Genomic DNA, 57,671 nt, shown 5'->3' with positions numbered 1-57,671 from the left:
CGCCGCACCGAAGGACGGGAAGGCCCCCACCCCGCCCGCCGCACCGAAGGACGGCACAGCCCCGAGCGAGGGCGGCTCCGCCACGCCCGCGCCGACGACGGGGTCCTGACCGGGTGACCGCACCCGGTGCGGGAGGCGCGCACCGTCGGCCGACCGGTCGACGCGTGTCGTGCCTCCCGGCCGTCAGCGCCTGCGGTCAGGGACGCTCGATCGCCTCGATCGCCGCCACCACGCCGGCCCGACGCGGCGACCGCCGCGGCAGCACAGCGAGCAGCGCGCGGAGCACCTGCTCGTCCGCGGCTCCGTCCGCGGTGCGTGCCCACGCCTGCAGCGCGTCGACGCCGCCGTCGGCGAGCAGCGCCTCGCGGAACCGGGAGCGCACCCGGTCGCGCAGGTCGTCGACACCCGGCGACGCGGACCCGGGCAGGACCGGTCCGGTGTACCGGTCGACGGCCTGGAGGCGCGCCCCGCGGTCGAGCGCGGACAGCACGCTGTCGACGTCGGTCCGGATCCCGGACAGACGGTACGGCCGTGACGTCAGGCGTGCGTCCGGCGCATGGTCAGCGAGCACCCGTCGGAGCCGGACGACCTCGGCGCGCAGCGTCGTCACCGCCCGGACGTCGCCGTAGACGGCGACCGCGAGGTCCGCCGCCCCGAGCCCGGCGGGTGCGGCGGCGAGCACGGCGAGGATCTCCGAGTGCCGCTCGGACAGTCGGACGCTGCGTTCCCCGGTCCGGAGGGTCGCCGTGTCGGAACCGAGCAGGTCCAGACCGGTCGGTCCCGGTCCCGGTCGGGGCGACGGAGCGACGGGGTGACGGAGTGCGGCGAGGGCGAGCTCGGCCTCCGCTGCGGCGGCGGTCGCGGTGAGCAGCGGGAGCGTGTGCCGTTCGACCGCGCGTTCGTCGCCCGTGAGGTCGAGCGCACCGACCACGTGCCCCGAGGCGTCCCGGAGCGGGACCGCCGTGCAGGAGAACGCCTTCACGGCCGTCGCGTAGTGCTCCTCGGCGTGGATCTGGACCGGGCGACCGAGCCGGAGCGCGGTCCCCGGTGCGCTCGTGCCCGCGTGCTCCTCCGCCCAGTCGGCGCCCGCGACGAACCCCATCCCCTCCGCCGCACTGCGGGCCCGGTGCGCGCCCTCGACCCAGACCAGCCGGCCGGCCGCGTCCGTCACGGCGACGATGCACCCCGCGGACCGTGCGTCGTCGAGGAGCAGGCGACGGACGACCGGCAGCGCGGTCCCGAGCGGGCCGGCACGGCGGAGGGCATCGAGTTCGTCGTCGCCGAGTGCGACCTCGGGGAGGCCGTCCGGGTCGACACGGGCGGACCGCTCCCACGACTCGGCGACGAGCGGACGGAGCCCGGACGGTGCGCGCACGTGCCCTCCTGTCCGGAACCCCGACCGCGTCGTCGCAGCTGGTGCGGTCAGCCTACGTCCGACCACTCGCCGGGACCAGGCCCAGGTCGACCAGCTCGTCGTCGGTGAGCATCCGCGACCGCGTCAGGAAGCGCTTGCCCTCCGGGACCTCGAGCGAGAAGCCCGCACCGCGGCCGTCGACGACGTCGATCGTGAGGTGCGTGTACTTCCAGTACTCGAACTGCGACCGGGACATGTAGACCTCGACCGGGTCGATGCCGTCCACGTCCAACGCGCCGAGGAGCACGTCGCCGGGGCCGGTCCGGAACATGCCGACCGGGTAGCACATCGGACTCGAGCCGTCGCAGCAGCCGCCGGACTGGTGGAACATGAGCGGGCCGTGCCGGGCGGCGAGGGAGCGCAGGAGCTCCCCCGCCGCCGGTGTGACCGCCACACGGGCGGTGGCGGGTCGGGGCGCCGCTCCGCCGTCGGAGTCCGGCATCAGAAGAAGCCCATCGGGCCCTCGGCGTAGGACACGAGGAGGTTCTTCGTCTGCTGGTAGTGCTCGAGCATCATCTTGTGGTTCTCGCGCCCGATGCCCGACTGCTTGTACCCGCCGAACGCCGCGCCCGCCGGGTACTGGTGGTACGTGTTCGACCAGACTCGACCGGCCTGGATGTCCCGCCCGGCGCGGTAGAGCGTCGTCGCTTCGCGGCTCCACACGCCCGCGCCGAGGCCGTACAGGGTGTCGTTGGCGATCCGGATGGCGTCGTCGTAGCCACTGAAGGACGTCAGGGCGAGCACCGGGCCGAAGATCTCCTCCTGGAAGATCCGCATCGAGTTGTCGCCCTCGAAGATCGTCGGGGTGACGTAGTAGCCGCCGGACAGCTCCCCGCCGAGGTCGGCCCGTTCACCGCCGGTCAGCAGCTTCGCGCCCTCCTGCTTGCCGATGTCGATGTAGCTCAGGATCTTCTCGAGCTGGTCGTTCGAGGCCTGCGCCCCGATCATCGTCGCCGGGTCGAGCGGGTGGCCCTGCTTGACGGCGCGCACCCGGTCGAGTCCGTCGGCCACGAAGCCGTCGTAGATCTCCTTCGCCACGAGCGCCCGCGACGGACACGTGCAGACCTCGCCCTGGTTGAGGTTGAAGAACGCGAAGCCCTCGAGTGCCTTGTCGTAGAAGGCGTCCCGCTCCTGGGCGACGTCCGCGAAGAACACGTTCGGGCTCTTCCCGCCGAGCTCGAGCGTCACCGGGATGAGGTTCTGCGACGCGTACTGCATGATGAGCCGGCCCGTCGTCGTCTCACCCGTGAACGCGACCTTCCGGATGTCCGGGTGCTGGGCGAGCGGCGCGCCGACCTCGATGCCGAAGCCGTTCACGACGTTGAGCACCCCGGCCGGGAGCAGGTCGCGGATGAGCTCCACGAGCACGTGGATCGAGGCAGGGGTCTGCTCGGCGGGCTTCAGCACGACGCAGTTGCCCGCGGCGAGGGCCGGGGCGAGCTTCCACACCGCCATGAGGATCGGGAAGTTCCACGGGATGATCTGGCCGACGACGCCGAGCGGCTCGTGGAAGTGGTACGCCACGGTGTCGTGGTCGATCTCCCCCGTCGAGCCCTCCTGCGCGCGGATCGCGCCCGCGAAGTAGCGGAAGTGGTCGATCGCGAGCGGGATGTCCGCGCCGAGGGTCTCGCGGATCGGCTTGCCGTTCTCCCACGTCTCAGCGACCGCGAGCATCTGCAGCTGCTCCTCCATCCGGTCGGCGATCTTGTTGAGGATCCCGGCTCGTTCGGCGACGCTCGTGCGGCTCCACGCCGGGAACGCCTTCCACGCGGCCTCGACGGCCCGGTCGACGTCCGTGGAGTCGCCGCGGGCGACCTCGCAGAAGACCTTGCCGGTGACGGGCGTCGGGTTCTCGAAGTACTGCCCGCCCGCGGGGGCGACGTACTCGCCTCCGATGAAGTGGTCGTAGCGCGACCGGTACTCGACGAGCGAGCCGTCCTCGCCGGGGGCGGCGTAGGTGGCGGGCGACGGTGCGATGGTCATGGTGGACACCTTTCGACGACGTTGTCGGCGGCGCTGGGTCCGCGCCTGCCCGCACGCTACGACGGGCGAGGTTGCATCCGGTTGCACGGTCGGCAGCCGGGCGCCGTAGGCCGCAGCGCCGGGGTAGCGCCGCCCGCCGCACCCGGGCGGCGCCGCCCGCGGGAACCGGGCATCGGCGCTCGCGGTAGCGTCGATGCCGAGCAGGCCCGACCGCGGCCGACCAGGGAAGGAGCGCTCGTGGACTCTCGTGCCGTCCGGACGTTCCGCGTCTTCGTCGTCGTGACCGCCGTCGTCGCGATCGCCCTGGGCATCGTCGCGATCGCCTGGCCGCGCCCGACCCTGGCGCTCCTCGCGGTGGTGTTCGGCGTCTACCTCGTCGTGGCGGGTGCCCTCCGGGTGTTCGCTGCGGTCCGCGGGCACGGGACGGCACCGGTCTGGCGGTGGACGTCGGGCGTCGTCGGCGTGCTCGTCGGCCTCGCCGGGCTGCTCTGCCTGGTGGACCCGTTCGTGCCGCTCGTCGTGTACGCGGTGCTCGCGGGCGTCGGGTTCATCGTCGAGGGCGCCGTGGCGGTCATCGGCGCGGTCGTCGGGCACCCCGGGTCGTCGCGCGTCCCGACCGCGGTGAGCGGGGTGCTCTCGGTCCTCTGCGGCGTCGCGGTCCTCCTCGCCCCCACGCTCGCGCTCGCGGTCTTCACGGTGCTCGCCGGCATCGCCCTGGTCGTCGTGGGCGCCGCCGCGCTGCTGCTCCTGCCGCCGCGCGCAGCCGTGCGACGCTGACCGGGTCCGCGTCCGTTCCCGTTCCCGTCCGCGGGCGCGGGCGCGGGCGGCCGCGGCGACGGCCGACCGACGCCACGGCGTCCGGCCGACGACGATCGGCCGCCGGGGCCGCTACGCCGCGCCGGTCCCGAACAGCAGCCCGAGCCCGTACGTCACGACCGCCGCGCCGAACCCGATCGCGAGCTGCCGCAGCGCCCGCTTGAGCGGTGAGGCACCGCTGAGGACCCCGACGACCGCCCCGGTCCCGAGCAGCGCGATCCCGACGAGCGCACCGGCGACCGTGATCGCGGGCCACCCCTCGAGCCCGAACGCGTACGGCAGGATCGGGATCACCGCACCGGAGGCGAAGAAGCAGAAGCTCGACAGCGCCGCGCTCATGCCGTTGCCGATCGCCTCGTGGTCGTCCCGCGTCGGCGTGGACCCCGTTTCGGCGGACGGCCCGAGCCCGGCGATGACCTCGGCCGCGTGGGCGTGCGCCGCGGCCTCGTCCATGCCACGCGCCCGGTAGACGAGCGCGAGTTCGTTGGCGTCGACGTCGAGGTCCGCCACCGCACGGCCGGCCTCCGGGTGCGGTGCGGATGCCTCGAGCAGCTCGCGCTGCGACCGGACCGACACGTACTCCCCCGCGCCCATCGACAGCGCGCCGGCGAGGAGCCCCGCGATGCCGCTCAGCAGGACGAAGTGGCGGTCGGCCCCGGACGCGCTGATGCCGATGATGAGCGCGAGGTTCGACACGAGGCCGTCGTTCGCGCCGAAGACGGCCGCGCGGAACGTGCCGGACAGCCGCATGCGCCCACGGTTCGCGAGACCGCGGACGACCTCGCCGTGGATGCGCTCGTCGGCAGCCATCCGAGCGGTGGCGTCGTCGTCGTCCGCGTACGGCGAGCGGTCCTCGGCCCGCTGCATGAGCGCGAGCACGAACACCGAGCCGAACCGCTTCGCGAGCGACGCGAGGACCCGGGTGCGCAGGCTCCCCCGCTGCGGTCGGCCGACACGGTCGCCGAGGAGCTCGAGCCAGTGCTGCTCGTGCCGCCCCTCCGCCTCGGCGAGGGCGGCGAGGATCTCGCGCTCCTCACCGGTGCGACGCGCAGCGAGGTTGCGGTAGACGGCCGCCTCCGCGCGCTCGTCGGCCAGGTAGCGGCGCCAGCGACGGACCTCGGCGCCGGTGGGTGCTGACGCGGTGTCGTCCTGGAGGCTCACAGCACCCATCCTGCCCGGTCGCGCGACGGGGCGGTCGCGCCGGCCGCGGGGCGGACGCGACGCGGGTCGTCGGGGCGGGTGCGGGATGGACGCGATGCGCGTCGTCGGCGCAGGTGGGGGCGCGACGCGACGTGCGTCGTCGGCGCAGGCGCGGAGCGGGACGCGACAGGGCGCGGACCGGAGGCCGTGCGGATCACCCGCACCGTGCCTCCCGTCCGCGCCCTGTCCAGACTCGACCGGTGTCTGACGCGACCGGTGTCAGTCGCGCACGTAGGCCGGGGCGGCCTCGGCGTGCGCGTCCCCGACACGGTGCACCCGGAGATCGTTCGTCGACCCCTCGATGCCGGGAGGCGAACCCGCCGTCACGACGACGCGGTCGCCCGGCGCGGCGAGACCGTGCTCGAGGAGGACGTCGTCGACCTGCGAGAACAGCTCGTCGGTGTGGGTCTTCCGGTCGACGAGGAACGAGCGCACGCCCCAGGTGAGCGCCATGCGGCGGCGCGTGGCCTCGTTCGGGGTGAAGGCGATGATCGGCAGGCCGTGACGCAGGCGCGACATGCGACGAGCCGAGTCGCCGGACTCGGTGAACACGCAGAGGTACGACGCCTCGGTGAACTCCGCGATCTCGACGGCCGCGAGGGTGATCGCACCCCCGAGCGTGCGGGGCTTCGTGCCGAGCGGGGCGATGCGCTCGAGGCCGTGGTCCTCGGTGGACTCGACGATGCGGGCCATGGTGCGGACCGTCTGCACCGGGTACTCGCCGACGCTGGTCTCGCCCGAGAGCATCACCGCGTCCGCGCCGTCGAGGACCGCGTTCGCGACGTCGGACGTCTCGGCGCGGGTCGGGATCGGCGACGAGATCATCGACTCGAGCATCTGCGTCGCGACGATGACCGGCTTCGCCATGCGGCGGGCGAGCTCGACCGCGCGCTTCTGCACGATCGGCACGGCCTCGAGCGGGAGCTCCACGCCGAGGTCACCGCGGGCGACCATGATGCTGTCGAAGGCGTCGATGATCTCCTCGAGCGCGTCGACGGCCTGCGGCTTCTCGATCTTCGCGATGACCGGGAGGCGCTTGCCCTCCTCGTCCATGATCTCGTGCGCGCGCTGGACGTCGGCGGCGTTCCGGACGAACGACAGCGCGATGAGGTCGGCGCCCTGGCGGATCGCCCAGCGGAGGTCGGCCTCGTCCTTCTCGCTCAGCGCGGGGACGTTGACGGCGACACCCGGGAGGTTGATGCCCTTGTTGTTCGACACCGTGCCGGCGACCACGACCTCGGTCCGGACGCGGACCCCGTCGGTGTCGAGCACGCGCAGCCGCACGCGGCCGTCGTCGATGAGGAGCGGATCGCCGGGCTTGACGTCCTGCGGCAGGCCCTTGAAGGTCGTCCCGCAGACCTCCTTCGAGCCGGGGACGTCCTCGGTCGTGATCGTGAAGACGTCACCGACCGCGAGCTCGTGGGGGCCGTCGGCGAACTTCGCCAGGCGGATCTTCGGGCCCTGCAGGTCGACGAGGATCGCGACGGGCTTGCCGAGCTCCTCGGCGGCGCGACGGACGTTCTCGTAGTTGGCCTCGTGGACGCTGTAGTCACCGTGGCTGAGGTTGAGTCGGGCGACGTCGACGCCCGCCTCGATGATCTCCTTGACGGTCTCGTACTCCGACGTTGCCGGTCCGAGCGTCGAAACGATCTTTGCGCGTCTCAATGGATTCCTTCTGGTGGTGGATGGTGCTTGGGTTTCCGCGCTGTGGGGCCGCGCGGAACGAAGCGAGGCCACCAGCACCCTACCGAGTGCCGGTGGCCCGTCGCTCACTCGTCGGGCATCAGACGGTGATCGCGCGGTCGGTCGCCTTGACCGGCGCCGGCAGGATCGTCGAGCCCTCGAGGTACTCGTCGACCTTCGCGGCGGCGGCACGGCCCTCGGCGATCGCCCACACGATCAGCGACTGCCCGCGACCGGCGTCCCCGGCGACGAAGACGCCCGGCTCGTTGGTGGAGTAGTCGGCCTCGCGGGCGAGCGCTCCGGACGGCGCGGTGGGCAGCCCGAGCTGGGGCTCGATGGTGTCGGTCTCCGGCCCGGTGAAGCCCATGGCGATGAGGACGAGGTCGGCGGGGATCTCGCGCTCGGTGCCGGCCTTCGGGACCCGTCGGCCGTCGAGGTACTCGGTCTCGGCGACACGGAGGGCACGGACCTCGCCGGCCTCGTTGCCGAGGAACTCGACGGTGGAGGCGAGGAAGTGCCGCTCGCCGCCCTCCTCGTGGGCGCTCGTGACCTCGAACACGGTCGGGAACATCGGCCACGGCTGCTCGGACGGACGCTCGAGCGGCGGCTGCTTGCCGATCGCCAGGTTCGTCACGCTGAGGGCGCCCTGCCGGTGTGCGGTGCCGATGCAGTCCGCCCCCGTGTCACCGCCGCCGATCACGACGACGTGCTTGCCCTCGGCCGTGGTCTGGTTGTCGACGGTCGTGCCGGCGTTCGTCTTGTTCTGCTGGACGAGGTAGTCCATCGCGTAGTGGACGCCCGCGAGGTCGCGCCCCGGGATCGGCAGGTCGCGCGCGACCATCGCCCCGGTCGCCACCACGACGGCGTCGTAGCGGGACTTCAGGTCGTCCCAGGTGATGTCGCGCCCGATCTCGACACCCGCGCGGAAGCGTGTGCCCTCGGCCTGCATCTGGGCGAGACGCGCGTCGATCTGGCGCTTCTCCATCTTGAAGTCCGGGATGCCGTAGCGGAGCAGGCCGCCGATCCGGTCGTCGCGCTCGTACACCGCGACCGTGTGGCCGGCGCGGGTCAGCTGCTGCGCGGCCGCGAGCCCGGCCGGGCCGGAGCCGACGACCGCGACGGTCTTGCCTGTCAGGCGCTCGGGCGGGTGCGGCGTGACCCAGCCGTTCTGGAACGCCTCGTCGATGATCGAGACCTCGACCTGCTTGATCGTCACCGGGGGCTGGTTGATGCCGAGCACGCAGGACGCCTCGCACGGCGCCGGGCAGAGCCGACCCGTGAACTCCGGGAAGTTGTTCGTGGCGTGCAGCCGCTCGATCGCCTGCCGACCCTCGCCGCGCCAGGTGAGGTCGTTCCACTCCGGGATGAGGTTGCCGAGCGGGCAGCCCTGGTGGCAGAACGGCACGCCGCAGTCCATGCAACGGCCGGCCTGGCGCTTGAGTGCGCCGGACTCCTGCTGCTCGTAGACCTCTTTCCAGTCCATGAGCCGCACGGGGACGGGGCGTCGCTGCGGGAGCTCGCGCTCCTGCACCTTCAAGAAGCCCTTCGGGTCAGCCATTGGTCGCCTCCGTGGTGTTCGTGTACGCAGCCGGTTCCACCATCCGCGCCCGGTCAGCCATTGGTCGCCTCCAAGATGCGGTTCCAGACGATGTCGCCGTCGGGGTCGAGCCCTTCTTCCACGGCCTGTTGCCGGGTTGCGAGGACCGCCGCGTAGTCGCGCGGCAGGACCTTCACGAAGCCGCTGAGGTCACCGGACTCGAGCAGTTCCGCCGCGACCGTCGACCCCGTCTCGTCGCGGTGTCGCTCGAGCAGGTCGGTGACGATCTCGACGTCGGCGCTGTCGAGCGGCCCGAGACGCAGCTCCCCGCTCGCGAGGGCGTCCTGGTTGACGTCCTCGTCGCGGAGGCCCAGCACGTACGCGGTTCCGCCCGACATGCCGGCGCCGAGGTTCCGCCCGGTCTCGCCGAGGATGAGCGCCAGCCCACCGGTCATGTACTCGAGTGCGTGGTCTCCCACACCCTCGACCACCGCGGTCGCCCCGGAGTTGCGGACCAGGAAGCGCTCTCCCACGATCCCGCGGATGAACATGCTGCCCTGGGTCGCGCCGTACCCGATGACGTTGCCGGCGATGACGTTCTCGGCCGCGTCGAACGCGGACTCGTCGTCTGGGCGGACGATGACCTCGCCGCCGGAGAGGCCCTTGCCGACGTAGTCGTTGCTGTCGCCCACCAGCCGGAGCGTCACGCCCGCGGGCAGGAACGCGCCGAGCGACTGCCCCGCCGAGCCGCGCAGGGTGATGTCGATCGAGCCCGCCGGCAACCCGTGCTCGCCGTGGCGGAGGGTCACCTCGTGCCCGAGCATCGTCCCGACCGCGCGCTCCGTGTTGCGGATCGGCAGGTCGAGCGCGACCGAGCCCCCGTGCTCGAGCACGTCGGCGGTGCGCTGGATCAGCTCGACGTCGAAGTGCTCGTCGAGTTCGTGGTCCTGCTCGCGGTGGTGTCGGCGTGGCTCGTCCGCCTCGAACGTCGGACCCTGCAGCACCGGACCGAGGTCGAGACCGGAGGCCTTCCAGTGCTGGACGGCGCGGTCGACGTCGAGCACGTCTGCCTGGCCGATCGCCTCGTCGAGCGACCGGAACCCGAGTTCGGCGAGGAGCTCGCGGACCTCCTGAGCGATGAACTCGAAGAAGTTCACGACGTACTCGGCCTTGCCGGAGAACCGGGCGCGGAGCTCCGGGTTCTGCGTCGCGACGCCGACGGGGCACGTGTCGAGGTGGCACACCCGCATGAGGATGCAGCCCTCGACGACGAGCGGAGCGGTCGCGAAGCCGTACTCCTCGGCGCCGAGCAGCGCGGCCACGACGACGTCGCGCCCGGTCTTCATCTGCCCGTCGACCTGCACCACGACGCGGTCGCGCATGCCGTTGAGCATGAGCGTCTGCTGGGTCTCGGCGAGGCCGATCTCCCACGGGGTACCGGCGTGCTTCAGCGAGTTGAGCGGCGAGGCGCCGGTCCCACCGTCGTGGCCGGACACGAGGACGACGTCGGCGAGGGCTTTCGTCACCCCGGCCGCGACCGCGCCGATGCCGGACTGGCTCACGAGCTTGACGTGCACGCGCGCGGACGGGTTCGCCCGCTTCACGTCGAAGATCAGCTGCTTGAGGTCCTCGATGGAGTAGATGTCGTGGTGCGGCGGCGGCGAGATCAGCCCGACACCGGCGGTCGCGTGCCGGGTGCGGGCGACCCACGGGTAGACCTTCTGCGGAGGCAGCTGCCCGCCCTCGCCGGGCTTGGCGCCCTGGGCCATCTTCAGCTGGATGTCCGTGGCGTGCGTCAGGTACATGCTCGTCACGCCGAAGCGGCCGGACGCGACCTGCTTGATCGCGCTCCGACGCTCGGGGTCGAGCAGACGCTCGACGTCCTCGCCGCCCTCACCCGTGTTCGACCGGGCACCGAGACGGTTCATCGCGATCGCGAGGGTCTCGTGGGCCTCCTGCGAGATCGACCCGTACGACATGGCGCCCGTGTTGAACCGCTTCACGATCGACTCGATCGGCTCGACCTCGTCGAGCGGCACCGGCTGGCGTGCGCCGTCCTTGAAGCGGAACAGCCCGCGGAGCGTCATCAGCGCCTCGGACTGGTCGTCCACGGCCTTCGAGTACTCGCGGAAGATGTCGTAGCGGCGGGCGCGCGTGGCGTGCTGCAGGCGGAACACCGTGTCCGGGTTGAAGAGGTGCGGCGGGCCCTCGCGTCGCCACTGGTACTCGCCGCCGGTCTGCAGCCGCTCGTGCGAGAGCACCGCGCCGTCCTGCGGGTAGGCCTGGGCGTGCCGCTCGGCGTTCTCGCGGGCGATCACGTCGACGTCGACGCCGCCGAGGATCGACGACGTGCCGGTGAAGTACCGGTCGACGAACTCCTGGGACAGACCGACCGCCTCGAACGCCTGGGCGCCCGCGTAGCTCGACACCGTCGAGATGCCCATCTTGGACATGATCTTCAGCACGCCCTTGCCGAGCGCCTTGATGACGTTGCGGACGGCTTGCTCGGGCGTGATGCCCGTGATCATCCCGGCGCGGACGAGGTTCTCGCACGTCTCCATCGCGAGGTACGGGTTGATCGCCGAGGCGCCGTAGCCGATCAGGGTGGCCACGTGGTGCACCTCGCGCACGTCGCCGGCCTCGACGATCAGGCCGACCTTCATGCGCCGCTCGGTGCGGATCAGGTGGTGGTGCACGGCAGCGAGCAGCAGGAGGCTCGGGACCGGGGCGTTCTCGGCGTTGCCGTCGCGGTCGGACAGCACGATGAACTGCTTGCCCGACTCGATGGCGGCGTCGACCTCGGCACAGACCGCGTCGATGCGCTTCTGCATCGCGGCCTCGCCGTCGTCGACCCGGTAGAGGCCGTTGATCGTGACGGTGAGGTGCCGTCCCGACGCGGTCTCGAAGTGCTGGATCTTCGCGAGCTCGTCGTTGTCGATGACCGGGAAGCCGAGCACGATCTGCTTCGCGTGCTCCGGGCCGGCGGACAGGAGGTTGCGCTCCGGACCGAGACCCATGCCCATCGAGGTGATGACCTGCTCGCGGATGGAGTCGAGCGGCGGGTTCGTCACCTGCGCGAACTGCTGCGTGAAGTAGTCGAAGAGCAGCCGCGGCCGCTGGGAGAGGACCGCGATGGGCGTGTCCGAACCCATCGCACCGAGCGGCTCCGCGCCGGTCTGGGCCATCGGGCGGAGGAGGATCCGCACTTCTTCCTCGGTGTAGCCGAACGCTCGCTGCCGTCGGGTCACCGAGGCCGGCGTGTGCACGATGTGCTCGCGCTCCGGCAGGTCCGCGAGGTTGATCCGACCGGACTCGAGCCACTCGCTCCACGGGCCCGACCCGGCGAGCGACCGCTTGACCTCGTCGTCCTCGATGATGCGACCGGCCTCGGTGTCGACCAGGAACATCCGACCAGGACGCAGGCGGCCCTTGCGGACGACCTTCGCGGCCGGGACGTCGATGACACCCGTCTCGGAGCCCATGACGATGAGTCCGTCGTCGGTGACGAGGAACCGACCCGGACGCAGGCCGTTCCGGTCGAGGGTCGCGCCGACGAGCGTGCCGTCGGTGAAGGTGATCGCGGCGGGGCCGTCCCACGGCTCCATGAGCATCGAGTGGTACTCGTAGAAGGCACGGAGCTCGGGGTCCATGCCGGTCTGGTTCTCCCAGGCCTCCGGCACCATCATCGACACCGCGTGCGGCAGCGACCGACCGGTCAGGCTGAGGAGCTCGAGGACCTCGTCGAACGAGGCCGAGTCACTCGCACCGGGGCTGACGATCGGCAGCAGCGGCGCCATGTCACCGAGCAGCTCGCTCTGGAGCTGCGACTGCCGCGCCCGCATCCAGTTGCGGTTGCCGCGGACGGTGTTGATCTCGCCGTTGTGCGCGAGCGTGCGGAACGGCTGCGCGAGCGGCCACGACGGGAAGGTGTTCGTGGAGTACCGCGAGTGCACGATCGCGAGCTTCGACGCGAAGCGCTCGTCGCTGAGGTCCGGGTAGAACGGCTCGAGCTGCAGCGTCGTGACCATGCCCTTGTAGACCATGGTCCGGCTCGACAGCGACATGAAGTAGACCTCCACGTCGTGCTCGGCACGCTTGCGGAGGCGGAACGCCTGGCGGTCGAGGGCGATCCCGTTCCAGGCAGCACCGTGCACGTCGTGCCGGTTCGACGCGACGAACAGCTGGGCGAACGCGGGCATGGCGGCACGGGCGAGCGTGCCGAGGACCTCCGGACGCACCGGGACCTCCCGCCAGCCGAGGACACGCAGGCCCTCTTCGCGCGCGATCCGCTCGACGGCGCCCTGCACACGGTGGCGGTCGTCCTCGTCGAGGGGCAGGTAGGCGGTCCCGACGGCGTACTCCCCCGCCGCGGGCAGGTCGAACGACACCTCGTCGCGCAGGAAGGCGTCCGGCACCTGGCAGAGGATGCCCGCACCGTCGCCGGTCCCGGCGTCCGACCCGACGGCACCGCGGTGCTCGAGGTTGCGGAGCGCACCGAGGGCGGCGTCGACGATGTCGTGCCCGGCGGTGCCGCGGAGCGTCGCGACCATCGCGAGCCCGCAGGCGTCCTTCTCGTTCGCCGGGTCGTACATGCCGGTGGCGTCGGGGACGGCCGAGAACCGGCGGTGCGGGGGCAGGAGCGACGACGCGGTGCTGCGCGTCTGGTCTGGCTGGTGCGCCATGGGGAACCGTCCTCACGAGGATGGGAACAGGGACAGCGGTGGCCCGGTGGTGCGTTCCGCCCGGACGGGCGGGACAGGTGCCCGTCCGTACCGACGGCGGGTTGCCCCGTCGGCACGGGTGGTGTGGAGCCCGGTTCGTGGCGGGCGGTGGTCGGTCGGCGTCCGGTCCGGGGCGCTCGGAGCTCGCTGCGGGACGCCGAGCGCTAGGACCGGGTGGTGCCGACCGGGTCGGCGGCGACGGCTGCAGGCTCGTCGTCGTGCTCCGACCAGGTGTCGTCCGAGTCTACATCGGCGCGTGCGTCCGGCCCGCGACCGGGCAGGTACGGCGAGGGCTCCTTGCCGGTGTGTCGCCGCGACTGCACGAGGAAGATGACGATGCCGAGCAGGACCGCCGCGAGGGCCATCCAGACGTTCGTGCGGACACCGAAGAAGGTCTCGCTCGTGTCGACACGGATCGACTCGAGGACCGAGCGGCCCGCGCCGTACCAGATCAGGTAGAGCGCCATGACCTTGCCCCACTGCAGCGTGAACTTCCGCGCGAGGAAGAGGATGACGAGCACGCCGAGGACGTTCCAGATGATCTCGTAGAGGAACGTCGGCTGGAAGAGGGTGCCCTCCGGCAGGCCCTTCGGGTACGCGGCGTTGGTCGACTCGATCTCGAGGCCCCACGGCAGGCTCGTCGGCATGCCGAACAGCTCGTGGTTGAAGTAGTTGCCGAAGCGTCCGAACGCCTGCGCGAGCAGCACACCCGGCGCGATCGCGTCGATGAAGGTCGTGAAGCGGAGGCCGACCTGGCGGCAGCCGATGAACGCGCCGACGGATCCGAGGATGAGCGCGCCGAAGATGGCGAGCCCGCCCTCCCAGATGTAGAGGAACGACCACGGGTCGCGCCCGGGCCCGAAGTAGTCGCTGACGTGGGTGAACACGTGGAAGAGGCGGCCACCGATGATGCCGGCGGGGACGGCCCAGATCGCGATGTCGATGATGATCCACCGCTCGACACCGCGGGCGTTCAGCCGGTGGTTCGCCATCACGACGGCGACGACGATGCCGATGAGGATGCAGATCGCGTACGCGTGGATGCGGAAGTCGAGCGGCAACGACCAGCCGAACGCGTCGCGGAGCCAGGCGGTCACGTCGAAGTACTGCCAGGCGGTGCTCGGGCTCGGGATGCTCAGGAGGGGCATGGAGGTGCGGTCGCCTTTCGGTGCTTGCTGGCCTGGCCGCCGTCCGGCGCGGCCTCGATCACTGTAGCGCGGACCACCGGCCCGCCATGACCGTCGTGGACGGTCCTGTGGAAATCGTGACGGTCGGTGTCTTCCCTGGGGACGACCGACCTGAGGCCCGGATCACGTGACCGCGTCGCGCACGTGATCCGGGCCTCCAGGCAGGTGCCGTCCGTCAGCGGCGCTGCGCGCCGCTCGTGAGGTCCGCCGCGCGGTCGGCGACGCCCTGCACACCGAGGTCGGCGAGGGCACGGACGAACGCCGACCCGACGATCGCGCCGTCGGCGTACTCGAGGACTTCCGCGACCTGGTCGGCCGTCGAGATGCCGAGCCCGACGCACGTGCGCTCGACACCGGCGTCCCGCAGGCGCGACACGACGGTCCGCGCGGCGGCGTCGACCCCGACGCGCGCACCCGTCACACCCATGGTCGACACGGCGTACACGAAGCCGCGGCTCGACTCGACGGCTTGGTGCATGCGCGCGTCCGTCGAGGACGGCGCGGCGAGGAAGACACGGTCGAGGTGGGTGCGCTCCGAGGCGTCCATCCACTCGCGGGCCTCGTCCGGGATGAGGTCCGGCGTGATGAGCCCGGACGCACCGGCGGCGACCAGGTCGTCGGCGAAGCGGTCGACGCCGTAGCGCAGCACCGGGTTCCAGTACGTCATCACGAGCACCGGGACGTCGGCCCGACTCGTGATCTGGTCGACCGCGTCGAAGACCTGCGCGACACGGAAACCGTTCGCCAGGCTCTCCTCCGCGGCCCGCTGGATGACCGGGCCGTCCATCACCGGGTCGGAGTACGGCAGACCGAGCTCGATGACGTCCACGCCGTTCTCGGCGAGGGCGACCGCCGCGTCGACGCTCGTCTGCACGTCCGGGAAGCCTGCGGGCAGGTAGCCGACGACGGCTCCGGCCCGCTCGGCGTTGGCGGCGTCGATGGTCGACGCGACCGAGGTGTTCGTGTTCGTGCTCACAGCTGCACCGCGTTCTCGTCGAGGATGCCGAAGTACCGGCTGGCGGAGGCCACGTCCTTGTCGCCGCGGCCGGACAGGTTGACCAGGATGACCCCGTCGGGGCCGAGTTCCTTGCCGAGCTTGATCGCACCGGCGAGGGCGTGTGACGACTCGATCGCGGGGAGGATGCCCTCGGTGCGGCTGAGGAGGCGGAAGGCCTCCATCGCCTCGGCGTCGGTGATCGGCTCGTACTTCGCGCGTCCGATCGCCGCGAGGTGCGCGTGCTGCGGTCCGACGCTCGGGTAGTCGAGCCCGGCGGAGATGCTGTGGCTCTCGATCGTCTGGCCGTCCTCGTCCTGCATGAGGTAGGACTTCGTGCCCTGGAGGACACCCGTCCGGCCGAGCGAGATGCTCGCGGCGTGGCGACCGGTCTCGATGCCGTCGCCACCGGCCTCGTAGCCGTACAGGGCGACGGACTCGTCGTCGAGGAAGGCGTCGAAGATGCCCATCGCGTTCGAACCGCCACCGACGCACGCGGCGACGGCGTCGGGCAGCCGGCCGACCTTGTCGAGCACCTGCTGCCGGGCCTCGTCCCCGATCACCTTGTGGAACTCACGGACCATCTCGGGGAACGGGTGCGGACCCGCGACCGTGCCGAGCAGGTAGTGCGTGTGCTCGACGTTCGCGACCCAGTCCCGAAGGGCGTCGTTGATGGCGTCCTTGAGCGTGCGGGAGCCGGTCTCCACGGGGATGACCTCCGCGCCGAGCAGCCGCATGCGTGCGACGTTCAGGGCCTGGCGCTCCGTGTCGACCGCGCCCATGTAGACGACGCAGTCCATGCCGAACAGCGCGGCGGCCGTGGCGGTCGCGACGCCGTGCTGCCCGGCGCCGGTCTCCGCGATGAGGCGGGTCTTGCCGAGCCGCTTGGCGACGAGCGCCTGGCCGAGCACGTTGTTGATCTTGTGCGAGCCGGTGTGGTTGAGGTCCTCGCGCTTGAGGATGATCCGGGCACCGCCGGCGTGCTTCGCGAACCGGGGCACCTCGGTGATGATCGACGGGCGTCCGGTGTAGTCGCGCTGCAGGTCGTCGAGCTCCTGCCGGAACGCCGGGTCGGCCCAGGCCTCGCGGAAGGCAGCCTCGAGCTCGTCGAGCGCCAGGACGAGGGACTCAGGGACGAACCGTCCGCCGAAGTCGCCGAAGTAGGGGCCGTGCTGATCGCGGAGCGAGGTCACGAGGTGCCTTCCGTGCGGGGTCCGGGACTGCCGGACCGGGTGGGTCGTTGCGGGGCCGGGGGTCGACGGTCCCCGGGAGCCGGACGTCGTCTCGGTGCCCGCCCGTCCGGTGTCAGGACCGGGCGGCGGCGATGAACGACGCGAGCGTGGCGGCGGGGTCGTCGCCCGTGACGAGCGCCTCCCCCACCAGGACGACGTCGGCACCGGCGGAACGGTAGTGCGCGACGTCGGCGGGACCGGCGACGGCGGACTCGGCGACGCGGACCACACCGTCGGGGATGCGGTCGGCGAGCGAGCCGAACAGGTCGCGGTCGAGCGAGAAGTCGGTGAGGTCCCGGGCGTTGACGCCGAGGATGCGGGCACCGGCGTCGAGACCACGCGAGACCTCGTCGGCGGAGTGTGCCTCCACCAGCACGCGCATCCCGAGCTCCTCGGCCAGGCCGTGCAGCTCGACGAGCCGCGCCTGCTCGAGGGCCGCCACGATGAGCAGCACGACGTCGGCACCGGCAGCCCGCGCCTCGACGACCTGGTACGGGTCGGCGATGAAGTCCTTGCGCAGGACGGGCACGCCCACCCGGGCCTTGACGGCCTCGAGATCTGCCAGGCTGCCGAGGAACTTCCGGCCCTCGGTCAGGACGCTGATCGTGGACGCACCGCCACGTTCGTACTCCGCGGCGAGGGCCGCGGGGTCGGCGATCGGGGCCATCGAGCCGCGGGACGGGCTCGCACGCTTGACCTCGGCGAGGATCTTGACGTCGTCGCCGGGGGCGAGGAACGTCAGCGCGTCGAGGGGCGACGCCACCCGGTCGAGGTCGCGTTCGACGTCCGCGTAGGGACGGTCGGCGCGACGGGCGGCCGCGTCCTCGAGCGCGCCCGCCACGAGGGTCTCGAGCACGTTCGGCATGGTCGGACTACTCGCCGTGGTGCTTCGGGACGAACTTCGGGCCGTTGACGCCGTAGCCGGCCTTCGCCATGACGGCGCCGACGACGAGGCCGACGACCACGACCGCGGCGGAGATCCACACGCCGATCGGCTGGTCGAACCAGAAGAAGAGCGTCCCAGCCGCGAAACCGATCAGCATGATGACGACGGCCGTCCAGGCTGCCGGCGAGTGGCCCTCGCCGAGTTCTGCGGGCTCAGTGTTGCTCACGGTGCTCCTCGTTCTGCTCCGGCGTCGTCGGTCGATCGCCGTGTTCCAACCCTACCGCGTCGACCGTGGCGGTCCCGGCACGCTCGCCGTCGGCGGACGGCTTGCGGTCAGTGCCGTGCGGACCGTCGGCGGACGGGTCGGTCGGGTCCGTGCCGGCCGACAGGTCGTCCCAGTCGGTCACGGCATCGCGCTGCGTCGCGGTGGCACGTGCGTCCGCAGCCGCGCCCGCGGTCGCCGCGCCGTACTTGCGGCTCGGCCCCGGCCACGCGCGCTGCACGAACAGCACGACGATCCCGAGCACCACCGCCAGCACGCCGCCGGCGATCCCCACCGCGGGCCACGCCGTGACGTCCACCGAGGACACGACACGCCGGACACCGGCGAGGTCGCTCACCCCCGCGACCTCGCCGATCGCCGCACGGGCGGACGCGACCGGGTCACGGAGCGCGGACGCCCCGGTGACCACGACGGCGACGCCGAGGAGCACCTCGACCACGGCGAGCACGACCCGCAGCACCCGTCCCGCGATCGTCAACGCGAGGAACAGCGCCAGGCTGGCGATCGCGAGCGCGGTGTACTGCGGCACGGTCTTCGACCCGTCGGCGGTCACGGTCGCGACCACGGCCGACCCCGCGCGCAGGTGCACCGTGAACCACGTCTGGGTCCACGACAGCATCACGACGCCGGCGACCAGCAACCCGGCGACCACGACGAGCGGACGGGAGCGCCGGAGGGTCACGACCGCACCTCGCGCATCCGGTTCGCCGTCGCGACCGCGCGCAGCGGCGCCGCAGCCTTGTTGACGGTCTCCGTGTGCTCGGTCGCCGGGTCCGAGTCGGCGACGAGGCCGGCTCCGGCCTGCACCCGTGCGACGCCGTCCTGGATCATCGCGGTCCGGATGGCGATCGCGAGGTCGGCGTCACCCGCGAAGTCGAAGTAGCCCACGACCCCGGCGTACGCGCCCCGCTTGGCCGGCTCCAGCTCGTCGATGATCTCGAGCGCGCGCGGCTTCGGTGCCCCCGACAGCGTCCCGGCGGGGAACGTCGCCCGGAACACGTCGATCGCCGAGGCGTCCGGGCGCACGGCACCCTCGACGCTCGACACGAGGTGCATGATGTGGCTGAACCGCTCGACGGTCATGAACTCGGTCACCGCGACGGTGCCGGGCTCGCACACCTTCTGCAGGTCGTTGCGCGCGAGGTCCACGAGCATGAGGTGCTCCGCGCGCTCCTTCGGGTCCTCGAGGAGGTCCTCACCGAAGCGGACGTCCTCCTCCGGCGTCGCACCACGTGGGCGTGACCCGGCGATCGGGTGGGTGATCGCCCGGCCGGCCTGCACCTTCACCAGTGCCTCCGGTGACGCGCCGACGATCCAGAACGGGTCGTCGTGGGTGTCGCGGAGCGCGAGGAAGTACATGTACGGGCTCGGGTTCAGCGTCCGCAGGACGCGGTAGACGTCGAGCGGGTCCGCGGTGACCTCGTGGTCGAAGCGCTGCGAGATGACCACCTGGAAGACGTCGCCGTCGCGGATGAACTCCTTCGAGCGCTGCACCGCGGCCATGTACTCGTCCGGGGTCGACCGGTGTGAGGGGGTCGGTTCGGCGATGTCGAAGGCCTCGGCCACGGTCGCGACCGTCGGCTGGACGAGGTCGGCCTGCATCCGGTCGAGCCGGGCCTGGGCGTCCGACCACATCGCGTCGGCGTCGTCCTCACCGTCGTTGAGCACGCTCGCGACGAGCAGGACGAGCCCCGTGCGGTGGTCGAGCGCGGCCAGCTCGGACACGAACGCCAGGGCCTGCCCCGGCACGTCGAAGTCGGCCGCGGGCACGTTCGGCAGGTGTTCCAGCTGTCGGACGGCCTCCCACCCGATGAACCCGACGGTCCCGCCGACGAGCGGCGGCGTACCGGGGACGCGCGGGGTCGCCCACCGCTCGTGGAGCCGGGCGAGGACGTCGAGCGGCGCGCCGTCGAGCGAGTCGACCGCACGCGAGGCGGGGATGCCGGTGTCGATCCAGACGGCACGGTCGTCGTCCTGGGTGAGCACACCGAAGCTCCGCACGCCGACGAAGGACCAGCGCGACCACAGGCCGCCCTGCCCGGCGGACTCGAGCAGGAACGACCCCGGTCGGCCGTCGGCGAGCTTGCGGTAGACGCCGACCGGGGTCTCGCTGTCGGCGAAGAGCGCGCGGACCACGGGTACGACGCGGTGGTCGGCGAGGAGTCCGTCGAACTCCTCGCGCCGGGTGGAGTGCGGCTGGTCGGTCATCGGGAGGCCTCCGGAGCGGTCGCCGTGACGGGCGAGAGCGGATCGACGTCGAAGCAGGCGTGCGCGCCCGTGTGGCACGCGGCACCGACCTGCTGCACGGTCACGAGCAGGGTGTCGTCGTCGCAGTCGAGCGCCGCGGCACGCACGTACTGCGCGTGCCCGGAGGTGTCGCCCTTGCGCCAGTACTCCTGCCGCGAGCGGGACCAGAAGGTCACCCGCCCCTCGGTCAGGGTGCGGCGGAGGGCTTCCCGGTCCATGTACCCGAGCATGAGGACGTCCCTCGACGTTTCCTCCTGCACGATGGCGGGGAGCAGGCCGTCCGCACCGAATCGCACGCGGTCGAGGACCGCGTCGGTGCTTGCGCTGGTGCTGTCGGTCATGAGGTTCCTAGCCTACGGCGTGCCGCGGAGCGTCACGCGGAGCGTGGAGGACCGGACGGGAGGCCCGTGGCGACGCCGCCACGGGCCTCCCGTCCGTCAGCGGGTCGGCTCAGCGGACGAGTTCGCCCGCGGCGCGCAGCGCCGCCTTGACGTCGCCGATCGTCATCTCGCCGCGGTGGAAGACGCTCGCGGCGAGGACCGCGTCGGCTCCCGCCTCGACGGCCGGGGCGAAGTGGTCGAGGTGACCGGCGCCACCCGAGGCGATCACCGGGACCGACGCGACGGCGCGCACGGCGGCGACGAGCTCGAGGTCGAACCCGTTCTTCGTGCCGTCGGCGTCGATGGAGTTGACGAGGAGTTCCCCCGCACCGCGCTCCACCGCTTCGCGCGCCCAAGCGATCGCGTCGAGGTCGGACTCGGTGCGACCGCCGTGCGTGGTGACCACGAAGCCGGACGGCATCCGGTCGGAACGCTTGATGTCGAGCGACAACACGACCGCCTGCGCGCCGAAGCGGTCGGCGATCTCGCCGACGAGCTCCGGGCGGGCGATCGCGGCGCTGTTCACACCGATCTTGTCGGCACCGCACTGCTGCAGGCGCGCGACGTCGTCGACGCTCCGGACGCCGCCGCCGACCGTGAGCGGGATGAAGACCTGCTCGGCCGTTCGGGTGACCGTGTCGTACATCGTCGCGCGGTTCTCGACCGTGGCACCGACGTCGAGGAACGTCAGCTCGTCGGCGCCCTGCTCGTAGTACCGGGCCGCGAGCTCGACGGGGTCGCCGGCGTCCTGCAGGTCGAGGAAGTTCACGCCCTTCACGACGCGACCGCCCTGGACGTCGAGGCACGGGATCACACGGACCGCTACGCCGCCCTCGCGAGCCGGGGTCCCCGACGCGCCGGACACCGCGGCGTTCACAAGCGTGCCGCGTGGATCGAGCTGACCAGGATCGCCCGGGCGCCGAGCTCGTACAGCGAGTCCATGATCTGGTTCATGTCCGAGCGCGGGATCATCACGCGCACCGCCGACCAGTCCCGACCGTGCAGGGGCGACACCGTCGGGGACTCCATGCCGGAGGCGATCGCGGTGGCGTCGGGCACGAGTGACGTCGGGATGTCGTAGTCGAGCATGACGTAGCCCCGCGCCACGAGGACGCCGTGCAGGCGTCGGCGGAGGACGTCGATGCCCGGGCGGGCCTCGTCGGTGGCGATGAGGACGGCGGTCGACTCGAGGATGACCGGCCCGAAGATCTCGAGCCCGGCCTGCCGCAGCGTGCTGCCCGTCGAGACCACGTCCGCGACGGCGTCGGCGACCCCGAGTCGGACCGCGCTCTCGACCGCGCCGTCGAGCTTCACGAGCGTCGCGGTGACACCGTGCTTCGCGAGGAAGTCGCCCACGAGGCCGGGGTAGCTCGTCGCCACCCGCACGCCCTCGAGGTCCTGGAGCGAACCGAACCGCCCCGGTGCCCCGGCGAACCGGAACGTCGAGCCGGCGAAGTCGAGCGCGTCGACCTCGTGCGCCTCGGACCCGGAGTCGAGCAGCAGGTCGCGGCCGGTGATGCCGACGTCGAGCGCGCCCGAGCCGACGTAGGTCGCGATGTCACGCGGACGGAGGAAGAAGAACTCGACCCCGTTCCGCTCGTCGATGAGGTGGAGCGCCTTCGGGTCGCGGCGACCGGCGTACCCGGCCTCCCGGAGCATCTCGGAGGCGGTCTCGGACAGTGAGCCCTTGTTGGGCACGGCGATGCGGAGCATCAGAGGTCTGCTTTCTGGAGGAGGTCGGTGACTGCTGTCGGGTGCGGACCACGCCCGTGGGCGCGGAGTGCGTCCTACAGATGTCGCCAGACGTCCGCCGGGGTGAGTCCCTTCGCGACCATGAGCACCTGGAGGTGGTAGATCAGCTGCGAGATCTCCTCCGAGGTGCGCTCGTCGCCCTCGTACTCGGCCGCCATCCAGACCTCGGCTGCCTCTTCCACGATCTTCTTGCCGATCTGGTGCACGCCGGCGTCCAGTTCGGCGACGGTGCCGGAGCCCTCGGGGCGCGTGCGCGCCTTCTCGGTCAGCTCCGCGAACAGGTCGTCGAACGTCTTCACGGGGACCAGGCTACCGTCCTGCGTCGCCTCGCCGACCGCACCGTCCGGACGGGAGGCACGGGTCGCGTCGTCCACGTCGGTCACGATCGGGCTGCTGCCGCGGCTCCGCGGAGGTCCGCGATGCGCTGCGCCGGCTCGCCGCCGTAGACGGCCGACCCCGCGACGAGCGTGTCGGCGCCGCTGCGGACCGCCTCGGGCACGGTGTCCACCGCGATGCCCCCGTCCACCTCGAGCCAGACGTCGAGGCCGGAGGCGTCGACCGCGGCCCGCGCGTCCGCCAGCTTCGGCATCACGGACGGCATGAACGACTGGCCGCCGAACCCGGGCTCGACGGTCATGAGCAGGACCATGTCGTACGCGTCGAGGTGGTGGAGCACCTGCGTGATCGGGGTGCCGGGCTTCACCGCGACGGCGGCACGGGCGCCGTTCGACCGGATGGCCGCGGCGGTGGCGACCGGGTCGGTGGCTGCCTCGAAGTGGAACGTCACGCTGGACGCCCCGGTCTCGGCGTACTTCGGCGCCTCGGTGTCGGCGTCGGTGATCATGAGGTGCACGTCGAGCGGCACCGGGGAGACCTCCTGCAGGCGCTGCACGATCGGCAGGCCGAGCGTCAGGTTCGGCACGAAGTGGTTGTCCATCACGTCGACGTGCACCATGTCGGCGGTCTCGATGCGGTGGAGCTCCCGCTCGAGGTTCGCGAAGTCGGCGGACAGGATGCTCGGCGAGATGCGGATCGTCACCCGGCAACCCTACCGGCGGCCGTCGGACAGGGATGCTCGTCGAGCGACGCCGCTGTCGGACGACACCGTGGACGTCGTACGACGACGGACGTGTCGTTCGTTCTGCGCGCGCGTGGTCCGCACGCGCAACGGACGACACCACCGACGTCGTACGACGGCGGACGTGTCGGTCCTCAGCGGTCGGCGCCCCCGGCGCCGGGCGGCTGCGCGCCTCAGCCCACGCGGCGGAACAGCGCGACGAACATGGCGTCGGTGCCGATCCGGTGCGGCCACAGCTGCGCGACCGCACCGTCCGCCACCTGCGGGTCCCGCACGGCCACCGTCCGCACGATGCCCGCGGTGTCGAGCTGCTCGAGCACGCCGGGGTGGCGTTCGAGCACGGCGTCGACCTGACCGCGCGTCTCCGCGAGGTGCGGCGAACACGTGACGTACGCCAGGGTCCCGCCCGGCGCGAGGACGCGGACGGCAGCGTCGAGCAGCTCGGCCTGGAGCGCGGCGAGCTCCGGGACGTCCTCGGGCTGCTTGCGCCACCGCGCCTCGGGTCGACGTCGGAGCGCCCCGAGCCCGGTGCAGGGGGCGTCGAGCAGGACGCGGTCGTACTGCACGCCCGCACCGTCCCGACCGAAGCGTCGCCCGTCGCCCTCGACCACGGTCACGCCGTCGCCGAAGCCCGCGAGGGCCTTCCGCACGAGCCCGGCCCGCGCCGGTACGAGTTCGTTCGCGACGAGGTGCGCGCCGCCGACGGCTGCCTCCGCGGCGAGCAGCGCCGCCTTGCCACCGGGCCCGGCGCACATGTCGAGCCACCGCTCCCCCGGTCGCACGGCGGACGACCGGCTGAGCGCGAGGGCGGCGAGCTGCGAGCCCTCGTCCTGCACGCGGAGCCGGCCGGCGGCGACACCCGGCACGCGGGCGGGGTCACCGGACACGCCGCGGATGCCGGTGGGCGAGACGGGGAGCAGGTCGGCGTCAGGCCGGACGGGAGGCACGGTGCCGGTCGCGTCTTCGGCCGCCGGCACGTCGTCGGTCCCGTCCACCGCGTCGCCGCCGTCCACGGCAGCGCCGTCGATCGGGTCGGCCGCATCGCCGTGCGACCCGGTCGCGGTGGCGACCTCGTCGTCCGTCGCGAGCCCGGGGAGCGCCGCGAGCTGCACCCGCGGTGCGACGTTGTCGGCCGCGAGCAAGGCCGCGAGCTCGTCCCGGGACCGCTCGGCGGCGAGCGCGTCCCGCAGCGCCGACACGACCCACGTCGGGTGGGACCAGCGCGTCGCCAGGAGCGCATCGCCGCCGCGGCCCTCGGTGATCGCGGCGTCCCACTCGGCGTCGGTCCGCGCGGCGACCTTCCGCAGCACGGCGTTGACGAAGCCGGTGGCGCGGCGGGCGCCGACCTCGCGGGCGAGCTCGACCGTCGCGGAGACGGCGGCGTGCGTCGGGGTGCGCATGCCGAGCAGCTGGTGGGTGCCGAGGCGCATCACGTCGAGGACGTCGGCCTCGATGTTCTCGACCCGACGGCCGGACGCGATGCCGACGATCGCGTCGTAGCGGCCGAGCATCCGGATCGACCCGTAGGTGAGCTCGGTCGCGAACGCAGCGTCGCGCGCGGCGAGCCCGGCACGGCGGATCCGGGCGGGCAGCAGGAGGTTGGCGTACGCGTCGTCGACCTGCACGGCGCGGAGGACGTCGTACGCCACCCGCCGGGCCGACGTCGGACGCGGTCCCCGGCTGCGCTGAGCTCCGGCGGCGTTCATGCGAGGACCTTCCCGTCGAGCTGGCCGAGCCCCCGGGCCCAGGCTGCGGCGTCCATCGCCTTCTTGCCGGCGGGCTGCACCTCGGTGAGCACGAGCGGGTCGTCGGCCGTGCCGACCAGCAGCCGGCCGTCGACCAGGCCGAGCGCGCCGGGCGCGAGGTGCGGGGCGGAGGAGGGCGTGCCTCCCGGCTGCAGCGCGCTGCGGAGCAGCTTGACGCGCGTCTCGCCGAGGTGCGCGAACGCGCCGGGCTCCGGCGTGACGCCACGGATCCGTGCGTGGACGTGGACGGCGGGCTCGTCGAAGCGGACGTGCGCGTCCTCGGCCGTGGGCTTGGGTGCGAGGGTGACGTCGCCGGTCTGCTCGGTGGCGACCGCGGTGCCGGCCGCGAGGTCGTCGACGACCCGTGCGACGACCTCGGCACCGGTCTCCGCCATCGCGGCGAGGACGTCACCGCTCGTCGCGTCGGGGTCGATCGTGAACGGCTCCGACGCGTACACGGGGCCGGCGTCGAGGGCCTCGACGAGCTGGAACACCGTGGCGGCCGTGTCCGTGTCGCCGGCCATCACCGCACGCTGGACGGGCGCGGCGCCGCGGTACGCCGGCAGGTCGGAGAAGTGCAGGTTCACCCAGCCGAGCCGCGGGGTGTCGAGCGCGGGACGGCGGAGGAGCGCGCCGTAGGCGACGATCACGCCGAGGTCAGGCTCCAGCGCGGCGAGCTCGGCCGTGACCTCGTCGTCGACCCGGGACGCCTCGATCACCGGCAGACCGAGTTCCGCGGCGACCCGCGCGACCGGCGTCGGCGTCAGGACCCGCTTGCGACCCTGCGGTGTCGCGGGGCGGGTGAGCACCGCGACGATCTCGTGGTCGGACGCCGCGAGTCGGCGGAGGGTGGGGACGGCCGCAGCGGGGCTGCCGGCGACGACGAGACGCATGGGGTCCATCGTCCCACGGCCTCGCAGGCGGACGTCACGCTCGTGCGGTGCGCGCGCGGCTGGTCACGACCACTGGTCGCGGAGGGTCGGCGGGGTCGACGAGTCTCCCACGCCGACGTGTCCCGGCTGCGCGGACGTGGAACGAGGCGTCCACCCGGTGCGTACGGTCGGGGACACGCCGAACCAGGGAGGCACCATGTCCGACGTCACCACGTCCACCGACCGCTACGCCGGCTCGAGCATCCAGAAGACCGCGCTCGTCGTCGGCATCGTGTTCCTGCTCGTCGGCATCGCCGGGTTCGTCCCGGGGCTCACGTCGGGCGACCTCGCCGGGGCCGGCCACGGCTCGATGGCGATGCTGCTCGGGATCTTCCAGGTCTCGGTCCTGCACAACGTCGTGCACCTGCTGTTCGGCGTCGTGGGGCTGCTCGCGGCGCGCTACCCGACGGGCTCCCGGATGTACCTCGTCATCGGCGGGCTCGTCTACTTCGTGCTGTGGGTCTACGGCCTCTTCACCGCGGGCACGATGTCCGGCGCGAACTTCGTGCCGCTGAACTGGGCGGACAACTGGCTGCACCTCGTGCTCGCGGTCGGCATGGTGGCGCTCGGGATCGTGTTCCCGCGCGAGCGTCGGCGGCCGGTCGGGCCCTGACCGGGTCCGACAGGTCCGCCTCGTCCACGACGGCCCCGGGAGCGAGCAGCTCCCGGGGCCGTCGACGCGTCAGGCCGGTCCGACGGCGTCCCGTGCCGCCACGAACGCGTCGACGCACCGCCGCACCTGCTCCTCGGTGTGCGCCGCCGACAGTTGCACCCGGATCCGCGCACGCCCCTTCGGCACCACCGGGTAGCTGAACGCCGTCACGTAGACACCCTGCGCCTGCATCTCGTCCGCGATCCGCGCCGTGCGGGCGGCGTCGTGGAACATCACGGGCACGATCGGGTGCTCCCCCGGCAGCAGCTCGAAGCCGGCGTCGGCCATCAGGGACCGGAACGTCCGGGCGTTCGCGGCGAGCCGTGCCCGGGCGTCGTCCGAGCGCTCGACGAGGTCCAGCGCGGCGACCGTCCCCGCGGCGATGACCGGCGCCAGGGAGTTCGAGAACAGGTACGGGCGCGACCGCTGCCGCAGCAGGTCGACGATCTCCCGCCGTGACGCCACGTAGCCGCCCGACGCCCCGCCGAGCGCCTTGCCGAACGTCCCCGTGTACACGTCGACCCGGTCGGCGACGCCGCAGAGCTCGGGTGTCCCCCGGCCGTGCTCGCCGACGAACCCGACCGCGTGCGAGTCGTCGACGATGACGAGGGCGTCGTACCGCTCGGCGAGGTCGCAGATCTCGGCGAGCGGCGCGATCGACCCGTCCATCGAGAAGACGCCGTCGGTGACCACCGCACGGAAGCGAGCCGACGAGGCGGCGGCGAGCTGTGCCTCCAGGTCGGCCGTGTCCCGGTTCCGGTACCGGAACCGCTGCGCCTTCGAGAGCCGGATGCCGTCGATGATCGACGCGTGGTTCAGCTCGTCCGAGATGATCGCGTCGTCGGGGCCGAGCAGCACCTCGAAGAGGCCGCCGTTCGCGTCGAAGCACGACGAGTACAGGATCGCCGCCTCGGTGCCGAGGAACCCCGCCACCCGCCGCTCGAGGTCGAGGTGCAGGTCCTGCGTGCCGCAGATGAAGCGCACGCTGGCCATCCCGTACCCCCACCGGTCGAGGGCGTCCTTCGCAGCGTCGACGAGGTCCGTCGAGTCCGCGAGCCCGAGGTAGTTGTTCGCGCAGAAGTTCAGCAGGTCGGTGCCGTCCGCCTCGATCGCCGCCCGCTGCGGACCGGCGATGCCGCGCTCCCGCTTCGTGAGGCCCGCGTCCTCGATGCCCGCGAGCTCCGTCGTCAGGTGGTCCTTGATCGCGCCGTACATCAGTGCTCCGTCCAGTCGATGACGACCTTGCCGCCGTCCGCGCTCGCCGCCGCGGCGAACGCTGCCTCCCAGTCGCGCGCCGGGTAGCGCGCCGACACGATCGAGCCGATGCGGTCCCGCAGCACCGCACTCGTCTGCAGCATGGAGCTCATCGCCTGCCACGTCTCGAACATCTCACGGCCGTAGATGCCCTTCACGGTGAGCATGTGCGTGACGACCTTGCCCCAGTCGACCGCGATCGGCCCGCTCGGGAGCCCGAGCATCGCGATCCGTCCGCCGTGGTTCATGTTCTCGACGAGTGCGGGCAGCGCGGTGGGTGCACCCGACATCTCGAAGCCGACGTCGAACCCCTCGCGCATGCCGAGTCGCCCCTGCGCTGCGCGGAGCGCGGCAGCGCCGTCAGCGTGCACACCGTCACCTCGGACGTCGACGCCGAGGTCGGCGCCCATCTGCTCCGCCATCCGGAGCCGGTTCGGGCTGACGTCCGTGCCGACGACGAACCGTGCGCCGGCGTGGCGAGCGACCGCGATCGCCATGAGGCCGATCGGGCCGCACCCGGCGACCACGACGTCCTCGCCGACGAGCGGGAACGCGAGCGCCGTGTGGACCGCGTTGCCGAGCGGGTCGAAGAGCGCACCGACCTCTGGCTCGACGGGCCCGTGGTGCACCCACACGTTCGTGCCCGGCAGCGTGAGGTACTCCGCGAACGCGCCGTCGCGCTGCACCCCGAGGCCCTTCGTCCGGATGCACATCTGTCGGCGACCGGCCCGGCAGTTGCGGCAGGTGCCGCAGACGATGTGGCCCTCGCCGGACACGAGGTCCCCGACGGCGACGTCCCGCACGCCGGCACCGACCTCGACGACCTCGCCGAAGAACTCGTGGCCGGGGACGAGCGGTGCGGTCACCGCCGACGCCGCCCAGTCGTCCCACCGCTGGATGTGCAGGTCCGTCCCGCAGATCCCGGTACGGAGGACCCGGATGAGGACCTCGTCCTCCGTCGGTTCCGGCACCGGCCGGTCGGTCATGGTCAGACCCGGACCCGCGTCCGGCTTGTAGAGCGCCCGCATCGGCGTCACCTCGTCACTTCGTCGTGCGTGTGATGTGTTCGGCGGTGGTTCGTGGCCACCGTCATCCAGCCTCCCACAGGTCGGCTCGCGCGGGGCGCGGGGCGCGGGGTGCGCGGCGCCGGGTGCGCGGGGCCGGGTGCTCGTCGCGTCCGGCACCGGCCGGGAGGCACGGCTCAGCCCCGCCACGCACGGCGCGCCCGTCGGTGGGTCGGGTCCCGCGAGGCGCCCGCGCGGATCGCGGCGCGTGCACGGAGCGACATCGCCGCTCCGTGGCGCGTGCACGAACGCCGGCGCCGATCGTTGCGCGTGCAAAGAACGAGGGCACCGCTGTCGTACGACGACGACCGGATCGTTCGACAGCGACGGGACGCAGCACCGCGGGGCCGTGGCCGCGCCGGTCAGACCTCGGTGAAGGGCTCGGCGTCGTCGAGCCGCACGCGCAGCGTCGGCGCCGCACGACGACGGTTGCCACCCGGGAGGACCCGCCGGGTCGACGAGCGCCGGATCACCTCGGCCTTGAGCGTCGCCGCGACCTCCGCACCGTGCGCGTACGGGAACCGCACGATCGCCCGGACGGTCCCGGGCACCGGGTCGCCCTCGACGGGCACCGGGCCGAGGACGGGGCCAGCCGTGGCGTCGCCGAGGGCCTCGACCGCGGCCGTCACGGCCTCGTCCGTCCCGGTGAGCGTCGCGACGCGGACCGCCGGCGGGAAGTGCAGCTCGCGGCGGTCGGCCAACTCGTCGTGCGCAGGACCGTCGAGCCGCCACGTCGCCATCGCCGTCGCGAGTCGCCCGCCGATGCCGACGAGGTAGACCTCGGCGCCGGGTGCGCCCTTCGCCGCGGCGTTCGTCCAGAACCGCAGGACGTCCTCCTGCACCCGGAGTCCCTCGCGGGCCAGCAGCCGCTCGCCGTCGAGGAGCAGCACGCACGCGTACCCGCCGGGCACGCTCGGCTCCGCACCTCGGGTCGCGACGACCACCGCGGGGCGGGCCGGCACCTCGTCGAGCGGCCGGGAGCCGTCGGCGACCACGATCCTCGTGCCGGGGAACGCGCGACCGAGCTCGTCGGCGGTGCGCTGCGCCCCCTGCCCGACCGGCTTGAGCTTCCCGCCGCCGCACGTCGGACAGCGGAACCCGACTGCGAGCGCACCGCAGAACCGGCACTGCGGCGTCGCGTTCCGGTGCGGGCTGCCGAGCGGTCCCCCGCACACCCGGCAGTGCGCACGCTCGCCGCAGTCGGCACAGACGAGCCCGGTACCGAAGCCCGGGTTCGCGACCTGGACGAGCACCGGCCCGTGCTGGCTGGCCTCACGAGCAGCTCGCCACGCCGTGCTCGGGATGCGTGCCTGCGCGGCGAAGCCCTCGGCGCTCGCCTGCTGCGCGGTCGGGACCACCTTCGGCGTCGGCACCCGGTACGGTGCGACCTCCTGCAGCCAGTGCAGTTCGACGAGCCGTTGCACGTCGGTCGAGCGGGCGTGCGCGAGGAACAGGAGCGCGGCGCCGGACTGCGCGGTGCGGACGAGCGCGACGTCCCGGGAGTGCACGTACGGTGCCCGGGGCTCGACGAACGAGGCGTCGCCGTCGTCCCACATAGCGATGAGGCCGAGCTCGGTCGCCGGCGCGAACAGCGCCGTACGGTTGCCGATCGCGACCACCGCGTGCGTCCGAGCCTGCAGGAGGGCCTTCGCCCGCTGCCCGTTGGTCTGCTTGGCGTCGAACCGGACGACACGCTCGGGCGGCAGCACGGCGAGGAGCGCCCGCTCCAGGTCGGTGACGTCGCGGAAGTCGGGCACCGCGAGCACGGCCGACTGCTCGCGGGCGACGACCTGCGACGCTGCCTGCGCGAGCGTCGCGGCCCATCCCGGCACCCAGACGGGTTCGTCGGCGGAGCCGAGGTCGACGGGGTGGGGGACGGCGTCGACCGCAGCCCGACCGTGGTCGGCGAGCAGTGCCTCCAGGGCGCCCTCGGCGTAGCCGGTGACGGGGGTGGGCTCGACCACCGCCGGCGACCACGACGTGTCGCGGGCCAGCCAGGCCTTCTCGGCGCGGACCTGACGGGTCGGCACCGCGAGCCGGAGCACGTCGGAGGCGACACCGGCGGCGCGGTCGGCGACGGCGCGCGCGAGTGTCCAGATCTCCGGCGCCAAGACCGGCACCGGGGAGAGGACCTCCTCGACCTGGCTCAGCTCGCCGGGCCAGTCCCCTTCGGACACGACCTCGACGACGTAGGCGTCGGACATCCGGGCACCGGTCCGGAGCGGGACCTTCACACGGACCCCGGGCACGCAGTCGTCCTCGAGCTCGCTCGGCACCCGGTAGTCGAACAGACGGTCCAACTGCGGGAGCGGCGAGTCGAGGACGACGCGCGCGACGGTGGTCACGCGGGACCGCTAGACGGTGGCGGGGACGAGTCCTGCCGCGGCGCGCAGTTCCTCGACGCGGTCGAGCTGTTCCCAGGTGAAGCCGGGGAGGTCACGACCGAAGTGGCCGTACGTCGCCGTGGTGGCGTAGCGCGGCTTGAGGAGGTCGAGGTCGCGGATGATCGCGGCGGGCCGGAGGTCGAAGACCTGCAGGATCGCGGCCTCGATCGTGGCGTCGTCGACGTGGCCGGTCCCGAAGGACTCGACGTACAGTCCGACGGGCTTGGCACGGCCGATCGCGTAGGCGACCTGGACCTCGAGCCGGTCGGCGAGGCCCGCGGCGACGGCGTTCTTCGCGACCCAGCGGAGCGCGTACGCGGCCGAGCGGTCGACCTTCGACGGGTCCTTGCCCGAGAAGGCACCGCCGCCGTGCCGGGAGGCGCCGCCGTAGGTGTCGACGATGACCTTGCGCCCGGTGAGCCCCGCGTCGCCCTGGGGACCGCCGATCTCGAAGCGGCCGGTCGGGTTCACGATGACGTCGACGTGCGACGCATCGAGGTCGACCTGGGCGAGCACCGGACGGATCACGTGCTCCGTGACGTCCGCGGTGAGCTGCTCGAGCGTGACGCTCGGGGCGTGCTGCGTCGAGAGCACGACGGTCTCGACGGTCTTCGGCACCACGCCGTCGTACCCGACCGTCACCTGCGTCTTGCCGTCCGGGCGGAGGTACGACAGCTCGCCCGACTTGCGGACCGCGGCCAGACGCTCGGCGAGCCGGTGCGCGAGCCAGATGGCGACGGGCATGTACTCGGGGGTCTCGTTCGTCGCGAAGCCGAACATGATGCCCTGGTCGCCGGCACCCTGGCGGTCGAGCGGGTCGACGCCGGCACCCGAGCGGCTGTCGAGCGACTCGTCGACGCCCTGCGCGATGTCCGGGGACTGCGCACCGATCGACACCTCGACGCCACAGGTGCGACCGTCGAAGGAGACCTCGGACGAGTTGTACCCGATGCCCGTGATCACGTCGCGGACCAGCTTCGGGATCTCGACGTAGCCGGAGGTGGTGACCTCACCGGCGACGTGCACGAGGCCCGTCGTCACCATGGTCTCGACGGCGACGCGCGCGTGCGGGTCGACCTCGAGCAGGGCGTCGAGGATGGTGTCCGAGATCTGGTCGCAGATCTTGTCGGGGTGCCCCTCGGTCACCGACTCGGACGTGAAGAGGCGCAGGTTGCTCGTCGTCACCGGGATCAGTCGGTGGGCTGCTGCTGCTTGGTGACCGTCAGCTTGTCCTCGTTGATCTCGTGGAGCGCGACGGAGAGCGGCTTGTCGTCGATGGTCGAGTCGACGAGCGGACCGACGTTGTCGAAGAGCGAGCCCTCGTGCAGGTCGGCGTAGTAGTCGTTGATCTGGCGGGCGCGCTTCGACGCGAAGATCACGAGCGCGTACTTCGACTCGACCTTGGCGAGCAGGTCGTCGATGGGCGGGTCGATGATGCCCTGGGGGTTGGCCATGGTGTCTCCTGTCGAGGGACGAATACGGTCGCCCGTCAGGGCGCAGTGAACAAGTCTACGACTTCGTTTGCCGCGGTGCTGACATCGGAGTTCACGATCTTCACGTCGAACTCGTCCTGCGCGGCGAGTTCGACCTTCGCGGTCTCGAGCCGGCGCGCCTGTTCCTCGGCGGACTCGGTGCCGCGACCGATGAGCCGGCGGACCAGTTCCTCCCACGTGGGCGGTAGCAGGAACACCAGCACCGCCTCGGGCATCGCGTCCTTCACCTGGCGGGCGCCCTGCAGGTCGATCTCGAGCATCACGCGGTCGCCGGCGTCGAGCGCGCGGTCGATCGGCGGACGGGGCGTGCCGTAGCGGTACGAGTTGTGCACGGTCGCCCACTCGAGGAGCTCGCGCTCGCGGATCATCCTGTCGAACTCGGCGTCGTCCACGAAGTAGTAGTGCACGCCGTCGACCTCGCCGGGGCGGGGCTTCCGGGTCGTCGCGGACACGCTCAGGTTGACGTCCGGGAAGTGCTCGCGGATGTACGCGCTGACGGTGCCCTTGCCGACGGCCGTCGGCCCGGCGAGCACCACGAGCTTCGACGCCGTGCGCTTCTGCCCGCGGGCGGCGAGCCAGTCCGCCAGCGCCGAACGCTGTCGGACACCGAGCCCGCCGAGCCGCTTCGAGGTCGCGATCCGCAGCGTCTGCATCACGGAGTCCGCGCGCGCCGGGCCGATCCCGGGCAGCGACGTCAGGAGGTCGCGGACCCGGAGCGACTTCTCCGCCGGGGCGTCCTCGTCGGACCACGCGGCACGGGCGACCTCGAGCGGCGTCCGCTCCCCCGCGACGATCGCGGCCTTCACTGCGGCCCGGGCGCGTCGCGCCGCCACCGCGGCCTGCGCGGCGGCGACACGGTCGACCTCCGGCGGGTTCCGGTGGGCCGGGAGCGACTCGCGGTCGGTACCGTCCGTCACGCGGCGGCTCCGAGCGCTGCGGCGATCCGGTCGGCACGGTCGGCCACGAGCGCGGCGACGCCGTCCGGGCCGTCCACGAGCAGGCCCCGCGACTCGTTCACGAGCACCTGCCCGGCGCGGGCGCCGTACAGCGAGCGGAGGTCCTCGATGCGGGCACCCTGTGCACCGAAGCCCGGCGCGAGCACCGGCGCGGTGCCGATGTCGTCGCCGGAGATCCCGAAGTCGTCGAGGTCGAGGGTCGCGCCGAGCACCAGCCCGACGTCCCCGAGGGGCTGCTCGGCTGCGCTCTGGTTGTCGTCTGCCACGTCCTCGACGATACCGGCCGCCACGGTCCGGCCGGCACGCGGCCCCTCGGCGAGCACCGCGGTCTGCAGCACGCGCGCCTCGGGGTTGCTCGTCGCCGCGAGCACGAAGACCCCGGCTCCGTTCGCCCGGGCGGTGTCGATCGTGCCGCGCAGCGACCCGTAGCCGAGGTACGGCGACACGGTCATCGCGTCGGCCCGGAAGGGCCCGTCGCGGTCGACCCAGGCCTCCGCGTAGTCGTCACCGGTGCTGCCGATGTCGCCGCGCTTCACGTCGGCGACGACCAGGAGGCCCGCATCGCGTGCCCGACGCAGGGTCGCGTCGAGCGCACGGTAGCCCGGCACCCCCGCGGCCTCGAAGAACGCGATCTGCGGCTTCACGACCGCCGCGCGGCCGGCGGCCGCGTCGACGAGGGTCGCCCCGAAGGCGGTCAGGCCCTGCTCGTCGCGGCCCAGCCCCCACGCCGCCAGGGTGGCGGCGTGGGGGTCGATGCCGACGCACAGTGCGGAACGCGACGCCATGGCGGCCGCGAGCCGGACGCCGAATGAGGGCGCGCCTCTCCCCACCGGCACGGCCGAACCGCCGCTGGCGCGTCGGTCCGGAACCGGCGGCGTGGGCCCAGGCCGGGTGTCAGCAGCCACGAGACCGGCCGTCACCAGGTCTCGCGCTCGAGCGCGTAGTCCTGCAGGCTGCGCACCGTGTGCTCGGTGCCGATCGTCTCGATCGCGGCGACCGCCGCGCCGAGCTGGGCGATCGTCGTGAACAGCGGCTTGTCCGCCGCGACGGTGGCCGCACGGATCTCGTAGCCGTCCGCGCGCCCGGCCGCGCCGGAGGGCGTGTTGATGACGACGTCGACCTCGCCGCGGGCGAGCAGGTCGACGACGCTCTCGCCGCCCTCGCTGTACTTGCCCACGAGGGTGACCTCGATGCCGTTGCGGCGGAGGACCTCGGCGGTGCCCTCGGTCGCGGTGATCGTGAAGCCGAGCTGCTGGAGGCGGTGGATCGGCAGGACGACCTGGCGCTTGTCGGTGTCGGCGACGCTCACGAAGACGGTGCCGCTCGTCGGCAGGCCTCCGTACGCGGCGTCCTGCGACTTGAGGAACGCCCGCGGGAAGTCGCGGTCGATGCCCATGACCTCGCCCGTGGAGCGCATCTCGGGGCTGAGCACCGAGTCGACGACCTGGCCGTCGTGCGTCCGGAAGCGGCGGAAGGGCAGCACGGCCTCCTTGACGGCGACCGGGGCCTGCGCGGGCACCGACGAGCCGTCACGCTCGGGCAGGAGCCCCTCGGTGACGAGCTGGTCGATGCTCGTGCCCGTCATGATGCGGCTCGCGGCCTTGGCGAGCGGGATGCCGAGCGCCTTGGAGACGAACGGCACGGTGCGGCTCGCGCGCGGGTTCGCCTCGAGGACGTAGAGCACGCCGGCGCCGATGGCGAACTGGACGTTGAGCAGGCCCTGCACGCCGATGCCGCGCGCGATCCGCTCGGTCGCCTCGACCACGCCGCGGATCTCGGCCTTGCCGAGTCCGACCGGGGGCAGGGTGCACGCCGAGTCGCCGGAGTGGATGCCGGCCTCCTCGATGTGCTCCATGATGCCGCCGATGTAGAGGCGCTCCCCGTCGAAGAGGGCGTCGACGTCGATCTCCACCGCGTCGTCGAGGAAGCGGTCGACCAGGAGCGGGAGCTCCGGGCCGATGATCGCCTGGTCGGCCATCCGGTCGAAGTAGTCGGCGAGGGCCGTCGGGTCGTAGACGATCTCCATGCCGCGACCGCCGAGCACGAACGACGGGCGGACGAGGACCGGGTAGCCGATCTCCTCGGCCACGGCGGTCGCGCTCGCGAGGTCGTGCGCGGTCCCGTTGCGGGGCGCGAGGAGGCCCGCCTCGTCGAGGATCGCCGAGAACTGCCCGCGCTCCTCGGCGGAGTCGATCGCCGCGGGCGAGGTGCCGAGGATCGGGATCCCCGCTGCCTCGAGCGGCTTCGCGAGCCCGAGGGCCGTCTGGCCGCCGAGCTGCACGACCACGCCGACGAGCTCGCCGGACGCCGCCTCGGCCTCGATGACCTCGAGGACGTCCTCGGTGGTCAGCGGTTCGAAGTACAGGCGGTCCGACGTGTCGTAGTCGGTGGAGACGGTCTCCGGGTTGCAGTTGATCATGATCGTCTCGAACCCGGCGTCGCTCAGCGCGAAGGACGCGTGCACGCAGGAGTAGTCGAACTCCACGCCCTGGCCGATGCGGTTCGGACCGGAGCCGAGGATGACGACCTTCTTGCGGTCGCTCGCGACGACCTCGGTCTCTGTGTCGTACGACGAGTAGTGGTACGGCGTGAGGGCCGGGAACTCGCCGGCGCAGGTGTCGACGGTCTTGAAGACCGGACGGATGCCGAGCGCGTGCCGGGCGTCGCGCGCTTCCTGCTCGGAGATCCCCCGCAGGCTCGCGATCTGGGCGTCGCTGAAGCCGTGCTCCTTCGCCCAGCGCAGGGTGTCCGCGTCGAGCGTCTCCGCAGCGCGCACCTCGTCGGCGACCTCGTTGATGAGGACGATCTGGTCGATGAACCAGGGGTCGATCTTCGTGGCCTCGAAGACCTCGTCCGCGGTGGCGCCGGCGACGAGCGCCTGCTGCACCGTGACGATCCGGCCGTCCGTCGGGGTCTTCGACTTCTCCAGCAGCGCGTCCTTGTCGAGCTCGGCCGCCGGGGTGTCCCAGTGGAACGACGAGCCGCGCTTCTCGAGCGAGCGGAGCGACTTCTGCAGCGCCGTGGCGTAGTTCCGGCCGATCGCCATCGCCTCGCCGACGCTCTTCATCGTCGTGGTGAGGGTGGCGTCGGCGGCCGGGAACTTCTCGAACGCGAACCGCGGGGTCTTCACGACGACGTAGTCGAGCGTCGGCTCGAAGCTCGCCGGCGTCACCCGCGTGATGTCGTTCTGGATCTCGTCGAGGCGGTACCCGATGGCGAGCTTCGCGGCGATCTTCGCGATCGGGAAGCCCGTCGCCTTCGATGCCAGGGCCGACGAGCGCGACACGCGGGGGTTCATCTCGATGACGATGATCCGGCCGTTCGACGGGTCGACCGCGAACTGGATGTTGCAGCCACCGGTGTCGACGCCCACGCGGCGGATGATGTCGATGCCGATGTTCCGCATGTTCTGGTACTCGCGGTCCGTCAGCGTCAGGGCCGGGGCGACCGTGATCGAGTCGCCCGTGTGGACACCGACGGGGTCGACGTTCTCGATCGAGCAGATGACGACCGTGTTGTCGAAGTTGTCCCGCATGAGCTCGAGCTCGTACTCCTTCCAGCCGAGGATCGACTCCTCGAGCAGCACCTCGGTGGTCGGGCTGGACTGGAGGCCGTCACCGACGAAGCGGACGAGCTCCTCCTCGTTGTAGGCGAAGCCCGAGCCGAGGCCACCCATCGTGAAGGACGGGCGGACGACGAGCGGGTACCCGAGGTCGGCCGCGTACTCCTTGGCCTCGTCGAGGGTGTGCGCGATGTGGCTGCGGGCGACGTCGGCGCCGGACTCGAGCACGAGCTCCTTGAAGAGCTGGCGGTCCTCGCCGCGCTGGATCGCGTCGACCTTGGCGCCGATGAGCTCGACGCCGTACTTCTCGAGGATCCCCTCGGCGTCGAGCTTGATCGCCGCGTTGAGCGCCGTCTGGCCGCCGAGGGTCGGCAGGACCGCGTCGGGCTGCTCGATCTTGATGATCTCCTCGAGCGACGCGCTCGTGATCGGCTCGATGTAGGTCGCGTCGGCGAAGTCGGGGTCGGTCATGATCGTCGCCGGGTTCGGGTTGACGAGGATGACGCGGACGCCCTCGGCGCGGAGGACACGGCACGCCTGGGTGCCCGAGTAGTCGAACTCGGCGGCCTGCCCGATGACGATCGGGCCGGAGCCGATGACGAGGACGGAGTTGATGTCTGCGCGCTTCGGCATCAGTTGGCTTCCTTGGTGACGTCGGCTGCGGGGGTCGTGGCGTCGGCCGTGGCCGCGTCGAGCGGCCGGCCGTCGCGTCGGGCACGGACGAGGTCCGCGAACCGGTCGAACAGGTACATCGAGTCGTGCGGACCGGCCGCCGCCTCGGGGTGGTACTGCACGCTGAACGCGGGCACGTCGAGCGCGCGGAGGCCCTCGACGACCTGGTCGTTCAGGGAGTAGTGGGAGACCTCGACGCGGCCGAACCCGGCGGGCGACTCGATCACCTCCCCGAGGGGCGCGTCGACCGCGAAGCCGTGGTTCTGGCTCGTGATCTCGACCTTGCCCGTGGTGGTGTCGAGCACCGGCTGGTTGATGCCGCGGTGACCGAACGGCAGCTTGTACGTGCCGAAGCCGAGCGCGCGGCCGAGCAGCTGGTTGCCGAAGCAGATGCCGAAGAACGGGCGACCGGTCTTCAGGCTGTCCTGCAGGAGCTCCACCTGGGCGTCGCTCGCCGCCGGGTCGCCGGGGCCGTTCGAGTAGAACAACGCGTCGGGAGCCAGGGCTTCGAGCGCCTCGGCGGTGATGTCCTGCGGCACGACGTGCACCTCGAACCCGCGCTCGGCGAGGTACCGGGTGGTCGAGGCCTTCACGCCGAGGTCGAGCACGGCCAGCCGGCCGATCTGCTCGCCCACCGCGGGGACCACGTAGGTCTCGGGCGTGGACACCGTCGCGGAGAAGTTCGCACCGGTCATCGCGGCCTGGTCGCGGACGGCCGCGAGCTGCTCGTCCGCCGACAGGTCCGCCTCGGGGCCGCTGAACACGCCGCCCTTCATCGCGCCCGCGTCGCGGATCCGACGGGTGAGCGCCCGCGTGTCGACCCCGGAGATGCCCACGATGCCGTCACGGACGAGGTGGTCGTCCAGCGTGGCGTTCGCCCGGTGGTTCGACACGATCCGGCTGGGGTCGCGGACCACGTACCCGGCCACCCAGATGCGGCGGGACTCGGGGTCCTCGTCGTTCACACCCGTGTTGCCGATGTGCGGCGCGGTCTGCACCACGATCTGCCCGGCGTAGGACGGGTCGGTCAGCGTCTCCTGGTACCCGGTCATGCCGGTCGCGAAGACCACCTCACCCAGGGACCGGCCTCGGGCGCCGTACGCCCGTCCCTCGTAGCGGGTGCCGTCCTCGAGGACCAGTACGGCCCGTTCGCGTGTCATCAGTTCGTCCCTTCGCCCGCGGTATGCGGGTGCTCGTGCTTCGTCGTCGGTCCCTGCAGGGCGGCGAGTGCTGCTGCCGCGTCGCCCTCCGGGAACCGGAAGTAGGTGTCGAGGTCCGTCGCACCTGCGGCGCCGGTCGCCGTCCATCGCAGACGGACCAGTCCCCCGGGCTCGACCACTCGGTCGATGGCCCACGTGGCGCGGTCGGCGCCACGGACGGCGTCGGTCGCGACCCAGCGGTCGGGTGCCCCGGCGTGGTGCAGCACCACGCCGTGCTCGTGGACGGTCACGCCCCCGCGGCTGCGGAAGCCGAGACCGCCGGCGGTGATGCGCTCCAGCGGCTGGTCGGCGCGGGTCGTCGCGACGGTGAAGCCGTCCCACGACCCGACCTGCGGACCCGGGTCGGCCGGGACCGGGACGGGAGGCACGGCTGCGGCCTGCGCGCGGCTCCGGGTCCGCCAGGTGCGCGCCATCGCGAGGAACAGCAGGGCCACCAGGAGGAGGATGACTCCCCCGGTGAGCCACCGGGAGGCGTCGCCGCTCACCGTGCCGCCTCCCGGGCCGCGGCGGCGTGCGCCGCGACCGTCTCGGCTGCGCGCGCCGCGACCGTCTCGTCGTCGACGACCGCACCGTCGAGCACGGTCGGGTAGCCGTGGTGGAACGTCGCGACGACCCGGCCGGGCAGCCGCATGCCGAGGTACGGCGAGTTCTGCGACTGGCCGGCGAGGTCTGTCACGGCGAACTCCCGCGACGCGCTCGGGTCGTAGAGGGTGACCTCGGCCGGCGCGCCCTCGGCGATCCGCTGCCCGTGGCCCTCGACCTGGCCGATGCGTGCCGGCGCCTCGGAGAGCACGCGGGCGACGTCCGACCAGGCGAGCTGCCCGGAGTCGACCACGGCGGACTGCACGACGCTCAGCGCGGACTCGAGGCCGACCATGCCGTTCGCGGCGGCGGGCCACTCGCAGCACTTCGCCTCGGCGGTGTGCGGCGCGTGGTCGGTGGCGACGATGTCGATCGTGCCGTCTGCGAGGGCGGCCCGGAGCGCCTCGACGTCCTCGCGGGCACGGAGCGGCGGGTTGACCTTGTAGCGGGCGTCGTACCCCGGCGCGCCGTCGACGCCGGCGATGAGGTCCTCGGTCAGCACCAGGTGGTGCGGCGTGACCTCGGCCGTGACGTCGATCCCGCGGGACTTCGCCCACCGGATCACCTCGACGCTGCCCGCGGTCGAGACGTGGCAGACGTGCAGGCGTGCGCCGACGTGGTCGGCGAGCAGGACGTCGCGAGCGATGATCGCCTCCTCTGCCACGGCCGGCCAGCCCGCGAGGCCGAGCTCCGACGAGAGTCGACCCTCGTTCATCTGGGCGCCGAGCGTGAGCCGCGGCTCCTGGGCGTGCTGCGCGATGACACCGCCGAAGCCCTTGACGTACTCGAGCGCCCGACGCATGAGCAGCGGGTCCGCCACGCAGGAGCCGTCGTCCGAGAACACCCGGACCCGCGCGCGGCTCGTCGCCATCGCCCCGATCTCCGAGAGGTGGGTGCCCTGCAGGCCCTGCGACACCGCGCCGATCGGGCGGACCGTGACGTAGCCCGCGTCGTCCCCGAGCGCCTGCACCTGCTCGACCACGCCGGCGGTGTCCGCCACCGGGTTCGAGTTCGCCATCGCGTTCACGGCGGTGAACCCGCCGGCGGCCGCTGCGCGCGAGCCGGTGCGGACCGTCTCGGACTCCTCGCCGCCGGGTTCGCGGAGGTGGGTGTGCAGGTCCACGAGGCCGGGCAGGGCGATCAGCCCGTCGGCGTCGACGACCGTGGCGCCGGCCGTGTCGAGACCGGACCCGACCGCGGTGATGCGCCGTGCCTCCAGGCGGATGTCGGCGCGCGTGCCGTCGACCAGCTGCGCGCCGCGGATGAGGTGGGCGGTCATGCGACGGACTCCTTCGCGTCGTGGTCGCCCGTCAGGGCGAGGTAGAGGACGGCCATGCGCACGCTCACGCCGTTGGCGACCTGCTCGACGACCGTCGAGCGCGGGTCGTCGGCGGCGACGCCGGCGATCTCCAGGCCGCGGTTCATCGGGCCGGGGTGCATGATCAGCGTGCGCTCGGGGAGACCCGCGGCGCGAGCGGCCGTGAGGCCGAAGTGCCGCGTGTACTCGCGCTCGTTCGGGAAGAAGGCGTCGTGCATGCGCTCCTGCTGGATGCGGAGGAGCATCACGACGTCCGGGTCCTCGGCGAGGGCGACGTCGAGGTCGTGGTGGACCGCGGCGCCGAACGGGCGGTCCACGGCGGGCAGCAGCGTCGGCGGGGCGACGAACGTGACCTCGGCGCCGAGCGTGCGGAGGAGCCAGGCGTTGCTGCGTGCCACGCGGCTGTGCAGGACGTCGCCGACGATCGCGACGCGGACGCCGTCGAGGCCCTGGCCCCGGCTCGCCGCACCGTGCAGGCGGCGGCGCATCGTGAAGGCGTCGAGCAGGGCCTGCGTCGGGTGCTCGTGCGTGCCGTCGCCCGCGTTGACGACCGGGACGTCGATCCAGTCGGCGTCCGCGAGCACCCGCGGGGCGCCGGACGCGCCGTGGCGCATCACGATGCCGTCGATGCCCATCGCACCGAGGGTCTGGACGGTGTCCTTGAGCGATTCGCCCTTCGAGACGCTCGATCCCTTCGCCGCGAAGTTGATGACGTCGGCGGAGAGACGCTTGGCGGCCGCCTCGAACGAGATGCGGGTCCGGGTGGAGTCCTCGAAGAAGAGGTTCACGACCGTCTTGCCGCGGAGGGCTGGGAGCCGCTTGACCTCGCGCGTGTTGACCTCGGCCATCTCCTCGGCGACGTCGAGGATGTGGACGGCCTCGGCGCGGGAGAGGTCGGCGGTGGAGAGGAGGTGGCGCATCAGACAGCACCGCCCGACTGCGTCCCGCTCTGCGCGCTCTGCTCGCTCTGCTCGATGACGACCTCGTCCGCGCCGTCCGTCTCGGTCAGCCGCAGCGTGACCCGCTCGTCGGAGGCGGTCGGCAGGTTCTTGCCCACGTGGTCCGCGCGGATCGGGAGCTCGCGGTGGCCCCGGTCGACGAGCACGGCGAGCCGGACGGCGCGCGGCCGGCCGATGCCCTGCAGGGCGTCGAGCGCGGCCCGGACGGTGCGGCCGGAGTAGAGCACGTCGTCGACGAGCACGACGACCTTGCCGTCGATGCCGCTCGTCGGGATCGTCGTCCGGTGCGGCGCCCGCCCGATGCCGTGGCCGAGGTCGTCACGGTGCATCGTCACGTCGAGGGTGCCGAGCCGCTGCTCGCGGTCGGCCGCCCACTCGGGCTCGATGTCGGCCAGGATCGCGGCGAGGCGCTCCGCCAGGACGGCACCCCGTGTCGGGATGCCCAGGAGCACGAGGTCCGAGGCGCCGTGGTTGGCCTCGAGGATCTCGTGCGCGATGCGTGTCAAGGCACGCGTGATGTCGGTGTTCTGCAGGACCGTTCGGGTACCCACGCCGACCTCCTTCCCCGCCTCACCGGACGGACTTAAAGGACGCTGACGTGGTCAACCCTACCGGGACTCCTGGCCCCCTGCGACCGTCCGACCGGACGGTGCATCCTGCTGCTTCGACCCGCTGACCCGACCGCCGGCGACCGCCCCGAGCACACCGTTGACGAAGCCCGCGGACTCCTCGGTGGACAGGGACTGCGCGAGCTCGACGGCCTCGGCGATCGCGACGGCGTCGGGCACCTCGCTGTTGAAGCGGAGCTCCCACACGCCCATGCGGAGGATGCAGCGGTCGAGCACCGGCATCCGGGCGATCGACCAGCCCTGGGCGTGGTCGACGATCACGGAGTCGATCTCGTGCCGGGCCTCGTCCACACCCGTGACGATCTGCCGGGCGTAGTCCCAGCTCGAGGCGCGCTCGGGCTGGTCGAGGTGCCGGACGGTCTCCGTCGCGAGGACGTCCGCGATCGGCAGCTCGCGGACCTCCGCCACGTACAGCATGTCGAGGGCGCGCTTGCGGGCCTTCGAACGAGCACTCATACGGCGTCGCCTAGTTGTTGACGCGGCCGAGGAAGCTGCCGTCGCGCGTGTCGATCTTCACGGTGGTGCCGCTCTCCAGGTACAGCGGGACCTGGATGCGGTGACCGGTCGCGATGATCGTCGCGTCCTTCGTGCCACCGGACGAGCGGTCGCCCTGGAGACCCGGCTCGGTCTCGACCTCGGTGACGATCGACGTCGGGAGCTCGATGTACAGCGGGTTGCCCTCGTTCATCGCGATGGTGACCATGGCGGACTCGAGGAGGTAGTTCTTCGCGTCGCCGACGACGGTCTCCGAGACGGGGATCTGGTCGTAGGTGTCGGTGTCCATGAACACGTACGACTCGCCGTCCTGGTACAGGTACTGGTAGTCGCGGCGGTCGACGGTCGCGGTGTCGATCTTGGCGCCCGCGTTGAACGTGCGGTCCACGACCTTGCCGGAGACGACGTTCTTGAGCTTCGTGCGGACGAACGCACCGCCCTTGCCCGGCTTGACGTGCTGGAACTCGACGACCGACCAGAGCTGGCCGTCGATGATGAGAACGGCGCCGTTCTTGATGTCAGTGGTGCTCGCCATGGGTCTTCCGTTCGATGGTGTTGTGAAGGTCTCGCGGGCACTTCGGCCCGGCGCGGCGGTCGCTGGCCGGATCGGCGCGACGCCCCGACGAGTGTAGCGGACGGGTCCGCCCCGGCCGCCTCAGTCCCGCCGCCGCGCCCGCCACGCGTCGATCGCCGCCCACCCGAGCAGCACGACCGTCGCCCCGCCGAGCAGCCCGCCCGCCGCTCCCGTCGAGAGCACCGCCGACGGACGGGCCGGCAGGGTCAGGTACACGATCGACAGGATCCCGGCGCCCGACCCGAGCAGCACGAGCAGGATGCGCCGGATGAGCCCGGTCACGAGCCGGCGGTCCTGCCGGTCCCCGAACAGCCGGATGTTCACCGAGAGCCGCCCGGACTCGAGCGCCTCCGTGATGCGATCGACCCGACGTGGGAGCTTCCGCGCCGCGGACACGACGCCGAACAGCTCACGCACCGCGACGTCCCGCAGCGCCGACGGCCGCAGCTGGTCGCGGATCTGCTGCTTCGCGAGGTCCCGCGACTCCTCGAGGAGGTCGAACGAGGGCGTCAGCGTCCGGAGCGTGCCCTCGAAGATCGCGAGCGCCCGTGCCGCCGCCACGAAGTCCGGCGGTGGCTTCAGCCGGTAGCGCCCGAAGACCTCCACGGCGTCGTCCACGGTCTGCACGCCGATGCGGGCACCGGGACCGAGCTCGTCCGCGACGAAGCGCGCGATGTCCCGACGGAAGTCGACCTCGTCGCGGGCATCGCGCACGGGAGCCATCCGCAGGACGTTGTCGGCGATCCGGGCCGTGTCGTCCTGGAGGTAGCCGGCCAGCAGTTCCTGGACCGTGTCCCGGAGACCGGGGTCGAGCCTCCCGACCGATCCGAAGTCGATCAACGCGGGCCGGCCGTCGGGCAGGAGCACGACGTTCCCCGGGTGGAGGTCCGCGTGGTACAGGCCGTCGAAGACCACCTGCCGCAGGAACGCGCGGAGGATCGCGCGCATCGGCGCGTCGAGGTCGCGGTCCGACCGCTCGGCGCGCAGCGCGCTGAGCGTGTCGCCCTCGAGGAACTCCATCACGAGCACGCGACGACCGGACAGCTCCGGGTACGGCACCGGGAGGTACACCTCGTCGGGACGGGCACTCCTGGCCTGCGCGGCGCGGAGCGCGGCGAGGTTCCGGGCCTCGGAGGAGAAGTCGACCTGCCGCACCAGGTCCGCCGCGTACTGCGCCGCCACGTCGACGACGCCGACCTGCCGCGCCTCCGTGCTCGTCCGCGCCAGGAACCGCACGACCCGCAGCGCGATGTCGACGTCGCGACGGACGGCGGTGTCGATGCCGGGCCGTTGCACCTTGACCGCGACCTCGGTGCCGTCGTGCAGGCGCGCACGGTGGACCTGCGCGATCGACGCGGCGGCGACGGGCTCCGGGTCGAACGACGCGAAGACCTCGTCGACGGGTGCGTGCAGTTCCGTCGCGAGGAGCTCGGCGACCTGGCCGGCCGGCGCGGGCGTCACGTTCCGCTGCAGGTGGGCGAGCCCCTCGGTCCACTCGTCCGGGAGCAGGTCGTCGCGGGTGGAGAGCAGCTGCCCCATCTTCACGAACCCGCCGCCGGCCTCCTCGAGGGCTCGGCGCAGGTGTTCGGCCTGGTCACGCCGCAGGTCGCTCGTTCCCGGATCCCGGGAGAAGTCGAGGCGGCGGAACGGGACGAGGTGGTGACGTCGGGCGATGCGCAGGAGCTCAGCGAAGCGGCGGCCGCGGGTTCGCAGGCTGCCGACGTCCGCGTCCTGCTGGCCGAGGTCACTCAGGCGGGGCGGGGTGGGCACCGACCCAGTGTGCTCCCGTGGCCTGGGTCCGGCAGGTGCGGTGCGGGTACGAGGACGGTCCCTGCACAGCCGGGAGGCACGGCGCGCGTTCCACAGGTCGGCTCGCGTCGCGTCCGTGGCCGGCGCGTGCGACGGAGGATCGGGGCATGGAGACAGCACTCGTCAGCGCGGTCATCGCCGCGGTCGCCGCGATCTGCGCCGCCGTCGTCAGTTGGTTCGGCGCGTTCCAGTCGCGCAGGGTGGCGAACCGCGACCACGCCTGGCGGAGGTTCGTCTGGTCGATCGGCGACCGCAAGTCCCGGGCGGAGTACGACATCTCGATCGCTGTGCTCCGGCAACTCGAGCACGTAGCGTGGTGGTCCAGGCCAGACCGTGAACTCGCGACGCGAGCGCTGCGCCGGGTGGCTCGCACGCCTGTTCGGGACGACGGCTCTCCTGACCGGACCGACGACCCCGCGGAGGATCGCTGATGCCCATCCTGAAGCCACTGCCCGATGCGATGGACCCCGATCGTGACGACGACGAGTACTGGGCGTACGAGAACGGCGCCACGGTGCCGGAGTACCTGGAGTGGCGTCGCACCAATGTCCTCACCGTGTCGATGCGGGTGAAGTGGTGGTGGCGGCGGACCCGGCGCGTCCTGCGCTGAGTCCGCCCACGCACTCGCCGTCCGGCTAGACGCCGACCTCCTGGTACGCAGTGAAGAGCAGGTGGTCCTCCGGCCCCTCGAGCGTCGTCGGCTTGCCGACCCCGTCGAGGATGATGAAGCGCAGCATGCCCGCGCGCGCCTTCTTGTCGCGGCGCATCGTCGCGAGCAGGCCCTCCCAGCGTCCGATGCCGTACGAGGTGGGCAGTTCGAGCGACTCCAGGATCGAGCGGTGCCGATCGACCGTCGCGTCGTCGAGGTGCCCGGTGAGCCGCGCGAGCTCGGCGGCGAAGACCATGCCGACCGCCACCGCTGCGCCGTGCCGCCACTGGTACCGCTCGGCGTGCTCGATGGCGTGGCCGAGCGTGTGCCCGTAGTTGAGGATCTCCCGCCGACCCTGCTCGGTGAAGTCGTCCGAGACCACCTGCGCCTTGAGCTCGATCGCCAGCTCGACGACACGGCGGAACTCCGGCGTGGTCGGGTCTGTCACGCGCGCGACGTCGGCCTCGATCACGTCGAGGATCTCCGGGACGGCGATGAACCCGGCCTTCACGATCTCGGCGAACCCGGTGAGGATCTCGTTGCGCGGGAGGGAGCGGACGAGGTCGAGGTCGGCGACGACCGCACGCGGTGCGAAGAACGCGCCGACGAGGTTCTTGCCCTCGTTGGTGTTGATCCCCGTCTTGCCACCCACACTCGCGTCGACCATGCCGAGCACGCTCGTCGGGATCGCGATGTACGGCACGCCGCGCAGCCAGGTCGCGGCGACGAAGCCGGCGAGGTCGGTGACGGCTCCCCCGCCGAGCCCGATCACGGCGTCGGTGCGCGTGAAGTCCGACTGCCCCATGATCTGCCAGCAGAACGCCGCGACCTCGACGCGCTTCGCGCCCTCGGCGTCGGGGACCTCGGCGATGAGTGCCTCGATCCCGGCGTCGACGAGCAGCGCGCGGAGGTCGTTCGCGCGTGCGCCGAGCGTCGGCGCGTGCACGATGAGGACCTTCGCGACCCTGGAGCCGAGCAGCGCGGGCACGGAGGCGAGCAGCCCGTTGCCGACCGCGACGACGTAGCCGTCATCGCCGCCGACGCGGATCTCGGTGGTGCCCTCGGGCAGGACGGCTTCGGTCACGGGGTCGCTCCTGGTTCGTTCGTGTGCGGTGCTGCTGCGCCGGGCGCGCCTGGTGCGGTCGCACCCGCCTGCTGTTCGTGATCGCGGACCCAGGCGACGACGTCCGCCACGACGTGGGACATCGGCCGGCGCGAGGTGTCGAGGACGACGTGAGCGAGTTCGGCGTAGGTCGCGGCACGCTCGTCCATGATGGTCTGCCACGCGTCGATCCCGCCCTGGGCGAGCAGCGGACGGTCGCTCCCGGCGATCCGGTCGGCCACCGCCTCGGGCGACACCGTGAGGAGCACGATCCGTGCCCCTGCGAGCGCCTCGCGGGTGGCCGCGTGCGTCACGGCCCCGCCCCCGACGGCGACCACCCCACCGCTGGTGACGGCGTCGCGGACGGCGGCGGCCTCGAGCTCACGGAACGCAGGCTCGCCGCGCGTCTCGAAGATCGTCGGGATCGGGCCGTGGTCGCGGACGATCACCCGGTCGGTGTCGGTGAACGGCACGTCGAGGGCCTTCGCGACGCGCTTGCCCACGGTCGACTTGCCCGCGCCCATCGGGCCGATGACGACCACCGGCGCCGAGAGCCGACCCGAGCGTGTCGCGCCGGCTCGCGGTCCGCCGCTCACAGGACGGGTGTGGTGTCCGCCGACTCGGTACGACGGGAACGGAGCGTCTCGGGGATCGACGCGAGGTACGCGTCGAGGTTCCGCTTCGTCTCCGCCACGCTGTCGCCGCCGAACTTCTCGAGGACCGCGTCGGCGAGGACGAGCGCGACCATCGCCTCGGCGACGACGCCCGAAGCGGGGACGGCGCAGACGTCGGAACGCTGGTGGTGCGCGGAGGCGTCCTCCCCCGTCGTGACGTCGATGGTGTGCAGCGCGTGCGGCACGGTCGCGATCGGCTTCATGCCGGCGCGGACCCGCAGCACGGTCCCCGTGGACATGCCGCCCTCGGTGCCGCCGGCACGGTCGGTGGTCCGGACGATCTCGCCGTCCTCGCGGTAGAGCTCGTCGTGGGCCTCGGAGCCGCGGCGACCGGCGGTCGCGAAGCCGTCGCCGACCTCGACCCCCTTGATCGCCTGGATGCCCATGATCGCTGCGGCGAGACGGGCGTCGAGTCGTCGGTCCCACTGCACGTGCGACCCGAGCCCAGGCGGCACGCCGTAGAAGAGGACCTCGACGACGCCGCCGAGGGTGTCGCCGTCCTTCTTCGCGGCTTCGACCTCGGTGACCATCCGCGCCGAGGTCTCCGCGTCGAAGCAGCGCAGCTGGTCATCGTCGAGACGGTCGACGTCGTCGGGGAGCGGCAGGGCCGTGCCGTCCGGGACACGGACGGTCCCGACCTGGAGCGTGTGCGCCACCGATCGCATGCCGAGCTCGGCGAGGAAGGACTTCGCGACGGCGCCGAGTGCCACGCGGGCGGCGGTCTCGCGTGCGGAGGCGCGTTCGAGGATCGGGCGGGCCTCGTCGAAGCCGTACTTCTGCATCCCGACGAGGTCGGCGTGACCGGGTCGCGGGCGGGTCAGCGGCGCCGAGCGCCCACGCGACATCTCGGTCTGCTCGATCGGCTCGGGGCTCATGACCTCGACCCACTTCGGCCACTCGGTGTTGCCGATGCGGATCGCGATCGGGCTGCCGAGGGAGTAGCCGTGCCGCACACCGCCGGACACGTGCAGCTCGTCCTGCTCGAACTTCATGCGGGAGCCCCGGCCGTACCCGAGCTTGCGGCGCGCGAGGTCGGTACGAATGGACTCGAACGACACCGGGACACCCGCGGGCAGACCCTCGAGCATCGCGATCAGTTCGGGTCCGTGGGACTCACCAGCAGTCAACCAACGAAGCATGGTGCCAATTCTCCCACAGCGGGGTCGTGTGCGACGCCGGGCCTACTGGTAGTCGGGGTGCGCCCGCAGCCACGCCTGGAACTTCGCCACCGCGACCTGGTGCTCGGCGTAGGTGTCCGAGAACACCGTCTCGCCGGTCTCGAGGTTCACCGTCACGAAGTACAGCCACTTGCCCTGCGCCATGTTCGTCACGGCCTTGATCGCGATGTCGCCCGGGTTCGAGATCGGTGCCGGCGGCAGCCCCTTGTGCACGTAGGTGTTGTACTCGTTCGAGGCGTCGTCCCGCTCGGCGTCGGTCGTGGTCACGCGGTGCGTGTTCCCGGTCCCGTACGCGACGGTGGCGTCGGACTGCAGCGGCATGTCGATGTCGAGCCGGTTCTGGAAGACCCGCGCGACCTTCGGGTAGTCCGCCGCGAGGCCGGCCTCCTTCTGCACGAGCGACGCGAAGACGATCACGCGCTCCTGGTCGCCCTCGGCCACGCCTGCGGACGCCAGGTGTTCCTTCATGGTGTCGACCATGGACTGGAAGTACTGCTTCGCGGTCCACCCCGGGTTGATCGGGTAGGTCGCCGGGAAGAGCCACCCCTCGAGGGTCTTCGCGTTCGCCGGGAGCCCGTAAGCGGAGACGTCCTTCGCGGCGGCCGAGACCTCGGCCTCGGTGAGACCGGCCTTCGAGACCATGCCTGCCTCGATGTCCTTCAGCGCCGTGCCCTCGGGGATGACGATCGACGCCTTCACGGCGTTCGACGGGTCCTGCAGCGCCGCGAGGGCCGCCTTCGAGCTCATCTCCTTCTTCAGGGTGTACGAGCCGGGCTGGAACTGCACCTCGGGCGACTGCAGCAGGAGCTTGTAGAAGACCTTCGAGCTCTTCACGACGTCGCTGCGCTGGAGGGTCTTCGCGACGTCCTCGCCGATGTCACCCTGTCGGATGGTGATGGTGACCTTGCCGGTCCCGTCGCCGCTGTAGTCGTCCGACTCCTGCGCTCCGGTGACGGCGGCGACGACCTGCTGGATCTTCGGCGCGATGAACCCGTACCCGGCGACCCCGCCGGCGAGGACGATCGCCACGATCACGATCCCTGCGATGAGCGGTCCGCGGCGGCGCGGTGGTCGCGGTTCGCGACCCGGTCTGGAGGCACGGCCTCCCCCGCCACGCCCCTCGCCGGCTCCTGCTGCCGTGGCTCGTGCCACCTCGTCCTGCGGCACGACGTGCTCACCGGTGAGCAGGGCGGTCACCTCGGGGTGCAGCTCGTCGGCGCTGGTCGCGACGGGTGCGTCGGCCGGCGACACCGGACGGTCACGGTCACGTCGCGTGACCGGCGGAGACTGGTCGTCGACGGGATCGGCGTCCAGGCGCTGCTCGTCGACGGGCTGGGCACCCCCACGCTGCTGGTCGCCACGCTGCCCGTCGGGGCCGGCGTCCGCGTGCTGCTGCTCCGCGGCTGCGGCGCGTTCGGCCTCTCGTGCGCGCGCCTCTCGGCGTGACAGCGGGCGATCGTCGTCCGACGCGGCGTCGTCGCCGGGTCGTCGCCGCCCGCCGTCACCGGCGGGCGAGATGATCGCGTTCCAGTCCAGGTCGTCTGCCAACGGATCCTCTGGTCTCTCGTTCGGGGACTCCACCTGGGACACCGCGATCGGCAGCGGTCCGTCGGAACCCGCTCATCGCTGGGCTCGTCCGTCAGGGGAGCTCGGCCCCTGGTGGGGCGCCGGACGCACGCTCGTGGTCGAGCGCGTGTTGCAGAATGATAACAGCGGCCGCTTGGTCGATCACGGCGCGGGACTTCTTCGTGTTCCGCCCGGCCTGGTGCAGGCCGCGCTGTGCCGTGACGGTCGACAGCCGCTCGTCCACGAGCCGGACCGGACGGTGCTCGGCGATCCGGGCGGCGAACACCCGCGCGTCCTCGGTCGACGGAGTGTCTCCGCCGGACATCGACAGCGGCAGCCCGACGACCACCTCGAGGACGTCGTACTCGTCCGCGATCGCGAGGATCCGCCCGAGGTCGGTCTTGTCGTCGCGGCGGACGGTCTCGACCGGCGTCGCGAGCAGCCCGTCGCGGTCGCACACGGCGACCCCGATCCGGGCACGGCCGACGTCGATGCCGAGCCGTCGCCCGGACCGGATCGCCACGCTCAGCCAGCCAGGCGGGCGGTCACGGCTCGGAGCGCCGCGGGCAGCGCCGCCGCGTCCGTGCCGCCGCCCTGGGCGAGGTCGGGCTTGCCGCCGCCTCCGCCGCCGAGGACGCCGGCGGCCTCCTTGGCGAGCGGGCCGGCCTGGACGCCCGCGGCGCGTGCCGCGTCGTTCGTCGCGACGATGACCACCGGCTTCTCGTTCACGACGGCGCCGAGCACGACGACGGCCGCACCGTCGCCGAGCTGCGCACGGACCCCGGTCGCGAGGGACCGGAGGTCGTCGCCCGACTGGACACCGTCGACTTTCTCCGCCACGACGGTCGTGGCGCCGACGGTCGACGCCGTCCGCGCGATCGCCGGCACGCGCTGCTGCAGGTTCGCCGACTCGAACTCGGCGATCCGCTTCTGCGCGGTCTTCAGGTCGTCCATGAGGGACTGGATGCGCGTCGGGAGGTCCTCTCGCGGGGCCTTGAGCGCGCTCGACAGCTGGGACACGATCGTCCGCTCGACCGCGAGGTCACGGAAGCCCTCGAGTCCGACGAGGGCCTCGACGCGGCGGTTCGTCGAACCGACGCTCGACTCCCCCACGAGGTTGACGAGTCCGACCTGCGCGCTCGACGCCACGTGGGTGCCACCGCAGAGCTCGCGCGACCACGGGCCGCCGATGTCGACCATGCGGACCTCGGCGCCGTACTTCTCGCCGAACAGCGCCTGCGCACCGAGTTCCTTCGCCTCGGCCAGCGGGAGCACGCGCGTCGAGACCTCGAGGTCCGAGCGGATCGCGTTGTTCACGACGTCCTCGATCTCGGAGCGCGTCTCGAGCGACACCGGCTGCGACCAGGAGAAGTCGAGACGCATGTAGCCGGACTTGTTGTACGAGCCGGCCTGCAGCGCCTCCGGGCCGAGGATGTCCCGCAGCGCCGCGTTCACGAGGTGCGTCGCGGAGTGGGCCTGGGTCGCACCGCGGCGGTACTCCGCGTCGACCACGGTCGTGGCGGCGTCGCCGACACCGACCTCGCCCGAGCGGACCTGCACGGTGTGGCTCCAGAGCCCGGTCACCGGGCGCTGGACGTCGAGGACCTCGAGGTCGAAGCCGTTGCCGATGATCGAGCCCTGGTCGGCGTCCTGACCGCCGGACTCCGCGTACAGCGAGGTCTCGCCGAGGACGACCTCGGCGATGTCGCCCGCGACCGCACGGTCCACGCTGACGCCGTCGACGATGATGCCCAGGACGGAGGTCTCGGCCTCGAGCGCGTCGTACCCGAGGAACGTCGTCTCGCCCTTGGCCCGGAACGCGCTGTAGACGCTGAGGTCCGCCAGGGCGGTCTTCTTGCTCTTCGCGTCCGCCTTCGCACGGGCACGCTGCTCGGACATCAGGGTGTCGAAGGCGCCACGGTCGACGTCGACCCCGGCCTCCTCGGCCATCTCGAGCGTCAGGTCGATCGGGAAGCCGAACGTGTCGTGCAGCAGGAACGCGGTGTCGCCGCCGATCGCGGGCTTGCCGTCCGCCTTCGCACGTTCGACCGCCACGTCGAGGATCGTCGTGCCCTGCGCCAGCGTGCGGAGGAAGGTCTCCTCCTCCGCGTAGGCGATGCGGGCGATGCGGTCGTAGTCGGACGCGACCTCCGGGTAGGCGTCCTGCATCGCGTCGCGCGACGCCGGGAAGAGCTGCGGGAACGTCGCGCCCTCGACGCCGAGGAGCCGCATGGCGCGCACCGTGCGGCGGAGGAGGCGACGGAGGATGTAGCCGCGCCCCTCGTTCGACGGCGAGACACCGTCGGCGATGAGCATGAGCGCCGAGCGGACGTGGTCGGCGATGACGCGCATCCGGACGTCGTCCTCGTGCACGGCGCCGTACCGGCGGCCGGAGACCTCCGCCGCCTTGTCGAGGACCGGGCGCACCTGGTCGATCTCGTACATGTTGTCGACGCCCTGCTTGATGAACGCGACGCGCTCCAGGCCCATGCCGGTGTCGATGTTCTTGTTCGGCAGTTCACCGGTGATCTCGAAGTCGTACTTCGACCGCACGTCGGCGATCTGGTACTGCATGAAGACGAGGTTCCAGATCTCGACGTAGCGGTCGTCGTCCGTCGCCGGGCCGCCGTCGATGCCGTACGCCGGGCCGCGGTCGAAGAAGATCTCCGAGCACGGGCCGGCCGGACCGGGCTGCCCGGTCGACCAGTAGTTGGTGTCCTTGCCGAGCCGCTGGATCCGCTCGTCGGGCAGGGACGAGTGCCGCTTCCAGAACGCGATCGCCTCGTCGTCGTCCTCGTACACCGTGACCCACAGGTCGTCGGGCGAGAAGCCGAGGCCGCCGTCGGACTCCGGCGTCGTCAGGAGTTCCCAGGCGTACTGGATCGCCTGCTCCTTGAAGTAGTCGCCGAACGAGAAGTTGCCGTTCATCTGGAAGAACGTGCCGTGGCGCGGGGTCTTGCCGACCTCTTCGATGTCGTTCGTGCGGATGCACTTCTGCACGCTCGTCGCCCGCGGGTACGGCGCCGGGACGAGCCCGGTGAGGTACGGGATGAACGGGACCATGCCGGCCACCGTGAACAGGAGCGACGGGTCGTCCGAGACGAGCGACGCGGACGGGACGACGGTGTGCCCGCGGTCGCCGAAGAACTGGAGCCAACGGCGGCGGATCTCTGCGGTCTGCATGGTGCTTCCTGGTTTCAGGTCGAGTGCGTGCGAGGAGGACGTGCGTCGGTCGGTGACCGCGCTCAGACGTCGGTGCGGAGCTCGGCGTCGCGGGACTTGTACCCGTCGGCCACGGCGTCCGCGAAGGCCTTCGTCCGCGCGTCCACGTCGGCGAAGAAGCGCGCGCCGGCGGGCGTGTTCGCGACCTGGTGCGCGACGACGAACCCGATGACGACGCCGACGGCGACGAAGAACAGCTGCTTCACGGTGCCTCTCCCTCTCGCGTGCGTGGTGTGCACGCCCGACAAGCTTAGTGGCGGTGCTGAGCGGGAACACGGAACGGCGGGCCGCCCTCTGAGAGGACGACCCGCCGTTCGTGGGTGATCAGGCGATCAGCGCGCTGCGTAGTACTCGACGACGAGCTGCACTTCACAGGTCACGGGGACCTCGGCGCGCTTCGGGCGACGCACGAGGCGGGCCTGGAGCTTGTCGATCTCGACCTCGAGGTAGCCCGGGACCTTCGGCAGGACTTCCTGGTGCCCACCGGCGGCGGCGACCTGGAACGGCTCGAGGGACTCGGAGCGCTGCTTCACGTGGATGAGCTGCCCCTCCTTCACGCGGAAGGACGGACGGTCGACGAGCTTGCCGTCGACGAGGATGTGACGGTGCACGATCAGCTGACGGGCCTGCGCGGTGGTGCGGGCGAAGCCGGCACGCAGCACGAGGGCGTCGAGGCGCTGCTCGAGGAGCTCGACCAGGTTCTCACCGGTCAGGCCCTTCGTCTTGCGGGCCTCTTCGAAGACGATGCGGAGCTGCTTCTCGCGGATGCCGTACTGGGCGCGCAGACGCTGCTTCTCACGGAGACGGACGGCGTAGTCGCTGTCCGCGCGACGGCGGGTACGGCCGTGCTCACCGGGGCCGTAGGGGCGCTTCTCGAGGTAACGGGCCGCCTTCGGCGTCAGCGGGATGCCGAGCGCGCGGGAGAGGCGGGTCTTGCTACGGGTACGTGACTTGGTAGACACAGGGTCCTTTTCTCTGTCTGAACTGAACGGATCACGGGTCTCGGCACGCGCACGCACCGACGAACCCCGCGAAGGGATCCAGAGGGATGAGCCTGTGGGATCGGACGGCTACAGTCCGAACCTCTGTCCCCGTGCCACAGCTGTGACACTCTGTCCTCGACGCAGCCGCACGCGAGGACCAGGACGTAGGCGCGTCAACGATAGCAGCAACCCGGCCCCGTGACGACCGCCGCGCCTACTCGCCCCGCGTGATCTTCCGGAGTCGTTCGAGCCGCGGGCCGACCTCGCGCTCGAAGCCGTTCGTCGTGGGGATGTAGTACTCGGTGCCCTCGAGCGCGTCGGGCAGGTACTGCTGCCGGGCGACACCGTGTTCGGCGTCGTGCGAGTAGACGTAGCCCTTGCCGTGCCCGAGCCGCTTCGCCCCCGGGTAGTGGGCATCGCGCAGGTGGGTCGGTACCACGCCCATGCGCCCGGCCTTGACGTCCGCGATGGCCTGGTTCACGCCGTTGTACGACGCGTTCGACTTCGGCGCTGTCGCGAGGTACACGACGGCCTCTGCCAGCGGGATGCGCCCCTCGGGCATGCCGATCAGCTGCACCGCCTGCGCGGCTGCGACGGCGATGGGCAGCGCCTGCGGGTCCGCCATGCCGATGTCCTCGGACGCCGAGATGATGATGCGCCGGGCGATGAACCGCGGGTCCTCGCCGGCCTCGATCATCCGGGCCAGGTAGTGCAGCGCGGCGTCGACGTCGCTCCCCCGCACCGACTTGATGAAGGCGCTGATGACGTCGTAGTGCTCGTCACCTTGCCGGTCGTACCGCAGCAGGGCCCGGTCCACCGCGGCCGCCACCGTGTCGGCATCGACCACCGGGACGGTGTCGTCGTCATCGTCCTGCGCGGCCGACGCCGATCCGGCGGCCGCCTCGAGCGCGGTCAGCGCACGACGCGCGTCGCCGGAGGCGAGCCGGACGATCGCCGCCCGGGCCTCGTCGCCGAGGACGACCCCGCCGCCGAGACCGCGGGGGTCCTCGACCGCGCGGTCGACGAGCATGCCGAGGTCGGCGTCGGTGAGCGGCTTGAGCGTCAGCAGGAGGGAACGGGACAGCAGCGGCGAGATCACCGAGAACGACGGGTTCTCGGTCGTCGCCGCGATGAGGATCACCCACCCGTTCTCGACCCCCGGCAGCAGTGCGTCCTGCTGGGCCTTGCTGAAGCGGTGGATCTCGTCGAGGAAGAGGACGGTGGTCGACCCGTAGAGGTCACGGTGCGCGAGCGCCTTCTCCATCACCTCACGCACGTCCTTCACGCCCGCGGTGACCGCCGAGAGCTCGACGAACTCGCGGCCCGACTGTCGGGCGATCGCCTGCGCGAGCGTCGTCTTGCCGGTGCCCGGAGGCCCCCAGAGGATCACGGAGACGCCGCCGGGGTTCTCGCGCGTGCCGGTGGCGAGCTGCACGAGGGGCGACCCCCGGCCGAGGAGGTGCTGCTGACCGGCGACCTCGTCGAGGGAGGTCGGTCGCATCCGCACCGCGAGCGGCACGGAACCCTGGGCGAGCCCCGCTCGCCCACCCGTGGTGGGCGCGTTCATGCCCGAGCGGTCCGTCGCCATGGGACTAAGCCTAGGCGTCACCACCGACAGCACCGCCCACCGGCCGGGAGGCGCGGTGCGGGCCCGACCCGTGCCTCCCGGCCGGAGCGTGGTGCGTTCCGCTACGCTCGTCGCACACTCGAGACGAGAGGCCGTACCAGCACTGTGGCACCGAAGAACCAGGCGCGTGACAACCGTGAGGCGCGCGAGCGCCTCCGTCTCTACCAGGCCCGCCAGGGCCTGCACGAGCGGCAACGGCGACGTCGGGTCCGGGACAACGTCGTGGGCGGGATCGTGCTCGTCGTCGTGGCCGCCCTCGCGACGGGGTCGCAGCTCGCCTTCGCCGGCGCGCAGGGCTCCGGGAAGGCCAGCGCGAGTGCCTCGGCCACCGCGACACCCACCCCGAGCGCGACCGCCGGGAACACCGGCGACGTGCCGAGCAAGTCCATCGCGAAGGGCTCGACCTGGACCGGCACCCTCACGCTGAACAAGGACGTGCGGCTCGGCATCGAGCTCGACGGGCAGAAGGCCCCCCAGGCGGCGAGTGTCGAGATCAAGCTCATCCAGGAGCAGTTCTACAACGGGACCACGTGCCACCGACTCGCCGACAGCACGAGCCTGCAGTTCCTCCAGTGCGGCTCGGCGAACGGCGACGGGACCGGCGACGCCGGGTTCCAGTACGGCCCGCTCGAGAACGTGCCGAGCGACGGGGACTACGCGAAGGGCACCATCGCCATCGCCCGGAGCTCGTCGCCGTACTCGCAGTCCACCCAGTTCTTCATCGTCACCGGAGACACCACGCTCGACGGCTCGACCGGCGGCTACACGGTCGTCGGCAAGGTCACGAGCGGGCTGTCCGACCTCGTCTCCGAGATCACCTCGAAGGGCATCTCGGACCCCGGCAGCGACGGCACGGGCGAGCCGAAGGTGAAGACGACGATCACCGGCGCGACCATCGAGCGCGAGCAGTAGTCCACAACCCGTCGCCCCCGGCCGTCCCCGGGGCCGCTGCGTGCAATAGGCTGACGACCTGACCG

At 72.1% G+C, this 57,671-nt stretch carries 51 protein-coding genes and 1 pseudogene (1 of these 52 running past the window's edge); 6 read left to right on the top strand and 46 right to left on the bottom strand.

Translation table 11 applies throughout. The features are described from left to right. On the top strand, positions 1-109 hold the 3' portion of the coding sequence (locus tag QPJ90_RS13200) for a hypothetical protein (protein WP_290131645.1). Its footprint begins 404 nt before the window's first position; the window shows 109 of its 513 coding nt (coding positions 405-513); its start codon lies off the left edge, out of view; it ends in the stop codon at positions 107-109. 87 nt (positions 110-196) lie between these two features. Here QPJ90_RS13200 and QPJ90_RS13195 read toward each other — a convergent pair whose 3' ends face one another. From QPJ90_RS13195 to QPJ90_RS13185, 3 genes are read right to left on the bottom strand one after another with little or no spacing between them, the layout of a single operon-like run. Then, positions 197-1,375: a GAF domain-containing protein gene (locus QPJ90_RS13195; RefSeq protein ID WP_290131644.1), complete on the bottom strand. Its 1,179-nt coding sequence runs from the start codon at positions 1,373-1,375 to the stop codon at positions 197-199. Between the two features lie 52 nt (positions 1,376-1,427). Continuing rightward, positions 1,428-1,856, bottom strand: a complete 429-nt coding sequence (locus QPJ90_RS13190) for a DUF779 domain-containing protein (protein WP_290131643.1) — start codon at positions 1,854-1,856, stop codon at positions 1,428-1,430. After that, positions 1,856-3,397: an aldehyde dehydrogenase family protein gene (locus QPJ90_RS13185; RefSeq protein ID WP_290131642.1), complete on the bottom strand. Its 1,542-nt coding sequence runs from the start codon at positions 3,395-3,397 to the stop codon at positions 1,856-1,858. Before QPJ90_RS13185 ends, QPJ90_RS13190 begins: the two co-directional genes overlap by 1 nt. 237 nt (positions 3,398-3,634) lie before the next feature. On the opposite strand from QPJ90_RS13185, the gene QPJ90_RS13180 reads away from it, so the two are divergent. Further along, complete coding sequence (locus QPJ90_RS13180; protein WP_290131641.1) at positions 3,635-4,174, top strand: DUF308 domain-containing protein; 540 nt, start codon at positions 3,635-3,637, stop codon at positions 4,172-4,174. Positions 4,175-4,285: 111 nt separating this feature from the next. Here QPJ90_RS13180 and QPJ90_RS13175 read toward each other — a convergent pair whose 3' ends face one another. The 18 genes and pseudogenes from QPJ90_RS13175 to fmt form a co-directional block, all read right to left on the bottom strand. Beyond that, positions 4,286-5,383, bottom strand: a complete 1,098-nt coding sequence (locus QPJ90_RS13175; protein WP_290131640.1) for a VIT1/CCC1 family protein — start codon at positions 5,381-5,383, stop codon at positions 4,286-4,288. 249 nt (positions 5,384-5,632) lie between these two features. Then, positions 5,633-7,078: a pyruvate kinase gene (gene pyk / locus QPJ90_RS13170; RefSeq protein WP_290131639.1), complete on the bottom strand. Its 1,446-nt coding sequence runs from the start codon at positions 7,076-7,078 to the stop codon at positions 5,633-5,635. A 118-nt stretch (positions 7,079-7,196) separates the two neighbouring features. Beyond that, entirely contained in the window at positions 7,197-8,654 is a 1,458-nt protein-coding gene (locus QPJ90_RS13165; RefSeq protein ID WP_290131638.1) for a glutamate synthase subunit beta, read from the bottom strand. Between the two features lie 53 nt (positions 8,655-8,707). Beyond that, entirely contained in the window at positions 8,708-13,225 is a 4,518-nt protein-coding gene (gltB, locus tag QPJ90_RS13160; RefSeq protein WP_290134236.1) for a glutamate synthase large subunit, read from the bottom strand. Positions 13,226-13,518: 293 nt separating this feature from the next. Further along, a complete protein-coding gene (lgt, locus tag QPJ90_RS13155) occupies positions 13,519-14,502 on the bottom strand; it encodes a prolipoprotein diacylglyceryl transferase (protein WP_290131637.1) in 984 nt (327 codons plus the stop codon). A 214-nt stretch (positions 14,503-14,716) separates the two neighbouring features. Next, a complete protein-coding gene (gene trpA, locus QPJ90_RS13150) occupies positions 14,717-15,517 on the bottom strand; it encodes a tryptophan synthase subunit alpha (protein WP_290131636.1) in 801 nt (266 codons plus the stop codon). Continuing rightward, entirely contained in the window at positions 15,514-16,728 is a 1,215-nt protein-coding gene (gene trpB / locus QPJ90_RS13145; protein ID WP_290131635.1) for a tryptophan synthase subunit beta, read from the bottom strand. The genes trpA and trpB overlap by 4 nt, the downstream gene beginning before the upstream one ends. A gap of 112 nt (positions 16,729-16,840) precedes the next feature. Continuing rightward, positions 16,841-17,623, bottom strand: coding sequence for an indole-3-glycerol phosphate synthase TrpC (gene trpC / locus QPJ90_RS13140; RefSeq protein ID WP_290134235.1), 783 nt, complete (start codon positions 17,621-17,623; stop codon positions 16,841-16,843). Positions 17,624-17,639: 16 nt separating this feature from the next. Beyond that, on the bottom strand, positions 17,640-17,879 hold the full coding sequence (locus QPJ90_RS13135) for an HGxxPAAW family protein (protein ID WP_290131634.1): 240 nt from the start codon (positions 17,877-17,879) through the stop codon (positions 17,640-17,642). Continuing rightward, entirely contained in the window at positions 17,866-18,618 is a 753-nt protein-coding gene (locus tag QPJ90_RS13130; RefSeq protein WP_290131633.1) for a Trp biosynthesis-associated membrane protein, read from the bottom strand. Before QPJ90_RS13130 ends, QPJ90_RS13135 begins: the two co-directional genes overlap by 14 nt. Positions 18,619-18,620: 2 nt before the next feature. Further along, positions 18,621-20,144, bottom strand: a pseudogene (locus QPJ90_RS13125) (anthranilate synthase component I); the annotation flags it as partial. Beyond that, positions 20,141-20,524 carry a phosphoribosyl-AMP cyclohydrolase gene (gene hisI, locus QPJ90_RS13120; RefSeq protein WP_290131632.1) on the bottom strand — a complete coding sequence of 128 codons (384 nt, stop codon included), beginning with the start codon at positions 20,522-20,524 and terminating at the stop codon, positions 20,141-20,143. The pseudogene QPJ90_RS13125 and the gene hisI, both read right to left, overlap by 4 nt. Positions 20,525-20,633: 109 nt before the next feature. Continuing rightward, complete coding sequence (hisF, locus tag QPJ90_RS13115) at positions 20,634-21,377, bottom strand: imidazole glycerol phosphate synthase subunit HisF (RefSeq protein ID WP_290131631.1); 744 nt, start codon at positions 21,375-21,377, stop codon at positions 20,634-20,636. A gap of 59 nt (positions 21,378-21,436) precedes the next feature. Then, positions 21,437-22,276, bottom strand: a complete 840-nt coding sequence (hisG, locus tag QPJ90_RS13110) for an ATP phosphoribosyltransferase (RefSeq protein WP_290131630.1) — start codon at positions 22,274-22,276, stop codon at positions 21,437-21,439. A gap of 74 nt (positions 22,277-22,350) precedes the next feature. Continuing rightward, positions 22,351-22,614 (bottom strand): phosphoribosyl-ATP diphosphatase, encoded by a 264-nt coding sequence (locus QPJ90_RS13105; RefSeq protein ID WP_058726551.1) that lies wholly within the window; start codon positions 22,612-22,614, stop codon positions 22,351-22,353. An 80-nt stretch (positions 22,615-22,694) separates the two neighbouring features. Then, a complete protein-coding gene (rpe, locus tag QPJ90_RS13100) occupies positions 22,695-23,354 on the bottom strand; it encodes a ribulose-phosphate 3-epimerase (protein WP_290131629.1) in 660 nt (219 codons plus the stop codon). Positions 23,355-23,566: 212 nt separating this feature from the next. Then, entirely contained in the window at positions 23,567-25,042 is a 1,476-nt protein-coding gene (locus tag QPJ90_RS13095) for an RsmB/NOP family class I SAM-dependent RNA methyltransferase (RefSeq protein WP_290131628.1), read from the bottom strand. A 53-nt stretch (positions 25,043-25,095) separates the two neighbouring features. Beyond that, complete coding sequence (gene fmt / locus QPJ90_RS13090) at positions 25,096-26,031, bottom strand: methionyl-tRNA formyltransferase (RefSeq protein ID WP_290131627.1); 936 nt, start codon at positions 26,029-26,031, stop codon at positions 25,096-25,098. A gap of 196 nt (positions 26,032-26,227) precedes the next feature. Here fmt and QPJ90_RS13085 point away from each other — a divergent pair, with 196 nt between their 5' ends. Beyond that, positions 26,228-26,683, top strand: coding sequence for a DUF4383 domain-containing protein (locus QPJ90_RS13085; RefSeq protein WP_290131626.1), 456 nt, complete (start codon positions 26,228-26,230; stop codon positions 26,681-26,683). Positions 26,684-26,752: 69 nt separating this feature from the next. Here the strand turns inward: QPJ90_RS13085 and QPJ90_RS13080 are convergent, their stop codons facing one another. From QPJ90_RS13080 to QPJ90_RS13005, 16 genes are all read right to left on the bottom strand, one after another. Next, on the bottom strand, positions 26,753-27,937 hold the full coding sequence (locus QPJ90_RS13080) for a glycine C-acetyltransferase (protein ID WP_290131625.1): 1,185 nt from the start codon (positions 27,935-27,937) through the stop codon (positions 26,753-26,755). Continuing rightward, a complete protein-coding gene (gene tdh, locus QPJ90_RS13075; RefSeq protein WP_290134234.1) occupies positions 27,937-29,004 on the bottom strand; it encodes an L-threonine 3-dehydrogenase in 1,068 nt (355 codons plus the stop codon). Before tdh ends, QPJ90_RS13080 begins: the two co-directional genes overlap by 1 nt. Positions 29,005-29,402: 398 nt before the next feature. Further along, positions 29,403-31,385, bottom strand: a complete 1,983-nt coding sequence (locus QPJ90_RS13070; protein ID WP_290131624.1) for a primosomal protein N' — start codon at positions 31,383-31,385, stop codon at positions 29,403-29,405. Between the two features lie 9 nt (positions 31,386-31,394). Further along, positions 31,395-32,609 (bottom strand): methionine adenosyltransferase, encoded by a 1,215-nt coding sequence (gene metK / locus QPJ90_RS13065; RefSeq protein ID WP_290131623.1) that lies wholly within the window; start codon positions 32,607-32,609, stop codon positions 31,395-31,397. A 5-nt stretch (positions 32,610-32,614) separates the two neighbouring features. Beyond that, complete coding sequence (rpoZ, locus tag QPJ90_RS13060; protein ID WP_022906709.1) at positions 32,615-32,878, bottom strand: DNA-directed RNA polymerase subunit omega; 264 nt, start codon at positions 32,876-32,878, stop codon at positions 32,615-32,617. A 35-nt stretch (positions 32,879-32,913) separates the two neighbouring features. After that, a complete protein-coding gene (gmk, locus tag QPJ90_RS13055; protein WP_290131622.1) occupies positions 32,914-33,834 on the bottom strand; it encodes a guanylate kinase in 921 nt (306 codons plus the stop codon). Then, entirely contained in the window at positions 33,831-34,709 is an 879-nt protein-coding gene (pyrF, locus tag QPJ90_RS13050) for an orotidine-5'-phosphate decarboxylase (protein ID WP_290131621.1), read from the bottom strand. Before pyrF ends, gmk begins: the two co-directional genes overlap by 4 nt. Positions 34,710-34,789: 80 nt before the next feature. Further along, positions 34,790-38,068, bottom strand: a complete 3,279-nt coding sequence (carB, locus tag QPJ90_RS13045) for a carbamoyl-phosphate synthase large subunit (RefSeq protein ID WP_290131620.1) — start codon at positions 38,066-38,068, stop codon at positions 34,790-34,792. Then, positions 38,068-39,267: a glutamine-hydrolyzing carbamoyl-phosphate synthase small subunit gene (gene carA / locus QPJ90_RS13040; protein ID WP_290131619.1), complete on the bottom strand. Its 1,200-nt coding sequence runs from the start codon at positions 39,265-39,267 to the stop codon at positions 38,068-38,070. The genes carB and carA overlap by 1 nt, the downstream gene beginning before the upstream one ends. Then, positions 39,267-39,812, bottom strand: coding sequence for a hypothetical protein (locus QPJ90_RS13035; RefSeq protein WP_290131618.1), 546 nt, complete (start codon positions 39,810-39,812; stop codon positions 39,267-39,269). The genes carA and QPJ90_RS13035 overlap by 1 nt, the downstream gene beginning before the upstream one ends. Next, on the bottom strand, positions 39,809-41,188 hold the full coding sequence (locus tag QPJ90_RS13030) for a dihydroorotase (protein ID WP_290131617.1): 1,380 nt from the start codon (positions 41,186-41,188) through the stop codon (positions 39,809-39,811). Before QPJ90_RS13030 ends, QPJ90_RS13035 begins: the two co-directional genes overlap by 4 nt. Next, positions 41,185-42,147: an aspartate carbamoyltransferase catalytic subunit gene (locus QPJ90_RS13025; protein WP_290131616.1), complete on the bottom strand. Its 963-nt coding sequence runs from the start codon at positions 42,145-42,147 to the stop codon at positions 41,185-41,187. Before QPJ90_RS13025 ends, QPJ90_RS13030 begins: the two co-directional genes overlap by 4 nt. Further along, entirely contained in the window at positions 42,147-42,737 is a 591-nt protein-coding gene (gene pyrR, locus QPJ90_RS13020; protein WP_290131615.1) for a bifunctional pyr operon transcriptional regulator/uracil phosphoribosyltransferase PyrR, read from the bottom strand. Before pyrR ends, QPJ90_RS13025 begins: the two co-directional genes overlap by 1 nt. A gap of 57 nt (positions 42,738-42,794) precedes the next feature. Continuing rightward, the gene (gene nusB, locus QPJ90_RS13015) at positions 42,795-43,271 is read right to left on the bottom strand and encodes a transcription antitermination factor NusB (RefSeq protein WP_290131614.1); all 477 of its coding nucleotides are present in this window, start codon (positions 43,269-43,271) and stop codon (positions 42,795-42,797) included. Positions 43,272-43,281: 10 nt separating this feature from the next. Continuing rightward, positions 43,282-43,845 carry an elongation factor P gene (gene efp, locus QPJ90_RS13010; protein ID WP_290131613.1) on the bottom strand — a complete coding sequence of 188 codons (564 nt, stop codon included), beginning with the start codon at positions 43,843-43,845 and terminating at the stop codon, positions 43,282-43,284. Positions 43,846-43,965: 120 nt separating this feature from the next. Continuing rightward, positions 43,966-45,654, bottom strand: a complete 1,689-nt coding sequence (locus tag QPJ90_RS13005; RefSeq protein WP_290131612.1) for an AarF/UbiB family protein — start codon at positions 45,652-45,654, stop codon at positions 43,966-43,968. A gap of 146 nt (positions 45,655-45,800) precedes the next feature. On the opposite strand from QPJ90_RS13005, the gene QPJ90_RS13000 reads away from it, so the two are divergent. Both QPJ90_RS13000 and QPJ90_RS12995 read left to right on the top strand, forming a co-directional pair. Then, positions 45,801-46,124 (top strand): hypothetical protein, encoded by a 324-nt coding sequence (locus QPJ90_RS13000; protein ID WP_290131611.1) that lies wholly within the window; start codon positions 45,801-45,803, stop codon positions 46,122-46,124. Further along, positions 46,124-46,303 (top strand): hypothetical protein, encoded by a 180-nt coding sequence (locus QPJ90_RS12995; RefSeq protein ID WP_290131610.1) that lies wholly within the window; start codon positions 46,124-46,126, stop codon positions 46,301-46,303. Before QPJ90_RS13000 ends, QPJ90_RS12995 begins: the two co-directional genes overlap by 1 nt. 25 nt (positions 46,304-46,328) lie before the next feature. Here QPJ90_RS12995 and aroB read toward each other — a convergent pair whose 3' ends face one another. The 9 genes from aroB to QPJ90_RS12950 form a co-directional block, all read right to left on the bottom strand. Further along, complete coding sequence (gene aroB, locus QPJ90_RS12990; protein WP_290134233.1) at positions 46,329-47,411, bottom strand: 3-dehydroquinate synthase; 1,083 nt, start codon at positions 47,409-47,411, stop codon at positions 46,329-46,331. A gap of 11 nt (positions 47,412-47,422) precedes the next feature. After that, the gene (locus QPJ90_RS12985) at positions 47,423-47,968 is read right to left on the bottom strand and encodes a shikimate kinase (RefSeq protein WP_290134232.1); all 546 of its coding nucleotides are present in this window, start codon (positions 47,966-47,968) and stop codon (positions 47,423-47,425) included. 68 nt (positions 47,969-48,036) lie between these two features. Continuing rightward, positions 48,037-49,257 carry a chorismate synthase gene (gene aroC / locus QPJ90_RS12980; RefSeq protein WP_290131609.1) on the bottom strand — a complete coding sequence of 407 codons (1,221 nt, stop codon included), beginning with the start codon at positions 49,255-49,257 and terminating at the stop codon, positions 48,037-48,039. Between the two features lie 42 nt (positions 49,258-49,299). Then, on the bottom strand, positions 49,300-50,844 hold the full coding sequence (gene mltG, locus QPJ90_RS12975) for an endolytic transglycosylase MltG (RefSeq protein WP_290131608.1): 1,545 nt from the start codon (positions 50,842-50,844) through the stop codon (positions 49,300-49,302). Positions 50,845-50,935: 91 nt separating this feature from the next. Beyond that, a complete protein-coding gene (gene ruvX, locus QPJ90_RS12970; RefSeq protein ID WP_290134231.1) occupies positions 50,936-51,379 on the bottom strand; it encodes a Holliday junction resolvase RuvX in 444 nt (147 codons plus the stop codon). An 8-nt stretch (positions 51,380-51,387) separates the two neighbouring features. After that, positions 51,388-54,045 carry an alanine--tRNA ligase gene (gene alaS, locus QPJ90_RS12965; RefSeq protein WP_290131607.1) on the bottom strand — a complete coding sequence of 886 codons (2,658 nt, stop codon included), beginning with the start codon at positions 54,043-54,045 and terminating at the stop codon, positions 51,388-51,390. A 62-nt stretch (positions 54,046-54,107) separates the two neighbouring features. Continuing rightward, the gene (locus QPJ90_RS12960; RefSeq protein WP_290131606.1) at positions 54,108-54,290 is read right to left on the bottom strand and encodes a hypothetical protein; all 183 of its coding nucleotides are present in this window, start codon (positions 54,288-54,290) and stop codon (positions 54,108-54,110) included. Between the two features lie 126 nt (positions 54,291-54,416). Continuing rightward, positions 54,417-55,046 carry a 30S ribosomal protein S4 gene (gene rpsD, locus QPJ90_RS12955; protein WP_058726527.1) on the bottom strand — a complete coding sequence of 210 codons (630 nt, stop codon included), beginning with the start codon at positions 55,044-55,046 and terminating at the stop codon, positions 54,417-54,419. A gap of 235 nt (positions 55,047-55,281) precedes the next feature. After that, entirely contained in the window at positions 55,282-56,634 is a 1,353-nt protein-coding gene (locus tag QPJ90_RS12950; protein WP_290134230.1) for a replication-associated recombination protein A, read from the bottom strand. Positions 56,635-56,799: 165 nt separating this feature from the next. On the opposite strand from QPJ90_RS12950, the gene QPJ90_RS12945 reads away from it, so the two are divergent. Further along, on the top strand, positions 56,800-57,606 hold the full coding sequence (locus QPJ90_RS12945) for a peptidylprolyl isomerase (RefSeq protein WP_290131605.1): 807 nt from the start codon (positions 56,800-56,802) through the stop codon (positions 57,604-57,606). Positions 57,607-57,671: the final 65 nt, after the last annotated feature.

This window comes from Curtobacterium sp. 458 (assembly GCF_030406605.1).
In the GTDB taxonomy this organism is placed as follows: Bacteria; Actinomycetota; Actinomycetes; order Actinomycetales; family Microbacteriaceae; genus Curtobacterium.
The sequence above is the reverse complement of the archived record's forward strand: the minus strand, read 5'-3'. Positions and strand labels throughout refer to the sequence as shown.

Excerpts from the sequence above, each read along its gene's own strand:
- QPJ90_RS13190 (WP_290131643.1), bottom strand. The coding sequence starts at position 1,856 with ATGCCGGACTCCGACGGCGGAGCGGCGCCCCGACCCGCCACCGCCCGT.
- QPJ90_RS13185 (WP_290131642.1), bottom strand. The coding sequence starts at position 3,397 with ATGACCATCGCACCGTCGCCCGCCACCTACGCCGCCCCCGGCGAGGAC.
- QPJ90_RS13175 (WP_290131640.1), bottom strand. The coding sequence starts at position 5,383 with ATGGGTGCTGTGAGCCTCCAGGACGACACCGCGTCAGCACCCACCGGC.
- QPJ90_RS13165 (WP_290131638.1), bottom strand. The coding sequence starts at position 8,654 with ATGGCTGACCCGAAGGGCTTCTTGAAGGTGCAGGAGCGCGAGCTCCCG.
- gltB (WP_290134236.1), bottom strand. The coding sequence starts at position 13,225 with ATGTACGACCCGGCGAACGAGAAGGACGCCTGCGGGCTCGCGATGGTC.
- lgt (WP_290131637.1), bottom strand. The coding sequence starts at position 14,502 with ATGCCCCTCCTGAGCATCCCGAGCCCGAGCACCGCCTGGCAGTACTTC.
- hisI (WP_290131632.1), bottom strand. The coding sequence starts at position 20,524 with ATGACCGACAGCACCAGCGCAAGCACCGACGCGGTCCTCGACCGCGTG.
- hisG (WP_290131630.1), bottom strand. The coding sequence starts at position 22,276 with ATGCTCCGCATCGCCGTGCCCAACAAGGGCTCACTGTCCGAGACCGCC.
- fmt (WP_290131627.1), bottom strand. The coding sequence starts at position 26,031 with ATGCGTCTCGTCGTCGCCGGCAGCCCCGCTGCGGCCGTCCCCACCCTC.
- QPJ90_RS13085 (WP_290131626.1), top strand. The coding sequence starts at position 26,228 with ATGTCCGACGTCACCACGTCCACCGACCGCTACGCCGGCTCGAGCATC.
- QPJ90_RS13080 (WP_290131625.1), bottom strand. The coding sequence starts at position 27,937 with ATGTACGGCGCGATCAAGGACCACCTGACGACGGAGCTCGCGGGCATC.
- tdh (WP_290134234.1), bottom strand. The coding sequence starts at position 29,004 with ATGCGGGCGCTCTACAAGCCGGACGCGGGTCCGGGTCTGACCATGACC.
- rpoZ (WP_022906709.1), bottom strand. The coding sequence starts at position 32,878 with ATGGCCAACCCCCAGGGCATCATCGACCCGCCCATCGACGACCTGCTC.
- carB (WP_290131620.1), bottom strand. The coding sequence starts at position 38,068 with ATGCCGAAGCGCGCAGACATCAACTCCGTCCTCGTCATCGGCTCCGGC.
- carA (WP_290131619.1), bottom strand. The coding sequence starts at position 39,267 with ATGACACGCGAACGGGCCGTACTGGTCCTCGAGGACGGCACCCGCTAC.
- QPJ90_RS13030 (WP_290131617.1), bottom strand. The coding sequence starts at position 41,188 with ATGACCGCCCACCTCATCCGCGGCGCGCAGCTGGTCGACGGCACGCGC.
- QPJ90_RS13025 (WP_290131616.1), bottom strand. The coding sequence starts at position 42,147 with ATGCGCCACCTCCTCTCCACCGCCGACCTCTCCCGCGCCGAGGCCGTC.
- nusB (WP_290131614.1), bottom strand. The coding sequence starts at position 43,271 with ATGAGTGCTCGTTCGAAGGCCCGCAAGCGCGCCCTCGACATGCTGTAC.
- efp (WP_290131613.1), bottom strand. The coding sequence starts at position 43,845 with ATGGCGAGCACCACTGACATCAAGAACGGCGCCGTTCTCATCATCGAC.
- QPJ90_RS13000 (WP_290131611.1), top strand. The coding sequence starts at position 45,801 with ATGGAGACAGCACTCGTCAGCGCGGTCATCGCCGCGGTCGCCGCGATC.
- QPJ90_RS12995 (WP_290131610.1), top strand. The coding sequence starts at position 46,124 with ATGCCCATCCTGAAGCCACTGCCCGATGCGATGGACCCCGATCGTGAC.
- QPJ90_RS12985 (WP_290134232.1), bottom strand. The coding sequence starts at position 47,968 with ATGGGCGCGGGCAAGTCGACCGTGGGCAAGCGCGTCGCGAAGGCCCTC.
- aroC (WP_290131609.1), bottom strand. The coding sequence starts at position 49,257 with ATGCTTCGTTGGTTGACTGCTGGTGAGTCCCACGGACCCGAACTGATC.
- alaS (WP_290131607.1), bottom strand. The coding sequence starts at position 54,045 with ATGCAGACCGCAGAGATCCGCCGCCGTTGGCTCCAGTTCTTCGGCGAC.
- QPJ90_RS12950 (WP_290134230.1), bottom strand. The coding sequence starts at position 56,634 with ATGAACGCGCCCACCACGGGTGGGCGAGCGGGGCTCGCCCAGGGTTCC.